This is a genomic window from Marinomonas pollencensis, from assembly GCF_003387375.1.
Classification (GTDB): domain Bacteria; phylum Pseudomonadota; class Gammaproteobacteria; order Pseudomonadales; family Marinomonadaceae; genus Marinomonas; species Marinomonas pollencensis.
Genome location: NZ_QUNG01000008.1, coordinates 1 through 57,671, shown reverse-complemented (window position 1 = coordinate 57,671; position 57,671 = coordinate 1). Strand labels below are relative to the sequence as shown.

The window sequence follows — 57,671 nt, the reverse complement described above, 5'->3', positions numbered from 1 at the left end:
CAGTGCCATCATCCGTGGTGAGATGAGCTTCTCAATGCTAAAAGAAAGTGCCAAAGCCACCATGAGCACTTGTGGCATGATCATTTGGATTGGTATTGGCGCCACAGCCCTAGTCGGCGTGTACAACCTAATGGGTGGTATCGATTTCGTTGAAAGCACCATTTTAGCATTGAGCGGTGGCAGTGTGCTCGGCACAGTGCTGATCATGATGCTCGTACTGTTTGTGCTCGGTATGTTCCTTGACTGGGTTGGTGTTGCGCTTCTTACAATGCCGATTTTTGTCCCTATTATCATGAACTTAGGACTTGATCCTGTGTGGTTTGGTGTGGTTTTCTGTTTGAACATGCAGGTTTCATTTTTATCACCACCGTTTGGCCCAGCGGCGTTTTACCTAAAATCTGTGGCCCCTAAAGACATTAGCCTAGGCGAAATCTTCAGCTCTTTGTTGCCCTTTATCGGCTTACAAATTCTGGTATTAGCACTGGTTGTCTTCTTCCCTCAGCTGGCTTTGTGGTGGCAATAATTACCTCACAGTCATGCCGTTCAACACGGCTTTTTGAACGTGCGGTTTATCTCTGAATCAAGATAAACCGCTAGGAGACATGAAGAAATGATTAAAAAAGTAATTGTATTGGGTGTATCTGGCTCAGGGAAATCCTCTATTGGCCAGCGCCTTGCTGATCAACTAGGTTACCCATTCTTTGATGGTGATGACTACCATAGCGAAGCCAATGTCAAAAAAATGGCCGCTGGTACCCCGTTAAATGATGACGATCGTATGGGCTGGCTAGAAACATTGAACCAGCTGCTGGTTGAACACGATACAGCGGTCATTGCCTGCTCAGGACTAAAGCCTGAATACCGCCAGATCTTACGTAACAATATCGACCAACTCGCTATGGTGTATCTAAAAGGCGACATTGAGACTATATGGCAGCGCCATCAGAAACGTGACGGCCATTATTTTAACGGACGTAGCATGTTAGAAAGTCAATTTGCTACCTTGGTTGAACCCACTTCTGATGAAGCCATCATCGTCGACATTAACCAAGATGTTGATGCGGTTTATCACCAAGCGTTAGCACAATTACAGGCATAATATACAAAAGGCATTCTTACTTGAATGCCTTTTTATACTCGCCATATAAGTAAACACTTACTCCTTCACAATTACCTACAAACAAAGAGACTTAACATAAAATAATGCATTATTTTTATTTCTCGAAAGGGAATTGATATGTTAATGTTACGTGTAACAATAATATGGATTTGATTTGAGAATGAAAAAGAAACGCCCCACACTCCAAGACGTCGCAGACCTTGTCGGTGTCACGAAAATGACCGTCAGTCGTTATTTAAAAAACGCAGATCTTGTTTCTTCTCCATTACAAATTCGCATTCGTGAGGCGTTAGACACTCTAGGCTATATTCCTAATCGCGCACCCGATATTTTATCTAATTCGAAAAGCCATGCGATTGGCGTACTGCTGCCCTCTTTAACCAACCAAGTATTTTCTGAAGTCATCCGTGGTGTTGAGGGTGTGTTTGAGCCTGCTGGCTACCAAACGATGCTCGCGCACTATGGCTATAGCCGAGAATCAGAAGAAGCTCGAATTGCCACTCTGTTGTCCTATAACGTTGATGGGCTGATTATCTCCGAAAGTTTCCACACTGATCGAGTACGAAAAATGCTCGAAGTGGCTGGGGTTCCTGTGATTGAAATCATGGATTCTGTGTCACCACCGATTGAACAAGCCATCGGTATTGATAATGAAGCCGCCGCCTATGCTATGACCCATTTTATGATTGAGAAGGGCCATCGAAAAGTGGTTTATTTTGCCGCTCGCATGGACGAACGAACCCTACTCAAAATAAAAGGTTATGAGCGCGCAATGCAGGATCAAGGGCTGACCCCTTTATGTGTCAAAACCACCAGCGCTTCTTCATTTACGCTTGGTGCGACTTTTTTAGAAGAAGTTCTGAAGCAACAACCGGACACCGATGGAATTTTTTGCACCAATGATGATTTGGCCATCGGGGCGCTTTATGCCTGTCAAAAAGCCGGTATCAAGGTGCCGGAGCAAATAGGCATTGCGGGGTTTCACGGTCACGACATCTCCCGCGCCATGGTGCCATTACTCGCTACCGTGATTACTCCTCGAGAGGAAATCGGCCGCCTAGCTGCCGAACATCTGTTGTCTCGCTTACAAGGTAACCCGATCCAACAAAGGGTCATCGATTTGCCTTTTAAAATAGAAGCAGGCGAAAGCCTCTAGCACAAACTTGTGTGATAAATTTGGCGCCAATCTAGCAGAAAATGTGACTATTGAATTGACAAAAAAGCAGCACATCTATTTAATGAGACTTATTATCATTTGATAATTCTCATTAAATAAGAGGCGACAACATGCCGCACCGTGCGGATCCAAGAGTGCAGCAGGAGCTAATGCACTCTCTTTATTCAGATCACCATAGTTGGCTGTTTACATGGATGCGCAAACGCTTGGAAAATCAATGTGATGCGGCAGATCTCACACAAGACACTTTTGTTCGGATTCATACTCGCCAAGAGTCGCACAAGATAGATTCACCGCGCGCCTATTTGCTCACGGTGGCAAAAGGCATCATTAGCCACTTTTATCGCCGTCGCTCCATCGAACAGGCCTACCTTGAGCAACTTGCCTTATTACCAAAACAGGCAATGCCCTCCCAAGAACACCAACTGATTATTTTGCAAACCCTTGAGCAAATAGATGCCCTGCTTGATAACTTGCCAAAGAAAGTCAAAACCGCCTTTTTGCTGTCTCAAATTGAGGGTAAAAAGTACCAAGAAATCGCCGCTGAGATGGGCATTTCGCTGATCAGCGTAAAACGTTATATGAAGCAAGCCTACCTGCAGTGTCTGATGTTTATGGAGGAGGATTTTTTTGCCGAAATCTAACCAGAAAATCCCCTTACGAGCGTTAGAGGAAGCCGCAGAATGGCTACTCAAACTCCAAGATGCCCCCTTGTCCAAGCTCGAACAGCAAACATTTTTAGACTGGCAACAAGCCAACGCTGACAACCAAGCTGCATGGGAAAAAGCGCAGCGCTTGATGCATGGCATGGCACAAATGCCAAAAGACATCGCAAGGCCAATTCTCAACCGTGCAGACGACGAAGGCCGCCGCCTTGCTATTGGTAAACTTGCCCTACTGCTAGCCGCTGGTCCCACTATTTGGGGCGGCAGCAAATTGGTCGAAAGCCAACAATGGAGTGCCGATTATCGCACAACAAAAGGTGGCTTTAGCTCGGTCACGCTGCCGGATGGCTCTATCGTAAAGCTGAATACAGCCACGGCATTTGATATTCAATTTAATCCAACGCATCGGCTTTTAACCCTACGCGAAGGAGAGATTGAAATTGTCACCGCGCCAGTGAACAGCAAACAATTCGGTCCTTTTCTTGTCACCACTCAAGAAGGGAGATTGATACCGCTAGGGACACGTTTCACGGTTCGACAGCACCAAGAAATGACGCATCTAGCCGTCATAGAAGGCCGCGTCAAAGCCACACCAGAGCACACTAAACAAAGCCAAAATAACATCATAGAGGCAGGACAAGAAGTCAGTTTTTCCCGCTATCAGCTTCATGCTCGCAAAACCTTAACGCCAGAATCGACTGCTTGGCTACAACGCATGCTCGCCGTTCACAAAATGCCATTGAGTACTTTTATTAATGAAGTGTCCCGCTACCGCCTTGGCCTGTTACGAGTGTCACCCAAGCTCGCTGCGCTGCCTATTTCTGGTTCATTTCCCACCACGAATACAGACACAATTCTTACCATGCTTTCGCACACTTACCCGCTGACAGTGTCACGTCATCTTGGAGGCTACTGGGTAACATTAGAAGCCAGTTGAGGCGATGACAGCGCAGCCAAAAGAAACTGATAGTAATAATTTTCATTATCATTGATACCTTTTTTATTTTCGAGTGGCTTAGTTAGTAACAGTAAATAAAACAACTAAACACACTCAATCGAAAAGAAAGGAGGTGGCTGTGGCTACTCGTAAAAACAACATGGTGAAAACGCCATTGCAGCAGGCAATAAAAGTGGCACTTTGCAGTACTGGCTTATTGCTTGGTAGCAGCATCAGCCTGGTTGCCATTGCCGCTGAATCGGCGCAACACAGCGCACGTCAGTTGTTCACTGTGCCGGCTGGCGACTTAGGCAAGAACATCACCGAGGTCGCGGCGCAACACCACATAGCCTTGTCTTTTAATCCAGAGTTAACTCAGGGGCTAAAAAACCCTGCTATTCACGGAGAGTTTACGCCTCTCGAATTGATTGATCGTCTACTCAGTGGTTCGAACTTATTGATGGTCGCCAATAAAGATGGCACCTACAGTTTACTAGACCAACAAGATTACACCTTACCCGGTGTTGCTGTGTCGGCCGACAAGGTGGCGCAGAGCAAGTCAACAGCCTACTCAGGCGGCCAAATCGAAGCCGGTGGACGCTTAGGCACTTTTGGTGAGCAAAACAGCGCCAATGTGCCCTTCAGCGTGATTTCTTATACCGATAAGACCATCGATAATCAACAAGCCGAAAGCATCGCCGAGGTGCTGGATAACGACGCCTCTGTTCAATCTGGCTATGGTTACGGTAACTATTCAGAAACCTTTATGGTGCGGGGGTTTGCGCTCGACAGTGACGCCATCTCTTACAACGGTTTATACGGTATTTTACCGCGCCAAGTGGTGTCGACTAACGCCATCGAAAGCGTACAGTTACTAAAAGGCTCCAGTGCCTTTCTCAATGGCGTCACTCCCGGGGGCTCAGGCATTGGCGGTGCGATTAACCTCCAACCCAAGCGTGCCGACACCGATCTAAACAAGATCTCCCTTGATACCAGCGCAAAAGGCCAAACGGGGATTAACCTAGATGTGGCGCGACGCTTTGGTAGCAAAAAACAATGGGGAGTGCGCAGCAATGTACTGTATCGTGATGGTGACAGCGCCATAGACAATGAATCCCGCGAAGAGACGGCCATTAGTATTGGCGCCGATTACCGCTCAGACACCCTTAGAGTGTCAACGGACATTGGCTATCAGAACCTTAAAATAGACAGCGGTCGTTCCGTGGTTCACAACTCATCTTATTTTGATGTTTCAGCACCAGACGCCACAACAAACTACTCACCATCGTGGGCGAAATCGCGCTTAAAAACCCTTTATGGCATGATCAATGCTGACTACGATTTGAATGATGATTGGACCCTTCATGCTGGCCTAGGTGTGAATAAAAACAAGGAGTATGGCGATTATTCGTCCCCTACTTTGAGTAATGCCGATGGTGATGCCACTTTGACCCGCTTATCTGTACCTTATGAGTCAAACACCTTCGCCTCGACACTGGGTCTAGTCGGTCATGTTAATACTGGCGATGTTACTCATAGGATTAACCTTGCCTATTCGGGCTTTTTGAATAAAGCCTACAACGCGTATACCTATGGTAGCGCCTCAGATAATTCGACGAATATCTATCACCCGAACGATACCGAGTACCCTACAGCCTCTTCCTTAGCGGCTGGCAACATGGACAATCCTCATATCCGCAGCAAAACCAACGCCCAAGGTGTTTCCCTTGCGGATACCCTAGGTTTTCTGGATGACACCTTGCTGATTACCGTAGGTCTACGCCGCCAAAATATAACGGTAAACAATTACGACTATGACGGTATTGAATCCAGCTATTACGACGACGCGGCCACGTCCCCTATTTACGGAATCGTCTATAAACCCATAGAGAATGTTTCCTTGTACGCAAACCATGTGGAAGCGCTGCAACAGGGAGACCAGGTTACCGACACCTCCGCCGCCAACTATGGCAGCGTATTAGCGCCTTACGTTTCTAAGCAAAATGAAATCGGTGTGAAGTACGAAAATGGCACCCTAGGCGCAGAGCTGGCGCTCTTTGAAATCACCAAACCAGAAGCCTATACCTTAAATGGCGACTATGGTCTGCATGGAGAACAGCGTAACCGCGGAGTGGAAGTCAGCCTGTATGGCGAACCTATGGCTGGAGTACGCCTGCATACCTCAGCGACGGTTCTGGACCCAGAGTTGCGCAATGCAGAAGACAGCGGCAATAATGGCAATGATGCCGCTGGCGTCGCCAAGTATCGTCTTGTTGTTGGAGGAGAGTACGACTTACCCTTCTTCGCTGGCGCCACGCTTGGCGGCAAAGTCATTCGCAGTGGTCCGCAGTATTTAGACGCTGCCAATACCAGCGAGCTAGATTCATGGACACGTATCGATTTAAGCGCACGCTACCAGACCCAAATTTCAGAGCATGAAGTAACATGGCGCTTAAACATCACCAACCTAATGAACAAAGGGTATTGGGAAAGCGCCAGTAGCTCAGGTTATTTAACCCAAGGCAGTCCGCGTGGAATCAAATTATCAATGAGTAGTACGTTCTAGGGAAAAGCCTCTAGCCTTTCCTAACGCAACAGCCAGACCACAATGCCAGTAGCCATTTGGCTATTGGCTTTGCCCCACCGCGGCAGAAAGCAAAGCAAACGCTTTCTCTTGGGAAATGACGGTGGCATATTCTCCATCTAGATTGGCCAGCGACATGGCATGAACTTCATCTGCGGTGCGCTCATAGCCATCGAAATCCACTTTAGCAAAAGCAAAACAAGCATTCTGAACCACATAAGTATTGAAGCCTAAATTGCCCGCTGAGCGCACTGTCGACTCCACCGAGTTGTTGGTGCTGACCCCTACCACTACTAGGTCTTGTATTTGTTGATCACGTAACCAAGATGCCAACTCGGAGTAGATAAAGGCATCTGGCACGGGCTTCTCGACCACCATTTCATGGGGCAAGGGCTGAAAAACATCTTGGAATAATGCACCATCTTGCTCAGGCCAAAACAAAGACTCTGGCTCGTCAGACAAATGGCGTACATGAACAATGGGGCCATGGTGAACGCGCCAATGGGCCAATAACTCTATAATATCCTGCTCCGCATTAGGATTATTGCGCTCTCCAGCTTGGGGCCACGACATTCCTTTTTGCATATCAATGACAATCAGACACGGCATACTTTTCATGGTCATTTCTCATCTTGTCTACTATTCGATAAAGCGCTGAGCTGACGTGACTGTCGGCGTAGCTGGAACAAGCACAGCAACAGAGCGACAAACATTAAAAACACCAAGTTGCTGAGGAAATTAATGCGAGCGGTCGCCTGTTGGCTGGTTTTCTGTTGGCTCGACAAGGTCTCTATCTGGCTCTCTAATGCTTGATAGTCATCGCTGGTCGCTGTGGATATCTGTAAAATGGCCAAGCTTCTCTCTAACTCAATCACCTTTTCAGCTAGGCGTTGAGTCTCCTTATCAGGCTGTGATTGCAGCGCCATGGCTGGCAAAGCAAAGCCACTGAGTAAACAAAAGATAAAGATGCGCTGCAACATGAAAAAGACCCATTTCTGCTAGAGTGATAAGCGCATCATAACGGTATCTAAGCAAATCTGGCTAGCCTCTTGCCTCTCTCTTTTGCGTCTTTACATTATTGAATACGAGCAAATGCCTGTTTCATAAAGTCGATCACCAGTCGAAGTTTTTTTGCGTTTGCAGTCCCCGGTGGGAACACTGCAAAGACATCAATATCTGGACACCGATATTCTTCTAAAATACGTTCCAGCGAACCTTGTTTAAGGCGTGGCTTCGCATCATAACTAGGAACACGGCCGATGCCATTACCTCCCTCTAAAAACAGAGTACGAGCGGCTGAGTTATTAGTGCTAACCGCACCAACCACCGAAATACTAAAGGAACGCTCCCCTTGGCTTAAATGCACTGAAGTGGCCGCTGGTCGATATACAACCCAGTTGTGATCATACAAATCCTGCGGTTTAGTAGGCTTCCCATGCAAGCGAAAATACTCAGGAGCGCCACATAAATAGGTTTCAAAAGACGCCAGTTTACTTGCCTGCAAACCAGAATCCGCTAATGGTGCACCACGAATGGCCAAATCGACGCCGTCTTTCATCACATTGACGACCTCATCACTCAATGACACATCCAGCTCAATCAAAGGGTACAAACGACGAAACTCATTCAATGCAGGCACGACAACTTGCAAGCCCAAATTAACTGGGCAATTAATCTTCAACTTACCAATCGGCTCCTGTTTGGCTTTTTCCACTTGTAGGCTGGCTTCATGTGCCTGATGGGCAATCGTTCGACAACGCTGATAGTACGCCTCTCCCGTCTCCGTCAAAGAAATCGACCGCGTGGTTCGATTCAGCAACACCACAGCCAACTGATCTTCTAGCTTTTTCAGGTGATAACTCACCACGCCACGAGAAATGCCCATGGCTTTCGCAGCCGCCGTTAAACTACCTTGCTCCACGACTTGGGCAAACACCACCATACTTTTTAGTTGCTCAAAGGAAATATCCATTCGCTGGCTCTGCTAATAATCAAGAAGAGCATTGTATCAATAATTAAACCAATGATGTCAATTCTGTCCCCGTAGTCAAGATTTGAGAGGACTTCTATACTAATCCCACGCCTATCGACACAGCTTGGCTTCGCCAACGGGCAATAATACACAAGCATAGATTTTCATATTAAGGAGCACTCAATGAGCACTAAAAAAATACTCGTCGTTCTAACTTCTCATTCAGAAATGGGTAACACAGGCCATAAGACCGGTTTTTGGGTAGAAGAATTCGCTGCACCTTATTACGCCTTCATTGATGCCGGTGCCGAAGTCACAATCGCGACCCCAAAAGGTGGTCAAGCACCTATCGACCCAAACAGTGAACTTAGCGATGCCCAAACTGAGGCGACAAAACGTTTCTACGCTGACCCTACAGCACAAGACATGATTGCCAACACTCACTTGTTAAGTGACATGAAGCAAGAAGAGTTTGATGCTATTTTCTACCCAGGTGGCCATGGACCGCTATGGGATTTAACGGAGAACACCACTTCTATTGCGTTGATCGAAAGCTTCCTGCACGCCAAGAAGCCTATAGCCTCTGTTTGTCACGCCCCAAGCGCGTTTCTCAATATCAAAGACAGCGCAGGCGAATACTTCATAAAAGGCAAAACCGTCACCAGCTTCAAAAACACGGAAGAAGACGCAGTACAACTGACAGATGTCGTGCCTTTCTTACTAGAAGATGAGCTTAAAAAACGTGGTGCAGACTATCAAAGCAGCGCGGATTGGAATGCTTTTGCAGTACAAGATGGATTGATGATTACAGGCCAAAACCCAGCAAGCTCTGAGCTTGTTGCAGAGAAATTGTTGGCCGCGGTTAAGCAATAACTGACCACTAACCACTAGATAGTGGCGTCTTCAGTCACTACCAACCTCGTTTTATTTCGCTAATAAAACGAGGTTTTTTTATGCTTTAACAGGTTGAATCAACTTGCCATAAAGAAGCAAAAACCGAAACATCCCATTACCACAGCGCAAGGCGCCTCAATTCTTCAACACTGTTAAAGCGGCCTAAAAAAAAGCACATCTATTTGCGAATTCGACTATAAAATGCATTTATATCTTACATTCCGCATATTTGATTCAAACAATTGGACCAATTATTGATTCAAAGCTCGTTTTATAGATTCGTACCATCAAGGGATTTATACTAAAAACAATTCAAAACCTGACACATTATTGACCCTTTTGGAGTTCTTATTATGACTGTTGTTCTTGTCGCAAGTGCTGCTTATTTTTGGTTGTACTCTGTTTAGTTCTGCTTTTTATAAGCAACAAAAAAGGCCAGCATTCGTAAGAGTCCTGGCCTTTTTTGAAGTAAAAACAGTAAGCTGCTTTAGACTTCGAAATCCAACATCACCACATCTTCTAAGATAGGCATTAACTCGTCGTTTACCAAAGCTTGATGCACAGGGTGAGGAAGGTATGCATCACGAGCCGCTTCGTCGATAAAGGTCATCAACACACAATGTGTGTAATTTTTAAACCCTACAGGGCTGTTATTTTCCCCCCACTCAACACCTTCGATACCATCGATTTTGTCTTTTAGTCCAGCAATGTTTTCAAGACAGCGCGTCACATCAGCGGAATTTGCTTCGTCTTTAAATTGAATAAATAGTATATGGCGAATCATATGGATTACTCCCTCAGAGATAAAATATATTAAAAATTAATAATCCAAATATTATCACGCCTTTATTAACAAAACATTTAGTAATTATGACCAATTAAGGTATTTCCTTGTCATTTTCCCCACCCATCCATGACGGAGCTTCCCCATCTGCCACTAACAATACAAGGAAACATAAGCCGCGATGGCATGCGCCCAGACTCGGTACTGAGAGGCGTTTAGATGCAAGTAATCTGACATTATCTCGGGACGCACTCGACCTTCCTCATCGACAAAGCAGTCACCAATATCAAGATAACGCAAACTGTCCCCATCATCATAGGTGGCTATTAAACGATTCACTTCATTATTCAATAGACGTAATCTCTGGGTAGGTTTAGCGCTTCTAGGAAAGATCCCTAATAACAATATCTTGGTCTGAGGCAGCTTACTGCGTAATAGACTGACAATTTGTTGAATAGCAAACGCCGTTTCTTCAGGGGCGTCTTGTCTGTGCCCTGTGTTATTAGTACCAATCAACAACACCAATAACTTGGGCGCAATATCATCCACCGCACCATGATGTAAGCGCCAAAGCAGATGCTCGGTACGATCACCATTAAAGCCCAAGTTTAAGGCATTTAAAGGCGCATAATACTCCGCCCATACATCGCCCCCCACGTCTTCCCAACCCTGGGTAATGGAATCGCCTAAAAATACGAGATCCACGCTTTCCATGGCGTTTTTCTCAGCCAATTTTTGCTCATGCCTTGGTAGCCACCAATCGACTTCCTGTGGGACTGGCACTATGCTTAAGGGCTTTAAATGACTGGGGTTGTTCATAGCGTTCAATCCTCCCTAAAGGCGCCCTTTTGGTCGACGCCTTAGCATTATATCTCGACACGTAAACAAGGTATTCTGTCGCTTTTATCAAAAGGATCTCGTTGACCATGGACATCAGCCTCTTCACCCTCAAAAAACTCATTGGCATGGCGCTTATGCCTATTCCATTGTCGCTTATTTTTATCTTACTTGGCTTGCTTTTCATGGCATCAAAACCCAAAACGGCCAAAGGCTTATTGGTGGCGGCCATTGCTCTCTTAGGTTTGACCAGCTTTGACCCTGTTGCCAACCGCCTGATTGCGCCCTTGGAAAATAGCTACCCAGTTTTTAACACCCAACAAACGGTGGATGTGGTGGTCGTTTTGGGCAGCGCCCACCAGACTTACCCTAATGACCCTGCCGTGATGCAGCTAGGAAGAAGTGCTATTTACCGCCTTGAAGAAGGGTTGCGGATTTTAAAAGCCAACCCAGACGCTCAGTTGTTTGTTTCAGGCTTTGCAGGCCACGCCAAAATTATGCACGATGCGGCAATAGAGTTAGGAACAAAACCAAGCAGAATAGTCATGTTTCCAAAACCAAAAGACACGGAAGCGGAAGCCAATGCCATGGCATCGAAACTAATCGGGAAACGCGTCGCGCTGGTCAGCGAAGCCTCCCATTTAAAACGCGCTCTTGGTTTTTTCCAACAAACGGGCATCACGGCAATGCCCGCCCCAGCCTTTCGTTTAAGTGACTCCCGAACAGAATGGCGCATAGGTGCTTCTGAAAACTACAAATCCCAGCGGGCATTTTATGAGTATTTAGGGCTCGCGTGGCAATGGCTAAAAGCCAAAATGGCGGGCTAGCATACAGGCTCCAAAACGAGGCTAGGAAACAAAAAAGGCCGAGCAAATGCTCAGCCTTTGATTGGATGTCAGTGCCTCCGACAAGCCCTATTAGGCTTGAAACAGGAAGTTCTTAATCAAATCTTTGCCGCCCTCTGTGGCGAAGGATTCTGGATGAAACTGAATACCTTGAATCGGATATTCTTTATGGCGCACACCCATTAATTCAAAATCACCACCTCGGTGAATCGCCGAGATATTATTGAAATCGGCTGGCTGTAAATCACCCACTGTCGCTGTCACTTCTAATGCTTCAGGAAAGCTCTCTGCTTCTGCGATCAAAGAGTGATAGCGCATCACTTCTAACTGGTCAGGAATATCATGGAAGATACCTTCGCCATTGTGCGCAATAGGGCTGGTTTTACCGTGCATTGGCAAGGGCGCTTTCACTACCTTGCCACCAAACACATGACAAATACCCTGCATGCCAAGACACACTCCCATTAATGGGATGGTTTTGCCAAATTCTAGAATCACATCAGCACAGATACCAAAATAGGCTTTATCATCTGGAGAACCTGGCCCTGGTGAAATGATAATACGGTCTGGCGCCGCGCGACGAATGTCGTCTAACGTAACCTCATCGTTACGCTTAACGATCACCTCAAAATTCGACACAGTGCCTTTGCTTTGCTCCGTTTCTAGCACTTCACCAATAAACTGATACAGGTTGTAGGTAAAGGAGTCGTAGTTATCAATAATGTATACTTTCATCTGTGTTACTCCTGACCTGCATCTTGTCCGGCATTGGCTGCAAAGCTTTCTAACACTCGACGCGTGCCAGCAAACTTACGTTGGATTTCTTCGTATTCATCTTCTGCATTGGAATCATAAACATTGCCACCACAGGTCTGAACGTAGGCTTTTTCACCGTTAGCAAACACCGTACGAATCGGAATCGCAAACATGCAATCGCCATTGAAAGAAAACTGCCCCACTGCACCACCGTAAGGGCCACGACCGTCATTTTCCAAGTCGTCGATGATCTTCATTGCTTCAATCTTGGGTGCACCGGTTAAGGTGCCCGCCGGGAAGTTGCTAGCCAATGCCGAAAACATGTCGTGATCTTCTGCCATAATACCGACAATCTCACTGGAAATGTGCTGAACATGGCTAAAACGTTTAATGTCCATCAGGCTGCGAACTTTTACCGTACCAAAACGCGCCACGCGGCCAATGTCGTTGCGATGCAGATCGACGATCATATTATGCTCGGCAATTTCTTTCGGGTCGTTCAACAAAGCGCGCGCCAAGGCTACGTCTTCTTTCTCGTCAACGCCACGCTTTGCCGTACCCGCCAGCGGGAAGGTTTCCATTTCCCCTTGGCGTACTCGGAACAACAGCTCAGGGCTGGCACCAATAACCTTCTGCTCACCAAACTTGATGTAATACATCTGTGGAGAAGGGTTCACTTCACGCAGTTGCTCATACAAGTTAATGGTGTCGCCTTCCATGTTGAACCACATTTTGAAGCCCACTTCACACTGGAAGATTTTGCCGTCGACTATGTCTTGCTTCACTTTTGCAACGGCATCGGCGTGGTCAGATTTCGACATAGATTCACCCGCTGGCGTCACCACAAATGGGCCGTTTTCTGGTGTTTCTTCTGCCATCATCTGGTTCACTAGAGCTACACGGTTGGCGCCCTCTTGACCATCTTCGTAGTAGAAATAAACCACCTCACCCGTCATCTTGTCGTAGATGAGACCGTCTTTGTACAGGCCAAAACGGAAGGCATCAAACATCTCGCTCGATTGCAGATCCAAGCTTGGCTCAAAGTAGTTCATACTGTCATAACCAAGATAACCGGTCAGACCACCAGCGAAACCGCGCGACAAAATATTCTGCGGCACAATGTCGCGTAACAAATAGTATGGGTTCTCAGATTCGTAGGACTCAGTCGTGCCATCACGCTCTTGAATAAACAGCTGTTTGCCTTCGGCCCAGATCAATTTCTCAGGGTCAAAACCAATGATCGAATGGCGGGAAATAAAGCTCTCTTCGCCAAGGGATTCCAACATAAAGCAGTTATCAAATTGCTTCTCGACCGTTTTAAACAAGGCAAAAAAGTCACAATCTGCGCTGATGGTAATGTACTTCGGCTTGCGCGGCAGCGTAATACGCTCAGGTCTTTTCGAGGTTGTACTCATGATTCTTTTAATTCCTTCAATGCACGGGAGCCACGGGTAACGGTGGCAATGCCCACACCTAACTGTTTCGCGATGTCCCGCTGCGGCACACCTTCGTCTAACAAAGCGATAATTTTCAAGCGACGCGCCATTTCACTGATCTCATTCGGCGTCAGCAACACGGTCAAACGCTTTTCTAACTCAGCGGCATCATCAACTTCGGATAAAAATTGGACCAAGTCCTTCATAGGATGCGTCTCTAATGACTCTTATAAAAAGGGCTACGTATTCATGTACTAGTACAATATAGATTTCAAAGGAGTGACGCAAGAGGTCTGAGTGGTGATTTGCAATAAAGTTGGTGATTGACAGTGCGCCTCATTTGCATATCAGTTTCGAGATATCTAGCTTACTACTGGCAATTTACATCTCAGTACCGATTCTCCCTCAATTCTGTTACCGAAATCACTCTATTTCAGTAATATAAACCTTGTAAGTTAAAGATTTAGAGGATTAATCGCATATGCTCTTTTCAAAAATACATGTATTCTCATCAGAATCACCTTTAGATAAAAGATGTTTACATCGTCTTATATAACATACGCATAAAATGGAAAGACTATAATGGACAATTCAGAGCAGCTAGTAGTTTACAAGGATAGAGCTATAAATGATGAACAAGGGATAGTTAGACCAGTGCTAGGGATCGATAGTCAGGGTAAATTCATTAAGCTTGATTCATCTCGCTTCCCTACAGGAATACTCATATCTAAAGGCTACAGCACATTAGATAATGCTTATGAAGATAATGCTCTTTTCATTCTGAAAGAATACCGGAAGGATGAAGCAAAAACAGAAAACGATGGTATAGATCGCTATTGGGGCTTTGGACGTGATGCAACGTCACTTCCACCAAACACCTTACTTCCTGTCATCGCATGTAAACTCCCACCAATTGAAACTGGACAGCTCCCTGAGACAGTTAAAGCTCCACGGGGAATGTTTTTTCTTTTCGATGAAGAACAAAATAAACTATATGGCCCTGCCCAAGCAGCAACCATACCTGAAGAATCCCATCAAGTCATGGAAGCTGTTGCAACCCCTAAACTCTCGTATGGTGCAGATAACCTTGGTGTTTTTATTGCGAGTGAACTGAACAACATATTATTTCCTCTAGTCATCCATGGACAAAAGTTCCACTTTATCTCATCTGCGAACGATCTCGCCAATCATAATCACTCTGCCATAGACTTCATGTCAGACCGCAAACTAATTAGACATTTCAATGGTTTGAAGGTAGGCCGAAACGTAAAAACATTGTCTCGTAAAGAAGCAGAACGGTTAGCTGGTGCTATCGCGGATTTTGAGAAGATGAGACGGAGTTACAACACAAAAGATGAACGTCTAGAGCGACTGAAATCTATACTAGATAGGTATCTAAACGAAAGCGATATTGGATATCAAGTCGTGCGAGATTACTTCGCTACAGCACAAGGTGAACGCTTTCTTAATGATTACGTAGAGGATAATCAAGGCAACCTACTAAGCAAACAACTCTCTTCCTTTAAAGAAGATATTGAGAGACAAGAAGATGAACTCAAACAAACTCTACATAAGATCGAAGGTCAGATTACTTCCAAAGAGAACGAGTTAATTCAAATTAACAACAAGATTGAAAGAGAGAAGCAAGAAGCGGAGAAGCGGATCCAAGAAATAAACAACGAAGCTGATGAAGAAATTCAGGCTCGTATGCGTAGCAGGGAACAAGAGCTGCAAGACAAAATCAGCATATTGGAAAAGGAAAAGGAGCAGCGTTCGAATGAGTTGGCAAAAATAGGAGAGAAACTAGAAATCGCATGTGAGTCTGATGAATTAAATAGAAAGAAAATTTATCTAGAGGAAAGTAACAAAGTATTAGAGGCTGCGGCTAAAGGTTACCAAGACCAACTTCAAAATACAGCTGAGCTTTCCAAGCGTATTGGCGAATATCACGTAATCGGAAAGGTTCTGAAAGGTGGTGATGTAACACAAGAAGCCCGTTTCGACTATACCAATGTAGAGTTCACGAACTCACCTCCATCCAATGCTATAGATTTGATTGATAGAGTTGGAAGCTATCTAGAGTGGGATAATGGGAAGTCGTTCTCTAGAACAGAACTTAGCAACATAATGATCAGCATCACTCAGTCATTCTTAACCGTCTTGGCTGGTTCTCCTGGTGTAGGAAAAACCTCAACGGTCATTAGACTTGCTCAAGCTCTCAAATTGGGGTCGCCAGACGAAAAGAAAAATTTTCTCTATATGCCGGTTTCACGAGGTTGGGTATCATCTCGAGATATTTTAGGATTCCACAACTCTTTAACTGGCATGTATCAAAGAGCACGTACAGGCCTATACGACTTCTTACGTCGTGAAGATGAAGGTTCAAGAGCGCTACAAATGGTTCTTCTCGACGAAAGCAACTTATCACCGATGGAGCATTATTGGTCTGATTTCTTAGGCATGTGTGATTACGAAGGACGAAGACGCCCTATTGATACAGGTATACCTCACGAAGAAGACCGCTTCCTTCAAGTTCGCGAAAATGTCCGTTTTATCGCTACGATCAACCATGATTCAACTACTGAAAGACTATCACCTCGTTTTATTGATAGGGTCCCAGTGATCTCAATTGATCACGAAGATGATCTAGATTATGGATTTGAGACTGGAAGCATTACATTAGATGGAACATTAAACTACACATTATTCGAGAAATTCTTTGGTAGAAGCGATGATGCAGAGCTTTCCGGCACTCACAAAACTATTCTCGATAATCTAATTTCTATTCTTGGTGCTCGAGACCCTGAACTTGGCCAACCTATCTCTATTTCTCATAGGAAACGCGCAGCAATTGCTAACTATTGTGCCGCAGCTATCAACAACGAGTTAATGGATGCTGACACAGCTCTAGACTTTGCAATTAGCCAGCATGTTCTTCCGCACATTGAAGGATATGGTTCAAAATTCAGGAACAGAATAGTTAAGTTACAAGAGGCATTAGACAAAGCTTTTCCTAGAACAAACAAACACCTAGAGCGAATTCTAGCCAGTGGCAGTGACTTTACAGGCACGTATTCATTTTTCTAAGGAGATGACATGAAGCTTCAATTAGAAATATTGAATGGTCACAGGCGAGGAACAGTTCAATTTCTACCTGATACTTCAGAAAATTTACTGCATGAGTTGCCGGTAGTACTGGAGAATGAAATGATCCAGTTCGAGCTGATTGTACCCGATATGTATCAATCAGCATCTCTGGAACTTTATCAACATAGTATTTCAGTTTCAGAGGTCACATATCCTTCTGAGCATCCTGGAATGATTAAGCTTACTTGGATTCCTACTACTGGTTCCTATTCTACGAATAGTAAGCTTTTCTGGAACTACTTTGGCGTGGCCGAGCTTTCTGTCATTCTAATGAATGACGCCGGAGAAATTATTGAGCTAGTTTCATTCCAACCTTTACAAGTCGCAGCATCTAAAAGCCAAGCCGAAAAAGTTGAACAGATGTTTGAGTATCTTGCTAAGGTCTCACCAGAGACACTACACTCAACTTTCAGCGCAACTCGTCATAGCGTTGGTTTTGAAGAAGGGCTTATTTCTCCAAATCATACATTTGAACGTATTGAACATGCTCTAGCAGCATTCAAAGAGCTCATACAGGGAATACTACAAAAACCATTAACCCGTCTCGTTCCAAAGCACCGTTTAAAGCCAGTAAATGGACAAGAAGATCTTGATGATTCATCTGTTGGTTGGCTACTAGAAAACCTCTCGGTTTTAGAACCGACAGACTGCCCTGATGAAGCCCATATTACTTTTGATGGTGATTATTATAAGGCTAATGTCCTAATGCTACCGGAGTTAGATGAGACTTCCGACATATATGAAAACTGGGTTATACATGGCTTTGTAGAACAATTGATACATACAGCTAAGAACCTTGGAAGCCGAATGGAATCTGAAATGGGGAGATATACCTCAGCCGCCTCTATACCCAGTGGATACGTTTCATTCTTTGAAAAGCTCACACGATTTAAATCGTTACTTATAGGAACTCAAATCAGCAAGATAGAAGAAGCTATCAAGGTACTGAAACAATTCAAGTTGTTATTAGAGCAACAACTACCAGTGAACAGATCGATTCATAGTAGGCCAATAATCACGCCTAAAACAATCAATAGACCAGCATATCAGAACCTTTTTTTAGAGATCATAAAGTGGCATGAAAAAGGTAAAGTTGATTGGACTGCATTTCAAAATCTATTCGCAATAGAAAGCATTCCAATGCTATTCGAAGCCTACACTTACTTTCGTGTTTTGGATCATGTTAATCGCTTCTTCGCACGCCAAACGATTGAGCACCCTAGCTCTGAACATCTGATATTTAAAAATACCTTTATTGATCAATTCAACAATGAAATCAAAATCGAACGTGAGCCCAACTATTGGACTATCGGGCATACTAGGCAGCATCCAGAAGCAATAGTAAACAGCGAAGCTTATACAGTCAGAGATTCATCAATTCGAAGACGAGGTCAAGGGGTAAACAGTAGACGCGCTCCAGATGTAGTGATTCAAATCAAGCGCCCTAACGGAAACATCAAACTGATTGTGATGGATGCTAAGTATAGTAGTCCCGATCGATCATTCCGTGATTACCTTCCTGCACTTACGATGAAATACCTTCATGGTATACATAGATTAGGTCAACGAGAACCATTGATTGACTCCTTAATCATTCTTCATCCAGACGATAGTGGAAAATACAGAAGCTTCCATCAGGGAGATTTCGAAATTTTTGGCTCAACTCCTGCAACGCCTTCGTTACTATGTTGTGGGATTATTCTGGGCGAGAACCGACAGTCAGATATATTAAAGGAGTTAGTTGAAAAAACCTTGGAGTTAGTAGGAGTCAAACCTATAAAACTGAGTAATATTCCATCAAAGGAGTCTGCCTAAATTAGATAGATTAGCCTTACAAATTGAGCTGAAAAGTCTAAGTATCTGAGTACTTAATTAAGACAATTGAGAGGCTTATCATGCACGAAGCATATTTAGGCCTGAGCTTAAGCCTGAGAACAAAGAACAGCATGTCTTTTTAGTAGAGTTTTAGTGTATTACTAATAGGAAACCAAGAGATTGATGAAAGCATTAGATGATATTTGGTCCTCTATTAAAGGGCACACTCAGACCAGAGTGAAGGACCCTATCATTGGAACATTTATTGTTTCATGGTGTTTTTGTAACTGGGACAAGTTAGCTCTTTTGTTTTGGGGAGCTGACAAGGTTGATCAACGTATTAAAGACCTATCAAGCAACATGTCAGTAACTTCCAACCCTAGCCTATTATGGACTGACTTAGACTTGGTAATTACCCCCGGAATAATTGCATTAGCCTACCTTTTCGCCCTGCCTTGGTTATCACTATGGGTAAAGAAGTTACAGGATAGAGCAGTTCTGCTGCAGCACTCTCATGCTATTGATCTCGATACAGAACGAGTAAATAAACAAAAAGAGCTGAACAAAGCAGTTTTTCGAGCAAACCCTGCAAAAGAATTCCTTGCAGAAGAAATCAGACTCGATCTTCAAGGCGAAAAAGAGAGGCTTGAACGTAGAAATAAAATCCAAGAGTACATCGATCAGAAGACAAAGACCACTAGAGCAGATGCTGATATAAAAGCTGCTCAAGCTGAAAAAGAGCGTTTAGACCTTGAGAGTCAGAAAAGGCAAGACGAGAGTGAAAAGCTCCGATTTAACACACAGGCCGCAGTCCAAAACGCGACGATGGCTTCTTCTCGCTTCCCTGCTGCCTACCAGTTGATGGAGATGCTCTCAACAAGCCTACGTGAAGATGACATTTTTCTCAGTCTTGATGGGCTTTCCAGATCAATAGCGTCACTATTTGGATATAGGGATGCTAAAGAAATGATGGATGATGAGAACTTCAACAATGAGAGGTTGAATGAAGTAAAGTATCTTTATCATGAGTCATCATTTCTTGCTAAAGCACTCGATCAGGTCGTCAAAAATGAAGAGTCAGATAACGTAGATCTGTCCGGCGAAATGCTTTTCGATCACCTACAGTGGATTATTGAAAGCTACCCATTTGACCTTCTATCAGAAGGTGCTCTTGCTGAGAAAATTTGTGAAAGCATCAATGAAAATAGCTTCGATATTTTAGGTAGTGACGAACTGTCCGGACCAATGGCTGAAACCGACACGGTATTTGAAGAAATTGAGTTAGGAATAGATAACTTTAATTTTGATGCCTCTTTTGAAGTCACAATGAGTGGTTACGCCAGTGGCCATCATAGAAAGGAAGCTAATATACCTGGAGTCGATTTAGACGTACAAGTTGTTGCGACTTGTTCACCATCAGTGGGCAAATTTGGCTTATTTGATTACCAATTAGAAATTAGTGGCGGACCTGTAAATTATGGGGAAGATTAACAATGAACTACTTGCGAGACCTAGACTCCCAAAGCAACGCTATTCAATCAGTCCCAGAACTTCAATGTCTTATCTGATAAAAAGTGCCGGCTCGTTGCTTTTGCTTCTTCGTAAAACACATCAAATGCCCAAAGCGTATCGTAATTATCCATGCATTCTTGCTCCTAACTTAACCATATTCTGACCAATCTAATCGTAGAAGCCATCTACCTACGAGGCTACGCTGGAACGATGAGATAGCTTCAGGAGATCAATATGAAACAAGGTTCAACACTCAGCCTAACGGCTAAACAACAAGCCTACTCAAATAAAAAAGGCGACAATTTCGTCGATAGCATGCGCTTAGAAGGCTATTCTGTAGATAAATCTTTATTTTCGCTTAGCGCAGCAGAACGCAAAGCTAAAAAAGAACAGATTTTGGCCAAATACCTAGGCTAATATAATGGTCGGCAAATATCGCGTAGGACAAGATCCGTACACCTGCCCTAACTCCAACACCCTGGTTAATAAGTTTCATATCAAAGACGAAAAACAGCTTTGTGAATTAGCAAACCCGCTTTCTACTTTGGCATTAGCGGACATCGATTTTACCCCTGCTCCGTACCGCTTCTCCCATCTATGCTCACTCCATAAAGCGCTTTTTGGAGAGCTATACAATTGGGCAGGAGAGCCTAGTTCGATTCTAATATAAAAACTTGATACAGGTTTTTGTCAGCCCGAATTTATCGAGAGAAGCACTGTGCATCAGAACTTCTCTGTTAAACGCGATCTGAGTCTCTTCTTACCAGCTAGGTTATAAAAACATCCCGCCGGACGCTTCAATACGCTGCCCGGTTATCCAGCCTGCGCCATCACTAAATAGCATAGCCACTGCCTGACCAATATCGTCGGCCTCACCGACACGTCCTAACGCGGTGACAGAAGAGACCATGTTATTCATCTGAGGGTTATCGCGCACATTACCATCACGAAAATCAGTGGCAATCGCTCCTGGAGCAAGCGTATTGACGCGAATTTGTCGCGCGGCAAATTCTTTCGCCATATAACGTGTCATCACTTCTACACCACCTTTTGCGATGGCATAAGCACTCGAGCCAGGCAAGGTAAAGCGCGCTAATCCAGACGAGACATTTAAAATATGACCGCCGTTTTTAATCAGCGGCAGCAACGCCTGCGTCATAAAATAAGGCCCTTTCACATGGACAGCCAACATGTCTTCTAACCCTTCGTAACTGGTTTCTTCTATTTTTGCTTGTATGCCGGTGCCGGCATTATTAAGCAAGTAGTCAAACTCATGACGACCGAATTCCTCTTCCAACACCCGGCTTAAAGTGTTGATAAAACTCGGAAAAGCCGCCACATCTCGCGTATCTAGAGACAAGGCATAAGCCTTTTGGCCTTTGTTTTTGATCTCAGCCACAACCGCTTCTGCGGCGTCACGGTTGTGATGATAAGTCAGCACAATATCCACACCCGCGTCGGCCAACGCCAGCGCGCTGCTTTTTCCTAACCCTCGGCTGCCGCCAGTAATAATGGCTAATTTACTCATGTCTGTTTCCTCTCTACACATTAAGTTGCTTGCGATGGTTGAGCTGAGGCGCCAAACCTTGGTGTAGGGTAAGCGAGGGATTGTGATTAATAAATCACCTAAAAGTGATATCATTGTTCGGATATAACGAACAAAAGTAGGTCGTATGGATAAGTTTGAAGCGATGCAACGTTTTGTTTTAGTCGCACAGTCAGGCAGTTTTACTAAGGCAGCGGACACCTTAGGGTTGCCCAAATCGAGTATTTCCAGCTCAGTTCAAGGCCTAGAAAAAGCACTTGGAACGCGCCTCTTACACCGCAGCACACGCAACGTGACGTTAACCCAAGATGGCGAACGTTATCTGCCACAATGCTTAGACCTGCTGGCAGAACTGGATGCCATAGACAGCCAATTCCGTCATGCGCCAGAGGATATCCGAGGGGTTTTACGGGTCGACATGCCCAGTCGCTTTGCCTCAACCATTGTGCTGCCCAATTTATCTGACTTCCTCGACAAGTACCCTAATATCCAACTCAAAATCAGCAGTGCTGATTATCGGGTTGATCTGGTTCGCGAAAGCATGGATTGTGTGGTTCGTGTTGGAGAATTAGAAGACAGTAGCCTTATCGCTAGACCACTTACCCAATACCGCACCGTGAATTGTGTGTCTCCCAGCTACGTCAAAAAATATGGCACACCAACAGCACTTAGCGACCTTTGCCAACATAAGCTGATTGATTATTCTCACACTCTTGGCCATGCAAAAGCGTATTTTGAATACATGGAAAATGGCCTAGCCAAACAATGCGTCATGCCAAGCAGCATCGCGGTCAATGGCACTGACGCCTATTTGTCCGCCTGCTTGTCAGGATTAGGAATAGCACAAATTCCGGCAATTGGTGTCGCTGATTGGCTGGCCCAAGGAGACTTGCTGCAGGTATTACCCCAATACGAAGCTGAACCTATGCCTGTCTCCCTACTGTATCCCTCTCGCCGTCAGCCAACTAAACGCCTAACGGTTTTTATGGATTGGCTAGAGTCCTTGGTCGCCTCCATGAAGGACGAAAGGCTTAATTAAGCACCCTGATTTCAACATCAATTACCCCGTGTCGAGTATTCCCAATGCGCTGGAACGCGGACTTGCTTAGATCAATAATACGCCCACGAACAAACGGACCACGGTCATTAATGCGAACAATGACGCTTTTCCCATTCGCAATATTCGTTACCTTAACCCTGCTACCAAATGGTAAGCGTTTGTGCGCTGCGGTAAGAGCATTTTGATTAAAACGTTCTCCACTGGCGGTTTGGCGGCCTTGATACTTCGCCGCATAATACGAGGCTTCTCCGGATTCCTCATAGCCAGTTGCTGCCGACTTGGTTAATGGTGCGCTCGAACAGGCGGTGAGTAATAAGGATAATACGAACCAATAGATAGGCGCGATTTTGTTCATATAATGCTCTCTTTATGGTGGGGCTCTATCCATCGCTTTAGAGCCTGTCTGAAGCTTGCGTATCTCTTTGAAAATACTAGCAAATACTATGTTTTATAAAACGAATCCTCGATAACTTTTCAGTTTCCTCGCAATCTTTTACGCTTTTCAAGCAAGCGCGGCACTCTCGCCCGCTATAGAAATGTGAATAGATTAGTGACTCCTTGTGTCCTTATCTTATTATTCTTCTATTTCAGGTATGCTTTTGGCGAGCTCTTCCCATGATTATCTTTTGGATTAGAAACATGTCATCGCCCGAGATTAAAAAAGCCACTTTAGCTAACAGGCCAATGCCTTGGCGGTTTTTCCTGCTTTTTATTCTCTCATCTGTGTTTGCCAGCTTATTGGAATATTTCCACTTGCCTGCCGCTTTACTGCTGGGCCCTATGATCGCCAGTATTTTCGTCACTATAAAGGGCGCCAAACTGGCTTTACCTAAACCACTCTTCTTGATGGCCCAAGGCACACTTGGCTGGATGATTGCCGGACACTTACCAACTAACATTTATTTAGAAATCACCCAAGAGTGGCCTCTCTTTCTGCTTGGTACTTGCTCAACCATTGTCGCCTCCAGTCTTCTAGGCTGGCTTTTAAGCCGTACAGGATTGTTACCTGGAACCACCGCTATTTGGGGGTCATCTCCTGGAGCCGCTTCGGTTATGACCATCATGTCTGAGTCCTATGGCGCCGATATGCGCTTGGTCGCCTTTATGCAATATCTGCGTGTTGCCTGTTGTGCGCTTGCGGCTATGGTGGTCGCTACCTTATTCAATGTGGAGGCCGCCAAACCGATAGATTGGTTTGCAACGAGCTCTCCTTATCATTTCATGATTACCGTTATGATGAGTGTTGTGACTGTATGGCTGGGCACCAAATTGCGCCTTCCGGGTGGCGCTATGTTGCTGTCTATTGCCGTTGGCATGCTAGTGAAGTTTTCAGGCTGGTTTCCTATCGAACTGCCCTATTGGTATCTCGCCATTAGCTTTGGCATTCTAGGCTGGGGAATCGGCTTTCGCTTTTCACCTGCCGTCTTACGCCACGCACTGCATGTTTTTCCTCATGTTTTGGGGGCCATTATTGCACTAATTGTTATTAATGGCGGCTTTGCCATGTTGCTTGTGCTCTTCGCTGATATTGACCCTCTTACTGCCTTTCTCGCAACCAGCCCAGGTGGCGCCGACTCGGTGGCCATTATTGCAGCGTCCACTCATGCCGACGTGGCGTTCGTGATGGCCATGCAAATCATGCGCTTTTTTGTCGTCTTGGTCGCAGGTCCGATGTTGGCACGTTGGCTATCGGTAAACAAACGCCTTCCAGCCGGTCATTAACAGGCATAAAAAACCACGCAAATGCGTGGTTTTTAATATCGAACTTAGTGCCAGGGCTAAGCGCTACCTGTGTTGCTTATTTGGCGAGATTCTCTGGTCCAAATGAGCAAGGCAATAACTCTTCCATAGTAAATGTACGGCGTACTTGTGAGCTGCTGCAGACATGGATGCGGGTCTGCTCTGATGCAAACTCACGGATCCGTTGGCGACAACCACCACAAGGGGTCACCAGCTCAGCGCCATTGCCCATTACATAGATATTTTTAATCTGGCTTTCACCGTCTAATACCATGGCAGCAATCGCCCCTGCTTCAGCACATGTGCCTTCAGGGTAAGAGGCATTTTCAACATTACAACCAGAGTAATAACGCCCACTGCTGGTTTCAATGGCCACACCAACCTTAAACTGAGAGTAAGGCACATAGGCCTTACTCATTGCAGCCTTAGCAAGCTCAAACGCCTGTCCATCAGCAGCCATCACTAAGCTCGCTCTTTCACATAAGGACGGCCCACGGCTTTCGGCGCCACCGCTTTACCGATAAAGCCCGCGAGTAACAAGACGGTTAACACATAAGGCAATACTTCGATCAATTGAACCGGAACTTCGCCCATGCCAGGGATCACAACCCCTTGCAAACGCACCGCTACCGCGTCTAAGAAACCAAACAACAAACAAGCGAACAACACAGGAACCGGACGCCATTTACCGAAGATCAAAGCCGCCAACGCCATGTAGCCTTTACCAGCACTCATGTCTTTTAGGAAGCCTGCGTTATGTGCAGTAGACAAATACGCGCCTGCAATACCACACAAGATGCCACATACAATCAAAGCACGGTAACGAATCCAAGCAACAGAAATACCCGCTGTGTCCACCGCGTGAGGGTTCTCACCCACAGCGCGAAGGCGTAAACCAAAGCGCGTTTTATAAATAATCCAGTAAGTCGCTGGTACCATCAAAAACGCCAAGTAAACGATGATGTTATGACCACTCAACAAATTGGAATAGATCTGTCCAATCACAGGCACATCACGTAATGCATCGGCAAAAGGCAGAGTAATTTCGGTGAAGCGTTGGTCCCCAGACAGGGTCGGCGTTTGTCCGCCCATACCAAACCAATCTAACCCCAAGGTTACGGTTAAGCCCGCCACAATGGTGTTAATAGCCACACCCGATACAATATGATCACCGCGGTGAGTGATACAAGCAAAGCCATGTATCAGTGCTAATACGATGGACGCCAGCACACCACATGCAAGGCCAATCCAAGCAGAACCAAACACCGCCGCCCCTGCTGCTGCGGCAAAAGCACTGCCTAATATTTTACCTTCCAAGCCGATATCCACGATACCAGAACGCTCAGCGTACAAACCGGCTAATGCGGCGAGAATCAAAGGAGTGGAGACACGTAAGGTGGCATCCAACATTATGATTAACGTATCAAACATATTATTTCTCCTGCGCCGCAGCTCTGCGAATAAAGAAGCCTTCGATGCGACCTTTAAACATGTGCTCTAGGGCACCACTGAACAGAATCACCAAACCTTGAATAACCACCACCACTTCAGGTGTGATAGTTGGGATCTCAAAGGCAAGCTCAGCGCCACCTTGATACAAAGCACCAAAGAGAACCGCAGCTAGAACGATACCAATTGGGTGATTACGGCCCATTAAAGACACAGCAATTCCGGCAAAACCATAACCCGCAGTAAAGTTCAGTAGTAGACTATGATTGACCCCCATGATTTCGTTAATACCAACAAAACCAGCCAAACCACCGGAAATAAGCATTACCCAAATAGTGACTTTAGCGGTATCAATCCCCGCGTATTTCGCCGCTGTCGGGTTGGTTCCTAGCGTTCTTAACTGATAGCCCCAACGGGTATGCCAAATTAATGCCCACACCAATACACAGCAAATCAGCGCCAGAATAAAGGCACCATTTAACGGCGAGTCACCGATATCAATACCTAATGGTGACAACATGTTATGCAAATAAGGCATCCAGGCATTTTCTTCGAAAGTACGGCTATTCGGTGCCATTCCTGACTTTTCTTTAAGCCAGTTCACCATCAGGTAAACCATTAAAGAAGAGGCAATAAAGTTAAACATAATGGTGGTAATTACGATGTGACTACCACGTTTTGCTTGTAGGTAAGCAGGCACATAAGCCCACGCCGCACCAAACAGTGCCGCAGCAATGATCGCCAATGGCATAATCACAATAAAGGGCATGGAATGATCAAGAGAAAGACACACCAGGCCAACCCCTAAACCACCAATGTAGGCTTGACCCTCACCACCGATGTTGAACAAACCAGCTTTAAAGGCGATCGATACGGCTAAGCCAGTAAAAATAAAGTTGGTCGCATAATACAGGGTGTAACCAACCCCTTCATCATAGCCAAACGCGCCATATACTAAGTAACCAGCGGCTTCGATTGGGTTCTGACCAATGGCAACAAACACTAAACCAGAAACTAAAAAGGCCAACACAATGTTAATAAATGGAATCAGGCCAACATTGACCCAAACAGGAACCTTAGCTTGACTCATTGCGCTGCTCCTTTTTGGTCTTCGTTGTAGGCGTTCGCCATCATCAAACCAAGAGTACGTTCATCAGCGTCTTTGGCATCAAGCTCACCGACAACCGCACCGTCAAACATCACTAGGATACGATCACTCAGTGCCATAATTTCGTCCAACTCTACCGATACCAGCAAAATTGCTTTGCCAGAATCTCGTAATTTTACAATTTGTTCATGAATGTTTTCGATGGCGCCAATGTCGACACCTCGGGTTGGTTGACCAATCAGCAACACATCAGGGTTTTGCTCTACTTCACGAGCAATAACGATTTTTTGCTGATTACCACCAGAAAAGTTGGCTGTTTTGAGGTGGGGATTCGGTGGTCGCACATCCCACGCTGCCATACGGCTATTACACTCTTCCAACATCGCTTTGCGATTCATCAGAATTTTACCGTTATAAGCATCTGAATTGTGGTAACCCAAAACCGCCGCTTCGTAGGCTTCAAAGCCTGTGACTAAGCCCATTTTATGACGATCTTCTGGCACATGAGCCATCTTCAGATCACGTAGTTCGGCGGCATTTTTCGGTGCGCTGGCAGTGATGGTTTGACCGGCGAATTGAATTTCACCTTCGTCCAGCGGCGTAATACCAGATAACACATTTAATAGCTCGCTCTGACCATTACCCGAAACGCCTGCAATCCCCAATATTTCACCAGCACGCAGCTCTAGGCTGACATCTTTCAGGCGTTTAACCCCTTGGCTATCAAGTTGAGACAGGTGCTTGGCAGACAAGAAGACCTCTGCCGGAGTCGCTTCGTCTTTGTCGACTTTTAAGCGTACTTTCTTACCCACCATCAATTCAGCCAACTCTTCTTTATCTGTGTTGGCGGTCTCGCGATGAGCGACCATTTCCCCTTGGCGCATTACTGAAACATTGGTAGTAGAAGCCAAAATTTCGCGTAACTTATGGGTAATCAATAAAACGGTCACACCTTGCTCCGTTAAAGAGCGCAAAATACGGAACAAATGATCCGCCTCTTGTGGTGTTAGAACCCCAGTAGGCTCATCCAAAATCAAAATACGAGCACCACGATACAAGGCCTTAAGAATCTCGACACGCTGCTGTAGACCGACTGGAAGTTCTTCCACAACGGCATCCACATCGATATCTAGACTGTATTCGTGAGCAAGTCGTTTCAATTCGGCTCGCGCTGCATCCATACCTTGCTGCAATAAGGCACCACCCTCGGCCCCCAACATCACGTTTTCCAATACCGTGAAGTTTTCAACCAACATAAAGTGCTGATGCACCATACCTATGCCGGCTTTAATCGCATCTTGTGAGTTGCGAATATCTACAATTTGTCCATCGACTTCTATATGGCCCGAGTCTGCCTCGTAAAAACCATAAATAATACTCATCAGAGTCGATTTACCTGCACCGTTTTCACCAATGATACCGTGAACCGTGCCGGCTGGGACTTGTAGGCAAATATCTTTGTTTGCCTGAACGGCGCCAAAGCGTTTGCTAATATCACGCAATTCAATTGCGTATGGCGTTTTATTGTTTGTCATATCTCAATAATAATTCGTCTGCTTGATGTTAAGGCGGTGAAAACACATTTTGTTCAAAATACACTCAACCTGCCTATATCGCTACCTTAGTTTGATGGCTATCAATGCCTGCTACGCAGATAAAAACTCAACAATATTAGCCAATGAAAATTAGATTATTCAGGGTCTAACAGCTGCTCATTTTTCTTTAGCAGAAACACTCTCACAGAAGCACTAAGACAAAAAAACAGCCGCCCAACAAGGTGAGCGGCTGTTTCCCGATATTATTTAGTAGTTACAAGTACTGTCTGACATGTAGTCATGTACTTTAATATCACCACTGATGATTTTGGCTTTAATGTCCGCTAATTTCGCTTCCATATCAGCACTTACTAAGCTCTTGTTGTTGTCATCTAGTGCCCAATCTACACCATCTTCAGCAAGGCCTAGCACTTGTAAACCTGGCTTCCACTCTCCTGCTGCGGCCTCTTTGAATGTGTTGTAGGCTGCTTGGTCAACACGTTTTACCATAGAGGAAAGCATGACACCTGGGTGTAAATGGTTTTGGTTAGAGTCTACCCCAATCGCATAATGCCCCGCATCGGCAGCGGCTTGGTAAACACCAATGCCTGTTCCGCCAGCGGCTGCAAAGACAACGTCAGCGCCTTGTGAGAATTGGCTTTTAGCCAGTTCAGAACCTTTAGTAGGGTCATTAAATGCTGCCCCCGTTGATCCTGTCATGTTTTGGATCACTGTGTCGTTTGGCGCGACGTATTTAACGCCTTGCTCAAAACCACAACCGAACTTACGTACCAAAGGAATATCCATACCGCCAATAAAGCCAACCGTACCGGTTTTAGACTTCATTGCCGCTAGCGCGCCCACTAGGAAAGAACCTTCGTGCTCTTTAAAGACAATTGATTCAACGTTTGGTAGATCAACCACACTGTCAATTAGAGTGAAATGAATATTAGGGAAATCTTTCGCTACTTTCTGAACAGAAGACGTCATCGTGAAGCCAACTGCAACGATTGGTGAATAACCACGTTTAGCTAAGCGGCGTAAACCCTGCTCAACCTGCGCTTCATTCTTTGGTTCAAATTCACGTACTTTGACACCACTTTCTTTTGTGTATTTCATAATGCCGTCGTATACGCCTTCGTTAAAAGACTTATCGAATTTACCGGCCTGATCGTAGACAACCGCAGGCTTGTCCGCAGCATGAGCCACACTTACAGATACAGCCAATGCTGTTACGGTCGCAAGAAAGATACCTTTCATTCCAATTCCTCTCATGTTTTTTAATGATGGCGCGCTCAATTTTTATTATGAAGCTGCCTAACTGGTCAAAAATAAACTGATTAATGTCATACCGCAATGACAACAACGTTCAGATACACGGCTTATTTCAAGCGGCACCCAAAAATACAAAAATGCGATACTAGATTAATCAAGATTCGCAAGAACAACAGCAATAAACATGCCTAAAACTTAACCAACAGGTCAAGTTTGGCATTTGCTACAATATACCGTACTTCGTTGACCTTGTCTTATTTCCTTTAATCCCGTGCCACAAACGGTACAGGCTTCATTTGCACGGCCATAAACGGCAAGCTCTTGCTTAAAATAACCAGGCTTACCATCCCCTCCGACAAAGTCTTTTAAGGTGGTGCCGCCCTGTTTTATTGCCGCTGCCAGCACTGCTTTAATGCACTCTAACAACACAGCATAGCGTGCTTTACTAATATTCCCTGCCATGCGCGTTGGGCGGATACCTGCCATAAAAAGCGCTTCATTGGCGTAGATGTTACCGACACCGACAACCACCTTGCTGTCCATAATGAAGCTTTTGATCGCAACTTTCCGACCTTTAGCCTTCTGATAAAGGTAGTCGATATTAAACGCTTCAGACAAAGGCTCTGGGCCAAGGTGCGCTAACAGCTCATGCTCTAGCCAGTCACCTTGAGTCCATAGCACAGCCCCAAAGCGGCGCGGGTCTGTATACCTCAACCAAGGCCCATCACCGGCAAAGCGAAAGTCCACATGATCATGAAACAGAGGTTCCGTTTCAGGCTCAACAAAATACAAACTCCCCGACATCCCAAGATGGATAATCAAGGTACCGGCTGCGGTATGTATACCGATGTATTTGCCCCGTCGTGTCAGGTGCGTGACCACTTGGCCTTGCATCTCAGACACTAACTCTGGCGTAATCGGCCAGCGCAACTTTGGTTGTCGCACATCAATGCGAGCTACCGTTCGCTCAACAAGATGCGGTTCTATTCCACGTAGGGTTGTTTCTACTTCTGGTAATTCAGGCATAGGGACCTCGGCAAAAATGCACGCTGAAAACAATGCTGACCAAATGTTCAATGGGTTCTACTATATAGTAGATACAAAAAAACCGACTCTAAGAGTCGGTTTCTTTTTACAAAGATCGAAAATTATTTAATTTTCGCTTCTTTGTACATAACATGCTTACGTACAACAGGATCAAACTTTTTCATTTCTAGTTTGTCTGGAGTATTACGCTTGTTCTTGTCAGTTGTGTAAAAGTGACCAGTACCAGCGGAAGATACCATGCGAATTAAATCGCGAGCGCCTTTAGAAGCCATGATTCAGATCCTTATACTTTTTCGCCGTTAGCACGAATTTCAGTAAGAACTGTTTCGATGCCTTTTTTATCGATAATACGCATACCTTTAGAAGATACACGTAAACGGATGTAACGGTTTTCACCTTCGACCCAAAAACGGTGCCAGTGAAGGTTAGGAAGAAAACGACGCTTAGTACGGCGTTTTGAGTGAGAAACGTTATTACCTGTAACAGGACGTTTCCCAGTAACTTGACATACGCGAGACATAATTAAATACCTTTTGCTATCCAGAAGATTATTGGAAGTGTGCTTCACTTCCTCAGGCGGAGCATGATTCCTTATGAATCAAAAATATCCCGTACCGAGGAATAGCGGCGCGCATTCTCCCATAAGCAGCTCTGCTGGGCAAATACTTTGTTAAAAAATGATCAACTTTTCAAAGTTAGTCACGAAATAAAGCCGATTCGTGGCGAATATAGTGCAAAAATGGGCAAAACACCTGTCGCTTTCATAACACCCCGCGCTCAGCGAGCGACACAGGTTCACCCTCCCCTATAACAAAGTGATCCAACAGACGCACATCCACAAGATCAAGAGCCTGTTTTATTCTGCCAGTGATGGAAATGTCCGCTTGGCTGGGTTCAGCCACACCACTGGGATGATTATGAGCGACGATCACCGCTGCCGCATTATATTGCAGCGCGGCCTTCACCACTTCCCGAGGATATACTGCTGCGGCATCTATGGTGCCCATAAAAAGCTCTTGATATCGAATCAAACGGTGCTGACTGTCTAAAAACAGCACGGCAAACACTTCTCTTTGGGCGTGCCTTAATTGCGCAGAAAGATACTGACGGACATGTTCTGCGCTGGTGAAAACTGTTTCTCGCTGCAATTGCTCCTGCAAATGGCGTTTAGACATTTCAAGCACCGCTTGCAGCTGGGTGTATTTGGCATCGCCCAGACCAAAGCCTTGGCAAAACTCTTCGCGACTGGCAGACAATAAGGCCCGTAGCCCACCAAATTGCAGCAACACCTGGCGCGCCAACTCCACCGCACTGACACCTTGTGTTCCGGTGCGTAAAAATATGGCCAACAACTCTGAGTCGGTTAAGACGCTGGCCCCATGCTTAATCAACTTTTCTCTAGGTCTCTCTTGTTCAGGCCAATGCTTAATACTCATGATCTACTCCTTGATCCATGTTAATCTTGGCAGCAATAAAACAGAGACATCCTGTCTCTATCATGACTATTTTAGTCGTTATTTATCGATTGGATACTTTACCTTTTCGGCCACCACTCAGATTGAGAAGTTTTCTATGTCAAAGCTCGCGCAAAAACGCATTTTATTAGGCATTACTGGCGGTATTGCGGCGTACAAAAGCATTGAGCTAGTACGCTTATTAAGCAAAGCCGGCGCTGATATACAGGTTGTGATTACAGAAGGCGCTAAAGCGTTCGTTACAGAAATGACGCTTCAAGCTGTCTCTGGGCACCCAGTACGCAGCACGCTTTTAGACCCCAATGCAGAAGCTGGCATGGGGCATATTGAGCTTGCCAAATGGGCCGACTTAATCGTGATTGCACCGGCGTCTGCTGACTTTATGGCACGCTACGCCCAAGGCATGGCCAATGATTTATTAAGCACTTTATGTCTCGCCACTGAATCGCCTGTGTTGCTTGCACCCGCCATGAACCAAGCCATGTGGAAGCACCCAGCTACCCAAACAAATGCTTCCTTACTGTCTGGCCGTGGCGTGTTAACAATTGGCCCAGCCAGTGGCGTTCAAGCTTGTGGCGATGTGGGGGCTGGGCGAATGAGTGAGCCAAGCGATATTTTTGCCGCGATCAATGACCACTTCAAAACAACGGCGAGCCCTCAAGATTTAGCCAAACAACATTGGGTTATTACCGCGGGCCCTACTATGGAAGCGATCGATCCGGTGCGCTTTATTAGCAATCACAGCTCAGGAAAAATGGGCTACGCCTTAGCACAAGCAGCCCTAGAACGTGGTGCGACCGTGACCTTAATAAGTGGCCCAGTACAATTGCCAGCACCAGCTGGAGCACACTTAATCTCGGTCAAAAGCGCCGATGACATGTTGGCCGCGTGCACAGCCGCAATGGCGCATCAAGCGGATGTTTTTATCGGCGCGGCAGCCGTTGCCGACTTTAAAATGAAGCACGCGTCTGAACAAAAAATGAAAAAGCAGGGTGACATCGACGAGCTGCAACTGACCTTGGTCAAAAACCCTGACATCATTGCCCATGTTGCCAAAAACAATCTAGCCAAATGTGTCATCGGCTTTGCGGCAGAAACCCAAAATGTGATCGAATACGCAAAAAGCAAACTAAATAAGAAAGGTCTGGATATGATTATCGCCAACGATGTCTCGCGCACCGACATTGGCTTTAATCAAGACGATAACCAAGTCTCTGTCATTACTAAAGACGCTATTTTGTCACCAGAAAAAGCCACTAAAACGGCGTTAGCCAGTGAACTAGTGAGCCTGATTGCACAACATACCCACGCCACCCATTAATATCTATTAACAAGATAAAGTGAAGATTATGAAACATGCTATTCAATTAAAAATCCTTAACGACAAAATCGGCAAGGAAATCCCATTGCCAACTTATGCAACAGAAGGCTCTGCTGGACTTGACCTACGCGCTTGCCTGGATCAAGCCATTGAACTCGCTCCTGGCGACACTACCCTGCTACCCACTGGATTGTCTATTTATATCCAGGACCCTAGTCTGGCTGCGGTGTTGTTACCGCGCTCAGGCCTAGGCCATAAGCATGGTATCGTACTGGGTAATCTTGTCGGCCTGATTGATTCAGACTACCAAGGTGAGTTGATGGTGTCTTGTTGGAACCGTGGCCATTCAACCTTTACTATCGAGCCAGGTGAGCGTGTCGCTCAACTTGTCTTAGTGCCTGTTGTTCAAGCCGAGTTTGATATCGTTACTGAGTTTGAAAGCACCGAACGTGGCGAAGGTGGCTTTGGCCACACCGGCACGAAATAAGCACGACCTCAAAAGAGAAAAGGTGAATTTTTTTCACCTTTTCTCACACTGCTTTCTAGATTCTCTCACCCTTCTTTCGAAACCGAAATTAAATTTACTTTCATAAGTCAAAAGTTCGTAATTTTCATACATTTTTTTATAGTTTATCCCCTTCGATCACGTTATTATTTCTACCCTAAGTGGTTGCTCACACTTGTCACTTGCCTTGAACCGTCATCGTTCTGACACAGCAACCTATTAACATTATTATAAAAATGGCTCTTTGCTGAGCCAGCCAGACCCTAACCAACAAATTCTGGGTTTTATCGCTTAACAGGAGTAATTTGACCGTGGCCTTTTCAGGTGAATCCGCTTTAGATGTTGCCAATGTACTCAGTGAATCTTTGCCTTATATTCAACGTTATGCAGGCAAAACACTGGTAATCAAATATGGCGGCAACGCCATGACAGATGAAAAACTTCAAGCAGGTTTTGCCCGTGACATAGTCCTTATGAAAGCCATCGGCATTAATCCTATTGTGGTTCACGGCGGCGGCCCACAAATTGGCGACATGCTTAACAAACTTAGCATCGACTCCAAATTCATTAATGGCATGCGAGTCACTGATACTGCCACTATGGATGTGGTTGAAATGGTGCTTGGCGGTCAAGTTAACAAACACATTGTAAACATGATTTCTCAGGCGGGCGGTAAAGCCATTGGTCTTACCGGCAAAGACAGCTATTTCATTCAAGCTAAGAAGCTGTTTGTGAAACACCAAGCGGAAGGCATGAGCGCGCCAGAGCAGGTAGATATTGGCCACGTAGGCGAAGTCGCAAGCATTGATACAAATGTGTTAAAAGTATTAGAGAACAGCGATTTAATCCCTGTAATTGCCCCTATCGGCGTGGACGCGGAAGGCAACTCTTACAACATCAATGCCGATTTGGTCGCAGGTAAAGTCGCAGAAGCCGTGGGCGCAGAGAAATTGATGCTGCTAACGAATATCGCAGGGGTTCAAGACAAACAAGGCAATGTCTTAACGGGCTTATCCACCGCTCAAGTTGATGGCTTAATTGCCGATGGTACTATCTACGGCGGCATGCTACCTAAAATCAGCTGTGCCTTATCGGCGGTCAATGCAGGTGTCGCGAGCGCCATTATTATCGATGGCCGTGTACCGCATGCTATTTTGCTGGAAATCTTAACCGACAAAGGCGTTGGCACCTTAATCTCCAATACAAAAGCGGCAGAATAAGCGGCTTGTAAAACACGTTTTTCAACACAACATATTAACAATAACGAGTTTGGGAACAATAGATAGATGAGCAACAAAAAAAGCGATCGTCGAACACAGATACTACAGGCGCTGGCTCAAATGCTAGAAAGCAGCCCTGGCGCGCGTATCACGACTGCCGCATTGGCGAAACAAGTCGGTGTATCAGAAGCCGCTTTGTACCGTCATTTCCCAAGCAAGGCAAAAATGTTTGAAGGCCTAATCGAGTTTATTGAAGAGTCATTGTTTTCACGTATTCATCGTATCGTACAAGAAGAAAGTGATGTCTTGGCTCGCATTGAAATGATTGTCACCTTGGTATTGGGCTTTTCTAGCCAAAACCCTGGCATGTGTCGCCTGCTTACTGCTGATGCCTTGGCAGGTGAAACAGAAAGATTACGAGCCCGTATTGCACAACTTTTCGATCGCATCGAAACCCAGCTAAAGCAAGTTATGCGTGAAGCTGACTTGAAACAAGGTTTGCGTCCCGTAATGGGAGTGGCGCCTTGTGCCAATTTTTTACTGGCCATAATTGAGGGTAAAATTCGTCATTATGTGCGCAGTGAATTTAAAGTAAAACCAACAGAAGCGTGGTCTGAACAATGGACAGCATTAGCTAAAACACTAATGCTTAACCGCTAGTACTGGGAGCAAACGCTCCCTAGCACTATGTCCCAGTAAGGCTCGATTAGGATTCGATCCCATACTGTTGACGGTACGCTTTAACAGCATCAAGATGCTCAGCAAACTCAGGCGTTGCTTGTTCTGCTAAGTAGGTCATGATGTCATTAAGAGAAACAATACTGACCACTGGCATAGCGAAGTCACGTTCGACTTCTTGGATTGCAGATAGCTCGCCTTGACCACGTTCTTGACGATCTAGGGCAATCAGCACGCCAGCCGGAACGGCTTTTGCTTGTTGAATAATAGCCATGACTTCTCGAATGGCAGTACCCGCGGTAATAACGTCATCAATGATCATGACTTTACCGGCCAAAGGTGCACCCACAAGAGAACCACCTTCACCGTGCGCTTTTGCTTCTTTGCGGTTGAAAACATAAGGTGTGTCCACATCATGGTGATCGAACAACGCCACCGCGGTTGTGGTTGCTAACGGAATGCCCTTATAAGCAGGGCCAAACAGAACATCAAATGGAACATTAGCTTCCATTAATGCGGCCGCATAAAAGCGACCTAACTTTGCTAATGCTTGCCCTGAATTAAATAAGCCTGCATTAAAGAAGTAAGGGCTTACACGGCCAGATTTGAGTGTAAACTCGCCAAAACGCAATACATTTTGCTCAATGGCGAACTCGATAAATTCTCTTTGGTAAGGTTTCATGCCGACTCCAGACAGATTTTTTAAAATAGAACAAAGCGCCGCCAAGAACGAGCGAAGCCATGCCAACATTGGATAGGCGCTAATATAACACACGGCTAGGAATTGTAGGGACCAGAAATGAAGGTCATCAGCCTTAATGTAAACGGTATAAGACAAGCAGCCGATCGCGGCTTTTTCGAGTGGATGGTTCGTCAGGACCCTGATGTTGTCTGCCTGCAAGATATTCAAGCAGACGAACGCAGCCTGAATGACAGCGTCTTCTTTCCACCTGGCTACAACACTTACTTTTTTGACTCATTGGAAGATCCAGAGCAAGCAGGTGTGGCCATTTATTGCAAGACGATGCCTAAAGCAATTATGACAGGCATGGGTTTTCCTGAATGCGACTTTGAAGGGCGCTTTATTCAAGCTGACTTCGATAAGGTCAGTATTGGTGCTTTCTTAACGCCACATGGGTCAAACCATGAAAACGAGCTACAAGAACACAAATACCGCTTTATGGAAGGTTTTAAAAACCACCTAATCAAAACGCGTCGCAAACGTCGTGAGTTTATTTTTTGTGGAACCGCCAATGTCGCGCGTTCGCCAATTGACGTAAGCAGCTGGTTTGTTAATCAGCGTAATTCCGGCTTCTTAGCTGAAGAGCGCAAGTGGATTAACGAAATCTTTAATGAGCTTGAATACGTTGATGCTTTTCGTCAGGTGAACAAACAAGACAAGCAATACACTTGGTGGCCGGATTATGAACGCGCTTGGAAACTGGATGAAGGTGGACGTTTGGATTACCAAATTACCACGCCAGGCATCAAGCACCTAGTACAAGGCGGCAGTGTCTACAAAGGCCAGCGCTTCTCTGACCATGCGCCATTGATCATGGAATACAACATCGACTGATTTGCCTAGCCTTTGGCGCGCACAACGGATCGATAAAAAAGCCCATGCTGCACTTATACTTCACGTGATGAACGCGTTGTTGATAAGCGTGGCATGGGCTTTTTATGTTTGCACCAATCTAGGATTCGGTTGGCACGACACTGACGTTCAATCTTAACTGATGCATATCGCCAGGCTTAATCTCGTAACTATCGTTCAAAGCATTCGCGGTTTCTACACACACAAAGTGACGATAATCTTCGTCTTCCATATCGCTGCGCTGTTTCGCTAGTTCCGGGCCTGGGTTCCACAACACGGTACTTTGGCTACCTTCACTGCTAACAATAAGCTTACGCTTAAATTCGCTGTCATGGATCTCACACACGTCTGGAGACTCTAAATAGACACTGTCTAGGCACTCAAACGGCGTAACCGCACCTTCTTGTTGCTTGCGCGCATTTTTCGCCAATTTATCAACATAAATCCCCCCATCCAGACCATGTACCGAGGTCGCCTTATTGTCACCCACATGAAAATAGGTATGCAAAGCCTCGCTAATAGACATGCTCTTCTCGGAGAGGTTTGCCGCAGAAAAATTGATGCTAAAACCGTCTTTGGTGAAACGGAACACTTGTCTTAATTCAAATGCTTGTGGCCACATTTCTTCAATCAGCGGATGGTCTTCAGATGCTAAGCGCAATACGATCTTCACATCTTCGTTTTTAAAACGACCAACCTCAGCCAATTGCCAGCGGAAGTAGCGAGCTAATCCATGGGCAGGGTAATCACTGTGCTTTTCATGTGCCCCAAACCAAGGCCAGCATATAGGAACGCCAAAATGACGACGCCCAAAACGCGTGTCAGCGCCCTCATTAGCAGATTGAAATAAAAGGTCTGCTTGCCCAGTGGGAACAAAGCTCACCAAATGACCACCCCACAGCGCGATACGCGCGCTAAAGTCCGGCTGGTTAATTACAATTTCATCACAATCTTTTAGGCTAGCAGGAAGAATCTCACCACCTAGTGTTTCCAACTCTCGAATCAGTTGGCCATTCATTCAAGACTCCATAAGCTTAATCTAGTAAGCACATATTAGCCCCAGACAATACGATTACAATAGTTTGTGCTTATGCTGACTATTTAATAAGTTTAATATTCGTTTTACAGCGAATAAAACTTAACCTAATAGGCTTTTTAGGCTATAAAGCCAAGCCATATGATAGCGTCTTCTTCGATAGAAAAGAGCGGCTTGTTGTTTTTGCGATTATCGACATTTCAGTCGGAGCTTAAGTTTTATGAATCCACCAAACGAACCCAAAATGGTCATCGGTAGCGAAGAATGGTGCGCCTTTCCCAGCTTGCATATTCCAGCCGTGAAGGCGCGCATTGACTCAGGCGCTAAAACCTCTTCTTTGCACGCCATTAACATTCGCTATTTTAACCGCGATGATGAGCAATGGGCTCACTTTGAGGTTCATCCTTTGCAGCGCAATAGAAAAATCACCGTGCATTGCGAGGCCAAAATCATTGACCAACGAATCGTCAAGAGCTCAAGCGGAGACAAAGAAAAACGCCCAGTTATTCAGGCGCAATTAACGCTGGGAGGAAAAGACTGGCAAATCGAGCTCACGCTGACAGATCGTGACAGTATGGGCTATCGTATGTTGCTCGGCCGTGAGGCCATGAATGGCCGCATTCTTATTGACCCTGAAGGCTTGTGCTTACAGGGTGAGCGCCTCAAAAGTGAGCTACCTGCTTTGTATCAGAGTGCAGACTAACAGCCTGCCAGACGGCTCATACGCGTGCCGAGTTGTTAAAGCGACGCGTGGCTGATCGCTTTAACACACTGTCTGGTTGCGCCCCGCTGTCTTAGCTTTATACAAAGCCTCATCGGCACGCGTCAACCAGGAGGAAGTATTCACATCTTGCTCGGTCAATTGCGCGACACCTAGGCTGATGGTGATTTTAATATTCCCTTTATCGGTTTTAAAATCGGTGGCCTCGATTTTTTTACGCAGTTTCTCACAAAAACTAACGGCACCTTCACTGGAGGTATTGGGTAACAACACCACAAATTCCTCACCGCCATAGCGCCCAACGAAGTCCCCTCTGCGGGTCGATTCAGACATCAGTTTAGCCACTTCTTTTAACACCAGGTCGCCAATGGGATGCCCATACTGATCATTGATCTTCTTGAAATAGTCCAGATCAACAATCGCCAATGAATGGGCGCTGGTTGGCTTTTCTTGATAGGCAGAAAAAATAATACTCAAGGCTTTTTCTAAGCTGCCACGGTTATGCAACTCAGTTAACGCATCTGTTTTGCTGAGTTGTTCAAGTTGTCGATTCGCGGAGGACAATGCCAGTTTATGGGTCGCGGCATCTGTAACATCATAAACAGCAATACAAACATGATGAATTGTGCCATCGGCATTCGCCAAAGGACGTAATGTAATATTCTGATACATGTTATCAGCAAGGCCAGTAATCGGCCGGTAGCTCTTAAAAGCAAACAAATAAGGCTGTTGCTCCCAAGACACAAAAATTGGTGTTTTCAGGGCAATTACATTATCTAGCTTGCGCTGTAGCCACTCTTTGTCGATTTCGGGGAATAGGTCAAATAGTGACTGATCCTTGGCGATGGAAGAGCTCTTGCCGCTGTGGTTTTCCATAAAACTGTTCCACAGGGTTACCTTGTAGTTTTGATCAAGCACAACCAAGCCAAGGTCAATATGGTTCAACATATCAAACAGCCAATGCAGTTCCATTATATCTTTCAAAGAGTTAGGCATGGCTAATCCTCAACCAAGTATGACAGTAGATTTTCGAGTACTGGAATGGAGTCTTCGGTAAATAACAAAAGTAAATCACAGCTCACGTTATAGTTCTCAATTTCGTAAACGATCTCCACCGTTAAGGTCCGCTTCCAGCTCGCTCTTTTTACATCAATTAAATTCGACATTTTGACGTTCTGACCAAGTAAGGAGGGGTGCCCAAAACTAAAATCAATGTTCATTTGCTTGCCCAATGCTGCCATAAAAGGCCCCACCAACACAGCAGATACTTCCATTAATAACTCTATTTCACGGTCCTGATCAATGCGCCCTGTAGAGCTTAATAATTTAGCAATATCTGGCAGGCTAGTGTCGTTAAAAATCAGTAAGGCTTCAAAGGCAACACCTGAGCCAACAAAGCCCTGAGAAATAGCAGAAAAGCGGCTGTCTTTGCTACCATAACCAAGGGCCATTTGCAGCTCACTGACCTCTAATACATTAACGGTAGGCACCGGCAATTTGACAAAAACATTGAGCATATCGGCCAGCACGCTGGCAGCTTGTCCCATGGCAATATTCGAAACTTCTTGCAGACACTCAGAAAAAGAGAACTCGTCAGCGGCGTTCTCAATTCTAAAATCACGCTTACCTGGCTCTTGTGTGAGCAAACCTAATGACACAAGAGAATCTCGTAACACCTTAGCTTGTATCGGCTTTTTATGAAACTCTAGAGCACCAAGGTCTTTCACTCGCTGCAATGCTTGAGGCTGTACATCACCAGATATAACCAGCACTTGAGGCATTGTTTCGCGGCGTTGCAATGCTTCTAAAGTTTGATAACCGTCCATAACGGGCATGTTTAAATCTAGAAAAAGAATGTCGATGTTCTTTTTCTCTATTATCTCTAGGGCTTCCTGTCCGTCTTGAGCGTAATCTAAATCTATGTCCCAATCAGCAGGCAAAGTCTTTGCCAATTGCTTCCTTGCAATACTGGAGTCGTCGCAAATTAATACACTTTTTTTCATATGTGTTTCCCCCAGAAGCAATCGGTCTTGGTTAGCATCTAACCTCGCCTTTCATGCCATCACATCAAAGACAGCAAAGCCTTAACAACCATTTGCTCATCGTACTTGTCTTCTTTTTCAGTAATCAGTGGAGTTTTGATCACACTAACACCTAGTGAGTTCAGTTTATTCTCATCAATGTCGCCATAATCATAACGATCGTCCAACAGCAGAAAATCCAACCCGCCAAAATGAATCGCTTCAATAGATTGGGTATCCGCTAGAATCGTAGTCACCAAGCGCTCTACCTGTGTCATTAACGACAGACCAAATTGCTCAGGATCCACGCCTAAATTAGGTAAGTAAATTTTAGGGTTAGGGTTTTGGCAAATCGCTCGGCCCACACCAATCGGTAATAAGTTCGCCAGTAGGCTGCTATAGAAACTGCCAGGCGGGTAACAAATCAAATCCGCCTGCTCTATCATGTCTCGCCGATCGTCTGCGATTTCACTGTTGATCGGTGCTACCGCTTTTAAACCTTTATTCAACCACATGCGTTTTATCGGGCTATCTAAGGCCGCCTGTTCTTTACCAGTAATCCGGTGCTGGCCTAAAATCTTCTCGCCATTTTCAAGCTCAACACTTAAATGGTAAGGCTCATCCAAGACTGTTTTTACTTCTCCTAATGCTTTCACCAGACGGGAGAAAAGAAACACTATAGGGTCTAACTGTTGCTGATTATTTAAATACCCCCCAGCAATAATGAGATTGCCTATACTGGCGCCGCGTAAATCAAAACCTTCACTAATCTTAGCTTGTGTTACGCCAAGCTGAGTTTGGATAAGCTCACGCATTGGGTTCAGAATCGGTTGGATCAGTGGGTGGGTTCCCGCCACCAGCTGCTTTAACTCCTCTGTTAACTCAGCCAAGGTCGCTGTCATCTCAAAACGATGGGTAAACAGCGCATAGACCTCAGGCTGCCCCATAACAGTTTCGTCTGCTAGGGCCATCAGGCGGCTACGCAGGTCGCCCACTGCTGGCATATCAAACTCAGCACGCAGGCGCGCTGAGCTGCCACCAGAATCAAAAGGGGTAACGAGGTGAATAGAATGATGAGTGTAGCCTTTGAGCACCCGACTTATTTTATTCAACGCCGACCCGCCACTAAAGAACAACACTTTGGGGCCTTGCTCTGGCAAACTGTGATAACGGTGTATCCGAGCAAGATCGGGCATTTGCATGCGCCGCCAAATGCGACAACTACTAGACATATTGACCTCAAAACCATAGAACTGGCCCTACCTTAAATAACCTAGCCCATGACAACAAGAGGAAAAGTGTTAATACGGCTTACAAAAGCCAACATCAAGCGCAGAAACAGCAGGCAACCGCATTGCGGGGCCATTTTTCCCTATTTTTACTCTCGAAAACTTTATGATGTTATTGTTTAACTTCGCTTTTTTAGCATGATTAACGCACAATAAAACACTTCACAAACCATGCGATGGAATGCCTAAAATGGCCATGACAGGACTGCTTGCACTGCTCGACGACATTACTACTTTGCTTGACGATGTGGCGCTGTTTTCCAAACTCGCGGCAAAGAAAACCGCGGGGGTATTAGGAGATGACCTTGCCCTAAATGCAGAACAAGTGACAGGCGTCAAAGCAGATCGCGAGCTTCCAGTTGTATGGGCCGTTGCCAAAGGCTCGTTTGTTAATAAAATCATTCTTGTGCCCCTGGCTTTGACCATTAGTGCGTTTATTCCTTGGCTTATCCAACCTCTGTTGATGCTGGGCGGCGCTTATTTATGCTACGAAGGCATAGAAAAGATTCTTCACGCCTATCAGCACCGCCATGACGATCAACAACAGAGACACAATGACATAGTCGAACAACAAAGCTTGTCCGACCATGCTCTACTCGCTTTAGAAAAAAATAAGGTGCGTGGCGCGATCCGCACCGATTTTGTTTTGTCTGCGGAAATCATCGTCATTGCACTTGGCTCAGTAAATAGTCAGCCATTATTAACGCAAGCACTTGTGGTGAGTCTTATTGCGCTCGTGGTGACCGTAGGGGTGTACGCTCTGGTAGGTTTGATTGTGCGACTTGATGACATTGGGCTGTATTTAATGCGGGCCAAACATACATGGATCAACCATGTCGGCTCAAGTATTCTAGCCAGTTCACCCTGGGTGATCCGCCTGTTATCTATTATCGGAACCATCGCCATGTTTTTAGTTGGTGGTGGCATTGTCGTCCATGGCTTACCGGCACTGCATCACCTTGCTCAATATGCGGCGTCGGGGCAAATCGCGCAGTTCCCCTTGGTTAACATGGTCATCAACACCAGCATCAGTTTATTGGTTGGTCTTCTGCTCGGCGCTGCGGTCGCACTAGGAATGCATTATTGGCAAAAAATACGCCCCCATCAACAAGGCTAACACACACCTTGCTAACTAAAAGCTGGCCCAACTCCGAATCAGCAGTGCCCCATTGAGTGTTATCGATTTGCCAATAAATGCGCCGCTAATTCGGCAAAGCCAAAACCACCTGGCTGCTGTGTTTGAAAACTGGGGTGATGCTGCATATTCTCTAGGTGCTGAGCAATATTGGCGACCCCAACACTTAACGGAAAACGGGCAAACATACTTTCATCATTGGGCGCATCGCCCACATACAACACTTGCTGGCGACAAGCCTCGTCACTCAACCCGTAACGCTCCCGCAGCACTCTTTCTGCCATGGAAAATTTGTCATACCCACCGCCACTGACATTAATATGAATCGAGCTGGCTTTAGCATTTAAGCCTTGCGCTAACAGCTTGGCCAATAAAGCGTCTTTTTCGGTAATCGCCGCAGGCCTCACGTCTTGGGCATAATCGATGGCGACATCGGTGAGTCGATAAGACTGATCGCGGGCCAAACGCAAAGCAGGAAACGCGCTCAACGACTGCTTAACCTTCTCCATAATTGCGGTTTGGTCGGCTCGCATTTGGGCCTCATCTCGCCAGAAGTGGTAATCTAATACTCCTTCTGTATTCGCAATAAAGCACCCGCCACCTTCTGTGATAACACCTTCTACAGGTAAAGTTCGTGCAATCATGTCTGACCAGCCCGCACAACCGCCCGTTACTGGCACGACTTTAATGCCGGCACGACTTAATCCCGTCAATGCCGCGAGAGTTTGTTCTGGTAAGCGCCCATGCCAGGTTAAAGTATCATCGACATCGGTAAGAATAAATCGCACCCCATGACAGGCCGCTTTGCTTAACTCTTCTAGCGAATTTATTGACATCATATTCCTAATTAACCAGTTCTAATTTAACACCAAAACGCTGCAACAATTGCTGCCTTGGCGCGGTCATTTCATCGCTAAAAAAACAGTCTATTCGGTCAAAAGACTCTACTCGTGCCATCGCTTTGCGATTCCATTTATGCTGGTCTGCCACTAAAAATGTATGACGGCTTTGCTCTATTAAAGTTCGGCCAATTGCCGCTTCTTCTGGGTCAAAATCCAAGATCCCCTGCACATCGTCTAGCCCGCCACAGCCTAAAATACCGTAATCAAAGTAATATTGGCGCAACCCTGCGATGGTTTCTTCACCGACCAAATCATGGTGTTTATGACGCAATTTGCCACTTAAAACACGCACTTGAATATTGGGCCGAACACCAAAAATACTCGCCACCGTCAGATTATTGGTAAACACCTGCAAAGCGTTATGATTCAATAACGCGCGACTCACATATTCCACCGTCGTCCCCACTCCTAAGAATAACGAGGCACCATCAGGAATGGCTTTCGCCACGCGTTCCGCGATGGCTAATTTAGCGGCAATGTTCAGGTTATGTCTGTGCTCAAACGGCAAATTCTCCATACTGGAAACAGGGGCGATACCGCCATGGATACGGCGTACCAAGCTCCGCTCTGCAAGCTGATTAATGTCTTTACGTATGGTTTGTGAAGACACATCAAACCGCGCTACCATTTCTTCTACTTGCAAGTTATCTACTTGCTGAACCCAGTTCAGTATTTGGCTCTGTCGTTCATTAAGGCTTAACATCTAGTTCCTGTTACTAAATTAAAGAAGCAAACAAAGATGGGTCATCGGTTATTACCATATCCATCCCCCAGTGCCAGTGCTCTGCAACTGCGTCGACATCATTGGCGGTATAACACATCAATTTATAACCTTGCGCTTTAATCGCCTGCGCTTGTTGCTGGGTTAACTGTGCATAATCACAGTTCACACTGTAGCCATGAATCTGCTCTAATTGCGCCAGCCAATCCTCTGGAACCACTTCGTAGAGCTGGCCAAGATGGCGCTGTGGATCCAGCTCAAATACCATTTTCAGGGCACTGTGGTTAAAGCTGGAAATCAGCAGTTTATCGTTATCCACCCAATACTCTTTTAAGGTGTCTAATACGGTCGGAACAATGTTTTCCACATCCGCCGCATCGTGTTTAATTTCTAGGTTTAGCCCTAAGCCCAACGCCTGAATACAATCCAGCGCTTCGATCAAAGTCGGTACTAATTCACCCTTAAACTGGTCACCAAACCAAGCGCCTGCATCCAGCATGCTGGCTACCAGCGGGTCGGTTTCTCGGGTCAAACCAGAGCCATTCGTACAGCGCTCTAGGGTGTCGTCATGAAAGATAATCAAGCCACCTTTATCAATCAAATAGACATCAATCTCTACCCATTTCACGCCCGTTGCCGCGGCGGCTTGTAAAGACGCCAGGGTGTTTTCCGGTGCCAACAACGCCGCACCACGGTGCCCCATTACTTTGCTTTTCAAAATGTCTTTCTTTAGCGCCGGATTAGATTGCATATCAGCCTCACAAACGTTGTTGGGTAATGGCATCAAACAAATGCCAGTGCTGCAACGGGGCCGTTAACCACATTCGACTTCCTATATCAGGTAAATGAGGCCCGCTGAGTCGCACTACAATAGGGTTAGGTTGCTCAGCTCCATCCTCAAGCACACCATGTATTAATGTTTCTGCACCTAGGGATTCTACCGCTTGTACCTGTAAAGAAAAGTCCCCATTTACGGCATCGCTCTGCTGTAAATGTTCTGGACGAATTCCCCATTTAATGGCACCACGATAATCGTGCGCCATTGGCAAGGCTAGGCGGTCAGATAATGCTATGCCTCGCTCCGTCAACATACCGTCCAATAGGTTCATCGATGGCGAGCCAATAAATTCCGCCACAAACGTGGTCGCAGGCTTATCATACAATTCCATCGGTGTGCCTATCTGCTCGGCTTTGCCCTTGTTCAGCACCACCAAACGATCCGCTAGGGTCATGGCTTCCACTTGATCGTGGGTCACATATAAGGTCGTTGTGGCCAGCTTACGCTGTAATTGACGAATTTCGACGCGCATCTGCACCCGCAATTTGGCGTCTAAGTTCGACAAAGGTTCATCAAACAAAAACACTTTAGGGTCGCGCACCATAGCACGCCCCATCGCTACTCGCTGACGTTGGCCACCGGATAATTGGCCAGGACGACGCTCCAACAACTCATCTAACCCCAACATCGCCGCCACATCCATAACCTTGTTATGGCGCTCTTGTTTACTGACACCGCGGTTTTTTAGCCCATACTCCATGTTGGCGCGCACCGTCATATGCGGGTACAAAGCATAGTTCTGAAATACCATGGCGATATCACGATCTGCAGGCTCTTTGTCATTGACGCGATTGCCTTTGATCAACAGGTCGCCCTGAGTAATCGTTTCAAGGCCGGCAACCATGCGTAATAAGGTAGACTTGCCGCAACCTGATGGGCCGACCAAAACGATGAACTCACCTTCTTCAATGCTTAAATCAATACTTGGTATCGCTTGGTAACCATTCGGGTAGGTTTTGCCTATGTTTTCTAATACTAAATCGGTCATTGCTTACTTCTCCGCGTCAACCAAGCCTTTCACAAATAATTTCTGCATGCCCACCACAACCGCAACCGGAGGCAGCATGGCTAGCAAGGTAGTCACCATCACATAATTCCACTGAATGTCGCCGTCAGGAACAGACAACATACTCTTAATGCTCATTACCAAGGTGTAATAGGTGTCATCTGTGGTAATGATCAAGGGCCATAAATATTGGTTCCAACCGTAAATAAACATAATCACAAACAATGCCGCGATATTGGTACGCGACATGGGCAACAAGATGTCAAAAAAGAAACGAATCGGCCCTGCGCCATCAATCCGAGCGGCTTCCACCAACTCTCCTGGGATCGACATAAAACACTGACGAAACAAGAAAGTCGCTGTTGCGCTGGCGATCAAAGGCAAAATCAAACCGCTGTATGAATTCAGCATGTCCAAGTTCGCGATCACCTGATAAGTCGGCACAATACGCACTTCAACCGGCAACATTAAGGTGATAAAAATGATCCAAAAGATCACCCCACGAAACGGGAAACGGAAAAACACAATCGCATAGGCTGAAACAATCGAAATGGCGATCTTACCTAGGGTAATACCCAGCGCCATCACCAAAGAATTAAGCAGTAGATGCCAAACTGGAATTTGCAATGTACTGCCCGCCTCAGCAAACAATACATGGGCCCAGTTTTGTACGCCTTGGTCCCCAAACCACATTGGAATACTGCCCGAATTAAACGACCCTTCCGGCTGGGTTGAGCCCACTAAAGCGACCCACACCGGCAACGCCACCAGAAACACACCGACCACTAAAATAAGGTGGCTAAAGAACCTTAGCCAAGGACGATTCTCTATCATTAGTACTGCACCTTACGCTCAATGAAGCGGAATTGGATTACCGTCATGAGCCCGACAATCGCCATCAAGACAATAGATTGGGCAGCAGAACCACCGCTGTCTAAGCCAATGAAACCGTCCTTAAATACTTTATAGACAAGGGTATTGGTGCTGCCGTCTGGGCCACCTTGTGTGGTGGTGTCAATCACCCCGAATGTTTCAAAAAAGGCATACACTAAATTCACCACCAGCAAGAAAAACGTCGTGGGTGATAACAAAGGAAACACAATATCCCAAAAGCGTTTAAAAGAGCTGGCACCGTCGATTGCCGCCGCTTCAATTAACGAACGAGGAATCGCTTGCAGCCCAGCTAAGAAAAACAAGAAGTTATAACTAATCTGTTTCCAGGTCGCCGAAATCACCACCAAGATCATCGCTTGGTCACCGTCTAAAAAGTGGTTCCAGTGCAGACCAATACGATCCAAAAACAACGCCACTGGCCCGATGTTTGGATCGAACAAAATCCACCACAAAACCCCAGCTAACGCCGGTGCCACGGCATAAGGCCAAACCAATAAGGTTTGATAAACCATTTTTCCTCGAATGACGCGGTCTGCCATCACTGCTAACCAGAGCGCCACCGCAATCCCCAAAAAGGCGACCGAGAAACTGAACACCATGGTCACCATCATCGACTTGTAATAAAGCGGGTCTTGAAACAAATCAACAAAGTTCTCAAGGCCGACAAACTGCTGACTTAAGCCAAAGGCGTCTTCTCGGTAGAAGGCTTGAAGGACGGCTTGGCCAGCGGGCCAAAGGAAGAAAATAGCGGTAATCACTAGCTGTGGTAATACCAGCAAGTAAGGCAGCTTTTTTTGTGGGAAATAAACAGACATAACGTCACTCGAACAAAAACAGGAAATCCAATACCCCTACCCAGATGCTGGATAGGGGTAACAAGCAGAGGAATTAGTTGTGCGCTTTTTCGAACTTACGCAACAACACATCACCACGTTTCACCGCGGTATCTAATGCCGCCTGAGGCGATTCTTTACCACTCCACACACTTTCTAGCGCACCATTAATCACATCACGAATTTGCACAAAATTACCCAAGCGCAAACCACGAGAATTGACCGTCGGCTCTGACGCGGTCATTTGTAGAACCGCTGCTTCGGTACCTGGGTGAGATTGGTAGAAACCTTCTTTTTTGGTTAGCTCATAAGCAGCATGGGTAATAGGTAAGTAACCGGTGAACTGGTGCCATTGAGCTTGGATTTCTGGGGTAGATAAGAAATGTAGGAAAGCCGCTGCAGCTTGGTATTCTGCTTTGTCTTTGCCTTGCAGAACCCATAACGAAGCACCACCAATGATGGTGTTGTTAGGTTGTTTTACTTCGCTTGCCCAATACGGCAAAGAAGACACGCCAAAATCAAATTTCGCGTTACGAGTCATACCACCGAACGCAGAAGAAGAACCTGTGTACATAGCACACTGCTGGCTATAGAACTTAGGCGCGGAATCACTACGACGACCACCATAGCTGAAAATACCGTTCTGCTGCCATTCACGCATCTTACTAATATGCTTAACCTGCAGAGGGCTATTAAATAACAAATTTGTATCCAAACCAGCAAAACCATCGTCATTGCTGGCAAACGCGACATCATGACGCGCGCTTAAGTTTTCCAGCTGCACCCATGACTGCCAGCCAGTGGTGAAACCACATTGCGCGCCACTGGCCAATAATTTTTTCGAGTAAGACTCGACTTCTTCCCATGTTTTTGGCGCCGAGGTTAAACCGGCTTTTTTAAACATCTCTTTGTTGTAATACAGCACTGGGGTAGAGCTGTTGAAGGGCATCGACAGCATATTGCCGTCTACATCAGAGTAATAGCTTGTTACAGAGCTAAGATACGCATTGGGATCAAAGTCTGCTTTGGTGTCTTGCATCAACTTATAAACAGGATAGACGGCACCTTTCGCTGCCATCATGGTGGCAGTACCCACTTCGAAAACTTGAACTATGGCTGGTTGTTTATGGGCTCGAAACGCGGCAATCGCCGACGTCATGGTTTCCGTGTAGGTCCCTTTGAAGACTGGATCTACTGTGTATTGCGTTTGCGAGTCGTTAAATTCTTTAACGATCTCATTTAATTTTTCACCGTTAGCGCCACCCATAGCATGCCACCATTCAATTTGGGTAGCGGCAAAGCTGGAACTAGCAATAGACAAACCTAAAACGCTTGTCGCGAGCATTAATTTACGCATTTTCGGAGTTCCTCATGTGATTTTGTTATTGGTTGAGGAAGCACTTTAATCGCTCGATGTTTCATTTTTATTATGTTTAAGTTTCAAATGAAAGTGTAAAGGCAAAATAAAATCGCCATAACCACTCAAACGAGTAGCCCAGACAATCAGGCCATTTCAGACCTTTTACAATGAAAAAACGCTTAGGGTGAGGGGGAATGGGGGATAACAGGTGAAGCGCAAAATAGTTTAGGCTTCTCTAGGACGCTTAAAATGCGCTGTTAGACAGCGCGCTGGCCAGTGCGACATAATCCTTTTGCAGCTGCTCTAAGACTTGCTTCGCGGCGTCTATGTCTTGTTTTTCTAATACCACTTCCAGCTGTTGCGCGGTGGCACTCATGGCCAAGCCAGATACTTCTGCACTGGCTCCTTTAATACGGTGGGCGGTACGTGCAACTGCATTCCAGTCATCTGCTGCGGCTTGCGCCATAATTTGCTCAACCAAGCCTGCGCCTTCTGTTAAGAACTCTTTCGCAACCAAGGTCATTAGCATTTTATTGTTGCCTAGCCGATTTCCATAATCGACTATATCGAAATCTTGCATCCTTTCCTCTTTATTCAGTTTGTTCTAACTCTTCTGGTAACCACTTTTCAAGCTGCAGTTGCAATTGATCTTTGGCAATAGGTTTGGCGAGATGATCATTCATGCCGGCGTCAAGGCACAGATCCTTATCCCCTTTCATGGCGTTGGCACTCAAGGCGACGATGGGCACATCGTGCGAGGTTGCCCCAGCCTTCATACGCCGAATTTCACGGGTTGCTTCATAGCCATCCATAATGGGCATTTGGCAATCCATAAAAATCAGGTCGTATTTTTTTAAGCTCGCTTTTTCAACAGCTTTTTGCCCGTGCTCGGCAACTTCAACCTCTAAGCCAAACATATTGAGCAAGCCCCGCACGACAATTTGATTGGTCAAATTGTCTTCTACTACCAAAACATTAGCGCTAAAGTGCGGATTGGTGTTGGCCGACACATCAGATAACGAGCTTGCTGTCATAGTAGACTCTCCTTTTGCCGACAAGGTCATTGTGGACAATAATGCTTCTAGTTGAGAATAGCTTATGGGCTTTTGGATAGAATCAAAGCCTAGTTTTTCCACTTCTTCTAGGTTCGATTGTAGACGAACTATTTGGATCTTGGAATGGCGACAAGCCGCCAAAACAGCAGACTGTTGTTCTGTTGTCGCGCTTTCCACTGCTTCATTATCCAACAACAAAGCATCTATGCCCTGTAGCTGTGAGTCAAGCAAGGAGCCTAGCGTCTCATGTAATTCATGACGCACCTTAAAATGAGATAATAGCTGACTGACATATTGCCGCCCCGTTTCATTTTTATACACCACGGCCAGCGATAAGTCATATTCTGGCGTGATCGCTCGCTGTGGTTCGTGCCCAAGCGCCACATGAAACCAAAAAGAGGCGCCCTTTCCTTGCTGCGAAGAAAAGCCAATTTCGCCGCCCATCAACTCGATCATTTCTTTGCTGATCGCTAACCCCAAGCCAGTTCCACCATATTGTCGGGTGGTAGAGCTATCGGCTTGTTTGAAACGTTGAAATAAGCGCTCATGCTGCTCTTCTGGAATACCAATCCCAGTATCATCAACACGCACATACAGCTCGCTTGAGCGATCACTTAAGCTGCGCACAGTAAGATATAAATTCACCTCTCCTCGCTTGGTAAACTTAATTGCGTTACCTAATAGATTCATCAACACCTGTTTGATTCTTAAGCGGTCGCCGACTAGCACTGTCGCTGGAATAAAGACCGCAGGCACATTAAAGACAATGCCTTTTTCCTCTGCTTTAACAACCAACAGGTGTGCAATTTCGTCAACCAAGTCTTGAATATTAAATGGCTCACTCTCTAATGAAATGCTGCCAATTTCAATCTTAGACAAATCCAGAATGTCATTAATTATATCCAATAATGACTCGGCACTTTGCTTTGAGAGGTTAGCAAGATTACTCTGCTCAGGCCGTAGTCCGGTATTTTCCAATAGCGACAAACAACCGATTACCCCATTGAGCGGCGTTCTAATCTCATGGCTCATATTGGCCAGAAAAGCACTTTTCGCCCGGTTGGCGTTTTCCGCGGCCAATTGCGCATCACTGTGGGCTTGCTGTGCCCTTTGTAATGATTGATTGGCCAATGACAGATCTCTTGTTCGTAAGCGAACCCGGTTTTCTATTTCTGCGGTATGGCTGCTCACCACTAACAAAAACCAGCCAAGCAAGGCGGCTAAGAAAAAGCCACCCGCTAAGACAAAATGCACGCCCCAAGGTTGGCGATAAAACCCTCCTTCAGTAACTTGAAATAAATACCATTGTTTGGCGCCAACGGTCACCTCATGCCGTGTTGCTCGACCAAAATCATGGCTCGCATAACGATCCAATACTTCCTGCGAAGACAAGTGAGCACCCTGACTGCTCGCCAATATCGATGAAGTCTGCCCATCCTCACTGATGTCGACTAAATAAAGCTGGGTATTTGGTAACACACCTCTGTCTACAATCGCTTGCGCTAAAGCATCCAGCCGTAAAACAATGGTGGCCACGCCCTGTAACCTGTCGGTTTTCTCATCAAAGAGTGGCAAAAAGAGCAACACTGCGACATCGTCTTGTACCAATTCTAGCCGGCTTGTCGGATACGGCTTTCTCATGCTAATGGCTTTATCTAAAGCATAAGAGCGGTTTTCTTGAGAGTAGATGTCATAACCCAATGCCGCCTGATTGCCTTCTAACGGGTTGACAAAAACCACCACAATATACTTTTCTCTAGGGGCAACAGGAACGAAATCGCCATCCTTATTCTTCTCTTTCACATAGAACACAATATCGTCATAGTTCTTTTGAATTTCATTTTCAAACGCTTCTAACCCTCCTGCATACACCGCCATATTTAACGACACAGCAAAAATAGAATTGTCTCTTTGTAAAATAGAATCCGTGTATTTGTTAAATTCTTCTACTGTGATTTCATCACTGCCTTTCACCAGCCCCATGACGCCATACAGAATATCTTCCATATTTTTTATTCGATTATTTAATGAAATATCCAGTAATTCGGCATTGGAATTAAATTCTTCTGTTTGCTTAACGAGCTCAAAATGGCGCACGCCAAAAGCGAGGGCGATGGTGATTACAATCACTATTAGTAGCCCTAGTAGCAGCTGAAAGGGACGCTCTAACTTGCAGTTAACAAGCTTAGGAAAAAGCACCACTAACCATGGCACCACTACCAACACCCCAATAAAATCTCCTGTCCACCAACTTAGCCACTCGCCCCACAGCGATATTGACTGAATTCGCCCTGCTGCATACAGCGCCGGCACAGCCACACTCGCACTGATCAAGGTAGAAACAAGCCCAGCTAAGATAATAAAACGCAGAACTAACGTAAGACGGTAAAAGGCAAATGGAAAAGACACATAGCGGTAAACCAGAAAGCGCCCCACATAAGCTTGTAATGCGGCAGCACCAGACAGAGCAAGAAACAGAGGTAAGTGGAAAGTATGATGATGCAGTTCCGCTGCAATGCTATTAACGGCGAGAGAACCAAGAAACACCCCGAGCAACGCCCAGTAACGAAACAAGATGACGCTCATCAACGCGAAACCTGCAGCAGGAAAGACAATCGTCGCATAACCTGGCGGCACTACTTCTAACATGCCGAGCCACCCTAGAATAATGTAACCAAACATAGTCAGAGCGGTAATCGTCATTCCTTTGCGCATAATTGAGGGCTACTCTTCTCGTTAGATGTTTCAGTGGGGTTATCCATTCGCACTTTGAACTATCTTTAAAGGCCAAGAATAAGATTCCTATTAGTGTAGACAAAAACCCTAGCTGACATCCTCCTTTAAAGCGTTACGATATGTAATAACCCTGATTGATATACTTCTCTCTCGCTAGAGTACTAGATGGGAACCTGATAGCGGCTCGCAGAGCATAAAAAAGGCGCGCTCTAAGAGCGCGCCTTTGCTGAATATAACAAGCTAACTTGCGCCTATAACTGGAATTGATTCACTGCTAAGGTTAACTTTTCTGACAGGTCATCCATTCGTTTTGCCGTGGATACCGTATTTTTAGCCGCTTCCGAGCCTTCTTCTGAAATAGTCGCTATTTCATCTATTTTACGCGCAATGTCATCACTGGCATTACTTTGCTCCAAGAGCGCATTACAGATGTAATTAATGGCTTCTTCTACCTGATCGGTACTGCCGCGTACTTGCGCCATTGAGCCACCGGCTTTTTCAGCTAGCTGCACACCTTTTTCCACCTGCTGTAACTCGGTTTCCATACTGCCAGCAACCGCCACCGTGACTTCTTGGATTTTAGTCACAATAAAAGTGATTTCTTTTGTCGACTCTGCGGTACGCTGAGCCAAGTTACGAATTTCATCTGCAACAACCGAAAAGCCTCGCCCCTGTTCACCAGCACGCGCCGCTTCAATCGCCGCATTCAAAGCCAATAAATTGGTTTGGTCAGCCACATCTCGAATCACCTGCATAATGTTATTAATATCACTGGAGCGCTGCTCTAGGTCACGGATTAACTCCGCAGAATCTTGTGACAACAGAGAAATCTTAGTCATCTCGTCGGTTGCCGATAACACAACACCACCCGCTTCGGCCGATAATTTGCCTGACTGAACAGAATAATCTTGCGCATTCTTCGCCTGCTCAGCAACCTGTCCGATACTGACAGATAACTCTTGCACCGTTGCCGCCACAGACGTTGCCGCCTCACTCTGTCCTATCGAACTATGAGCACTGTGTTCTGACACATCGTATAATTCGCTCGCCGCCACAGACACTTCATTTGAGCCTTCTTTTACATGGCACAAAATAGTATGGGTCTTCTCAACAAATTCATTGATCGATCCTGCAATAGCCGCCAATTCATCACGCCCTTCCACAGGTAGACGCCGAGTTAAATCTCCTTCACCAAGCTGCTTTACCACAGTTTGTATTCGAAACACCCGTTTGCGTAAATCACTCGCCACCAGGCGCTGAATCAATACAACGAAAACACCACCGGCTAACAAGGGTATTAGGATCATCCATAATATGCTGCTCATCAGCTTAGATATCGTGTCATAGGAGATTTGCTCTCTGACTTGATTGTCATTAATCAAGCGATCGATTCGCTCGATCATAGGAATAAGCTGCAGACCATAAATCGCATCTGGAATTTGCAGCGCATCTTGAGGGCTTTCTGGTGCAATCGTTATCGCACTATTAAATTGCTTGTTGTACTCCGACCACAAATTGGTAATGTCGACCAGCAAAGCTCGGCTTTCTTCTACGCTAATCGAGGCAAGAGCGTCGGCTGACTCCGAGTCATCCTGACCCGAACTGGCTTTTTCTGCCGCTTGATCTTGCTCAGTCTCATCTGCTGGTTTTTGTTCAGCGGGTAAGGTTTGTTCTATTTGCGCCAATAGCATCATGATCTTAGTATTTGCTGCATCCAATGCGGTCTTAGTGTTCGGCAAGATAGGGTCATTTTTCGCCACCGACAATGCCGTGGCTTTAATCGCAAAAAAGCTCTGGGAGATCGCAACTTGGCCTTGATAACGACTAAAGCTAGCGCGCAAACCAGAGAGAGTATAAGCGCTGAAAACACCCACCAAAATAATGCTGACTGCAGTAATGGCAGAAAGTAGCCACATTTTTTTATTGATACTCAAATCTATGACTCCGAAGAAGAAAGGAACACCACGCATCAAGCGCAATTTATGAGTCGTCACAATACAGTAACAATATGAAGGAAATGTAACAGCGGCCAACTAGATCAACTTGTATTGCCATCAACTTTTCTCATTATGAGAACGGACAGAAAAGATCCACAAGGACAAGATCCCCAGATCCATATTCATACAACCCACACTTTGAAATTGAAGAAAATGTAACCTTTGCCTCTTCCATTTAATGTCCTTATATAATTTTGAATTCAGATCAATATCACCAATGGCGTCTTGTTTGTCACCATTTGAAAACATTTTATTGACTAGATACTGACAAATCGAGCAACCACCTGTTAATCTGCTAAGCGATCAAAAAAAACATTCAAGGAAAGAAAATGATTGCTATTCGAGACGCAAAAGTTGCATATCCTGAGCTTTTAAAAAATTTCCAAAGCTTCATCGAAAAATTTACAAGCATGGCAGGAGAGACCGGCGGTGTAGAGAAGGTAGATGGTGGTGATGCTAGATTTGAAGTTTTTGGAAAGCTCTTTGAATTCAAATTCTCTATGGTTCGGAACCAACCCGGACGCCCACAAATAAAATTTTTAGGTCAAATCAGGGCATATACTCTAATAGAAGAAGATGGACTACCTAAAAAAGGCATTGATTTAAACCAAGTATGGTTCGATCCTAACGGAAATGCACAAGACACGCCCACCGAAGAAAGTCGTCGATACCCGCTATTAGAGAGTGATTCTATAAAAAATTTTGTAGATATACTCTTACAGAATTTACTAGAATCTGATGAATTTAGCCCATACGAAATACAGCAAAAAGAATAACCATTCTACTAACAAAGCCCTACAACTGACATCGCTCGGTAGCGTTGGCCATCAAGCGATATAAGGAGTGGGGAGATCACTCTGCCAGAGAACAGGATGACTTAGCGAACAGGATGACTTGATTGATATTGTTCGTCGTAAGATCGATGATGAAGAAAAGGTGAGCGTCCGGGCATCCCCACCTAGAGGCGCTGGACATTCCATGGCAGAAGATTATCAAGACTGTCGTTAGCCTGTCTTTTGGGCAGTTCTTCGAAGAGCTTTACTAGATAATCATAAGGGATAAGACCATTCGCTTTAGCCGTTTCGATGATGCT

The 57,671-nt window shown here is 45.5% G+C and carries 57 protein-coding genes (1 of these 57 running past the window's edge); 22 read left to right on the top strand and 35 right to left on the bottom strand.

Annotated features, from left to right (window positions below):
• From DFP81_RS12320 to DFP81_RS12295, 6 genes are all read left to right on the top strand, one after another.
• Nucleotides 1-523, top strand: partial view of a TRAP transporter large permease gene (locus tag DFP81_RS12320; RefSeq protein ID WP_115898139.1) — the end only. The gene continues 794 nt to the left of window position 1, outside the view; the window shows 523 of its 1,317 coding nt (coding positions 795-1,317); its start codon lies off the left edge, out of view; the stop codon is at nucleotides 521-523.
• 87 nt (nucleotides 524-610) lie between these two features.
• On the top strand, nucleotides 611-1,099 hold the full coding sequence (locus tag DFP81_RS12315) for a gluconokinase (RefSeq protein ID WP_115898137.1): 489 nt from the start codon (nucleotides 611-613) through the stop codon (nucleotides 1,097-1,099).
• Nucleotides 1,100-1,280: 181 nt separating this feature from the next.
• On the top strand, nucleotides 1,281-2,276 hold the full coding sequence (gntR, locus tag DFP81_RS12310; RefSeq protein WP_220342958.1) for a gluconate operon transcriptional repressor GntR: 996 nt from the start codon (nucleotides 1,281-1,283) through the stop codon (nucleotides 2,274-2,276).
• Nucleotides 2,277-2,407: 131 nt separating this feature from the next.
• Entirely contained in the window at nucleotides 2,408-2,941 is a 534-nt protein-coding gene (locus DFP81_RS12305; RefSeq protein ID WP_115898133.1) for a sigma-70 family RNA polymerase sigma factor, read from the top strand.
• Nucleotides 2,928-3,899 (top strand): FecR domain-containing protein, encoded by a 972-nt coding sequence (locus DFP81_RS12300; protein WP_115898131.1) that lies wholly within the window; start codon nucleotides 2,928-2,930, stop codon nucleotides 3,897-3,899. The genes DFP81_RS12305 and DFP81_RS12300 overlap by 14 nt, the downstream gene beginning before the upstream one ends.
• Before the next feature lie 139 nt (nucleotides 3,900-4,038).
• Nucleotides 4,039-6,465, top strand: coding sequence for a TonB-dependent receptor (locus DFP81_RS12295; RefSeq protein ID WP_115898129.1), 2,427 nt, complete (start codon nucleotides 4,039-4,041; stop codon nucleotides 6,463-6,465).
• Between the two features lie 60 nt (nucleotides 6,466-6,525).
• On the opposite strand, the gene DFP81_RS12290 is transcribed toward DFP81_RS12295, so the two are convergent.
• From DFP81_RS12290 to DFP81_RS12280, 3 genes are all read right to left on the bottom strand, one after another.
• Nucleotides 6,526-7,101, bottom strand: coding sequence for a cysteine hydrolase family protein (locus DFP81_RS12290; protein WP_115898275.1), 576 nt, complete (start codon nucleotides 7,099-7,101; stop codon nucleotides 6,526-6,528).
• Nucleotides 7,102-7,103: 2 nt separating this feature from the next.
• A complete protein-coding gene (locus tag DFP81_RS12285; RefSeq protein WP_115898127.1) occupies nucleotides 7,104-7,463 on the bottom strand; it encodes a hypothetical protein in 360 nt (119 codons plus the stop codon).
• Nucleotides 7,464-7,558: 95 nt separating this feature from the next.
• Complete coding sequence (locus tag DFP81_RS12280) at nucleotides 7,559-8,455, bottom strand: LysR family transcriptional regulator (RefSeq protein WP_115898125.1); 897 nt, start codon at nucleotides 8,453-8,455, stop codon at nucleotides 7,559-7,561.
• Between the two features lie 183 nt (nucleotides 8,456-8,638).
• Between DFP81_RS12280 and DFP81_RS12275 the strand changes: the two genes are divergently transcribed.
• Nucleotides 8,639-9,328 (top strand): type 1 glutamine amidotransferase domain-containing protein, encoded by a 690-nt coding sequence (locus DFP81_RS12275; protein ID WP_115898123.1) that lies wholly within the window; start codon nucleotides 8,639-8,641, stop codon nucleotides 9,326-9,328.
• 508 nt (nucleotides 9,329-9,836) lie between these two features.
• On the opposite strand, the gene DFP81_RS12270 is transcribed toward DFP81_RS12275, so the two are convergent.
• Entirely contained in the window at nucleotides 9,837-10,133 is a 297-nt protein-coding gene (locus tag DFP81_RS12270) for a Dabb family protein (RefSeq protein ID WP_115898121.1), read from the bottom strand.
• A 153-nt stretch (nucleotides 10,134-10,286) separates the two neighbouring features.
• Entirely contained in the window at nucleotides 10,287-10,952 is a 666-nt protein-coding gene (locus DFP81_RS12265) for a GDSL-type esterase/lipase family protein (RefSeq protein WP_115898119.1), read from the bottom strand.
• Between the two features lie 107 nt (nucleotides 10,953-11,059).
• Here DFP81_RS12265 and DFP81_RS12260 point away from each other — a divergent pair, with 107 nt between their 5' ends.
• Nucleotides 11,060-11,797, top strand: coding sequence for an ElyC/SanA/YdcF family protein (locus DFP81_RS12260; protein ID WP_115898117.1), 738 nt, complete (start codon nucleotides 11,060-11,062; stop codon nucleotides 11,795-11,797).
• Between the two features lie 90 nt (nucleotides 11,798-11,887).
• On the opposite strand, the gene DFP81_RS12255 is transcribed toward DFP81_RS12260, so the two are convergent.
• The 3 genes from DFP81_RS12255 to DFP81_RS12245 are packed head-to-tail and all read right to left on the bottom strand — an operon-like array spanning nucleotide 11,888 to nucleotide 14,213.
• Complete coding sequence (locus DFP81_RS12255) at nucleotides 11,888-12,550, bottom strand: anthranilate synthase component II (protein WP_115898115.1); 663 nt, start codon at nucleotides 12,548-12,550, stop codon at nucleotides 11,888-11,890.
• Nucleotides 12,551-12,555: 5 nt separating this feature from the next.
• The gene (locus tag DFP81_RS12250) at nucleotides 12,556-13,986 is read right to left on the bottom strand and encodes an anthranilate synthase component I family protein (protein WP_115898113.1); all 1,431 of its coding nucleotides are present in this window, start codon (nucleotides 13,984-13,986) and stop codon (nucleotides 12,556-12,558) included.
• The gene (locus tag DFP81_RS12245) at nucleotides 13,983-14,213 is read right to left on the bottom strand and encodes a Trp family transcriptional regulator (protein WP_115898086.1); all 231 of its coding nucleotides are present in this window, start codon (nucleotides 14,211-14,213) and stop codon (nucleotides 13,983-13,985) included. The genes DFP81_RS12250 and DFP81_RS12245 overlap by 4 nt, the downstream gene beginning before the upstream one ends.
• Nucleotides 14,214-14,589: 376 nt before the next feature.
• Here DFP81_RS12245 and DFP81_RS12240 point away from each other — a divergent pair, with 376 nt between their 5' ends.
• The 4 genes from DFP81_RS12240 to DFP81_RS12225 all read left to right on the top strand — a co-directional run bounded on the left by DFP81_RS12240 (nucleotide 14,590) and on the right by DFP81_RS12225 (nucleotide 20,898).
• Nucleotides 14,590-17,094 carry an AAA family ATPase gene (locus DFP81_RS12240; protein ID WP_115898084.1) on the top strand — a complete coding sequence of 835 codons (2,505 nt, stop codon included), beginning with the start codon at nucleotides 14,590-14,592 and terminating at the stop codon, nucleotides 17,092-17,094.
• A 9-nt stretch (nucleotides 17,095-17,103) separates the two neighbouring features.
• Nucleotides 17,104-18,969 carry a DUF2357 domain-containing protein gene (locus DFP81_RS12235; RefSeq protein ID WP_115898082.1) on the top strand — a complete coding sequence of 622 codons (1,866 nt, stop codon included), beginning with the start codon at nucleotides 17,104-17,106 and terminating at the stop codon, nucleotides 18,967-18,969.
• A 183-nt stretch (nucleotides 18,970-19,152) separates the two neighbouring features.
• Nucleotides 19,153-20,460: a cell envelope integrity TolA family protein gene (locus DFP81_RS12230; RefSeq protein WP_115898080.1), complete on the top strand. Its 1,308-nt coding sequence runs from the start codon at nucleotides 19,153-19,155 to the stop codon at nucleotides 20,458-20,460.
• Between the two features lie 255 nt (nucleotides 20,461-20,715).
• Nucleotides 20,716-20,898, top strand: a complete 183-nt coding sequence (locus DFP81_RS12225; RefSeq protein WP_115898078.1) for a YhfG family protein — start codon at nucleotides 20,716-20,718, stop codon at nucleotides 20,896-20,898.
• Between the two features lie 355 nt (nucleotides 20,899-21,253).
• Here DFP81_RS12225 and DFP81_RS12220 read toward each other — a convergent pair whose 3' ends face one another.
• A complete protein-coding gene (locus tag DFP81_RS12220) occupies nucleotides 21,254-22,009 on the bottom strand; it encodes an SDR family NAD(P)-dependent oxidoreductase (protein WP_115898077.1) in 756 nt (251 codons plus the stop codon).
• Between the two features lie 145 nt (nucleotides 22,010-22,154).
• Here DFP81_RS12220 and DFP81_RS12215 point away from each other — a divergent pair, with 145 nt between their 5' ends.
• Complete coding sequence (locus DFP81_RS12215) at nucleotides 22,155-23,066, top strand: LysR family transcriptional regulator (protein WP_115898075.1); 912 nt, start codon at nucleotides 22,155-22,157, stop codon at nucleotides 23,064-23,066.
• On the opposite strand, the gene DFP81_RS12210 is transcribed toward DFP81_RS12215, so the two are convergent.
• Nucleotides 23,059-23,442: a septal ring lytic transglycosylase RlpA family protein gene (locus tag DFP81_RS12210; RefSeq protein WP_115898074.1), complete on the bottom strand. Its 384-nt coding sequence runs from the start codon at nucleotides 23,440-23,442 to the stop codon at nucleotides 23,059-23,061. The two genes, DFP81_RS12215 and DFP81_RS12210, sit on opposite strands and share 8 nt — an antisense overlap.
• Before the next feature lie 284 nt (nucleotides 23,443-23,726).
• Between DFP81_RS12210 and DFP81_RS12205 the strand changes: the two genes are divergently transcribed.
• Nucleotides 23,727-24,809, top strand: a complete 1,083-nt coding sequence (locus DFP81_RS12205; protein ID WP_181903088.1) for an AbrB family transcriptional regulator — start codon at nucleotides 23,727-23,729, stop codon at nucleotides 24,807-24,809.
• A 76-nt stretch (nucleotides 24,810-24,885) separates the two neighbouring features.
• Here DFP81_RS12205 and cdd read toward each other — a convergent pair whose 3' ends face one another.
• The 9 genes from cdd to radC form a co-directional block, all read right to left on the bottom strand.
• A complete protein-coding gene (gene cdd, locus DFP81_RS12200) occupies nucleotides 24,886-25,287 on the bottom strand; it encodes a cytidine deaminase (protein WP_115898072.1) in 402 nt (133 codons plus the stop codon).
• Nucleotides 25,288-25,289: 2 nt separating this feature from the next.
• Nucleotides 25,290-26,258 carry an ABC transporter permease gene (locus DFP81_RS12195; protein ID WP_115898070.1) on the bottom strand — a complete coding sequence of 323 codons (969 nt, stop codon included), beginning with the start codon at nucleotides 26,256-26,258 and terminating at the stop codon, nucleotides 25,290-25,292.
• Between the two features lies 1 nt (nucleotide 26,259).
• Nucleotides 26,260-27,366, bottom strand: a complete 1,107-nt coding sequence (locus DFP81_RS12190) for an ABC transporter permease (protein ID WP_115898068.1) — start codon at nucleotides 27,364-27,366, stop codon at nucleotides 26,260-26,262.
• Nucleotides 27,363-28,919, bottom strand: a complete 1,557-nt coding sequence (locus tag DFP81_RS12185; protein WP_115898066.1) for an ABC transporter ATP-binding protein — start codon at nucleotides 28,917-28,919, stop codon at nucleotides 27,363-27,365. The genes DFP81_RS12190 and DFP81_RS12185 overlap by 4 nt, the downstream gene beginning before the upstream one ends.
• A gap of 267 nt (nucleotides 28,920-29,186) precedes the next feature.
• Entirely contained in the window at nucleotides 29,187-30,179 is a 993-nt protein-coding gene (locus DFP81_RS12180) for a BMP family lipoprotein (protein ID WP_115898065.1), read from the bottom strand.
• Between the two features lie 222 nt (nucleotides 30,180-30,401).
• Nucleotides 30,402-31,220 carry a bifunctional DNA-formamidopyrimidine glycosylase/DNA-(apurinic or apyrimidinic site) lyase gene (gene mutM, locus DFP81_RS12175; protein ID WP_115898273.1) on the bottom strand — a complete coding sequence of 273 codons (819 nt, stop codon included), beginning with the start codon at nucleotides 31,218-31,220 and terminating at the stop codon, nucleotides 30,402-30,404.
• A gap of 122 nt (nucleotides 31,221-31,342) precedes the next feature.
• Nucleotides 31,343-31,513, bottom strand: a complete 171-nt coding sequence (gene rpmG, locus DFP81_RS12170; protein WP_011978459.1) for a 50S ribosomal protein L33 — start codon at nucleotides 31,511-31,513, stop codon at nucleotides 31,343-31,345.
• Between the two features lie 11 nt (nucleotides 31,514-31,524).
• Nucleotides 31,525-31,761 carry a 50S ribosomal protein L28 gene (rpmB, locus tag DFP81_RS12165; protein ID WP_115898063.1) on the bottom strand — a complete coding sequence of 79 codons (237 nt, stop codon included), beginning with the start codon at nucleotides 31,759-31,761 and terminating at the stop codon, nucleotides 31,525-31,527.
• Between the two features lie 241 nt (nucleotides 31,762-32,002).
• A complete protein-coding gene (gene radC, locus DFP81_RS12160) occupies nucleotides 32,003-32,677 on the bottom strand; it encodes a RadC family protein (protein WP_115898062.1) in 675 nt (224 codons plus the stop codon).
• A gap of 136 nt (nucleotides 32,678-32,813) precedes the next feature.
• Here radC and coaBC point away from each other — a divergent pair, with 136 nt between their 5' ends.
• The 4 genes from coaBC to slmA all read left to right on the top strand — a co-directional run bounded on the left by coaBC (nucleotide 32,814) and on the right by slmA (nucleotide 36,422).
• Nucleotides 32,814-34,037 carry a bifunctional phosphopantothenoylcysteine decarboxylase/phosphopantothenate--cysteine ligase CoaBC gene (gene coaBC, locus DFP81_RS12155; RefSeq protein ID WP_115898272.1) on the top strand — a complete coding sequence of 408 codons (1,224 nt, stop codon included), beginning with the start codon at nucleotides 32,814-32,816 and terminating at the stop codon, nucleotides 34,035-34,037.
• 28 nt (nucleotides 34,038-34,065) lie between these two features.
• The gene (gene dut / locus DFP81_RS12150) at nucleotides 34,066-34,524 is read left to right on the top strand and encodes a dUTP diphosphatase (RefSeq protein WP_115898060.1); all 459 of its coding nucleotides are present in this window, start codon (nucleotides 34,066-34,068) and stop codon (nucleotides 34,522-34,524) included.
• 329 nt (nucleotides 34,525-34,853) lie between these two features.
• Complete coding sequence (gene argB, locus DFP81_RS12145; RefSeq protein ID WP_115898058.1) at nucleotides 34,854-35,762, top strand: acetylglutamate kinase; 909 nt, start codon at nucleotides 34,854-34,856, stop codon at nucleotides 35,760-35,762.
• Between the two features lie 66 nt (nucleotides 35,763-35,828).
• On the top strand, nucleotides 35,829-36,422 hold the full coding sequence (gene slmA / locus DFP81_RS12140) for a nucleoid occlusion factor SlmA (RefSeq protein ID WP_115898057.1): 594 nt from the start codon (nucleotides 35,829-35,831) through the stop codon (nucleotides 36,420-36,422).
• A gap of 46 nt (nucleotides 36,423-36,468) precedes the next feature.
• Here the strand turns inward: slmA and pyrE are convergent, their stop codons facing one another.
• Nucleotides 36,469-37,122: an orotate phosphoribosyltransferase gene (gene pyrE / locus DFP81_RS12135; RefSeq protein ID WP_115898271.1), complete on the bottom strand. Its 654-nt coding sequence runs from the start codon at nucleotides 37,120-37,122 to the stop codon at nucleotides 36,469-36,471.
• A gap of 117 nt (nucleotides 37,123-37,239) precedes the next feature.
• On the opposite strand from pyrE, the gene DFP81_RS12130 reads away from it, so the two are divergent.
• Entirely contained in the window at nucleotides 37,240-38,016 is a 777-nt protein-coding gene (locus DFP81_RS12130; protein ID WP_115898056.1) for an exodeoxyribonuclease III, read from the top strand.
• A gap of 118 nt (nucleotides 38,017-38,134) precedes the next feature.
• On the opposite strand, the gene DFP81_RS12125 is transcribed toward DFP81_RS12130, so the two are convergent.
• Nucleotides 38,135-39,052: a D-hexose-6-phosphate mutarotase gene (locus DFP81_RS12125; protein WP_115898055.1), complete on the bottom strand. Its 918-nt coding sequence runs from the start codon at nucleotides 39,050-39,052 to the stop codon at nucleotides 38,135-38,137.
• 238 nt (nucleotides 39,053-39,290) lie between these two features.
• Here DFP81_RS12125 and DFP81_RS12120 point away from each other — a divergent pair, with 238 nt between their 5' ends.
• Nucleotides 39,291-39,773 (top strand): ATP-dependent zinc protease family protein, encoded by a 483-nt coding sequence (locus DFP81_RS12120; protein WP_115898054.1) that lies wholly within the window; start codon nucleotides 39,291-39,293, stop codon nucleotides 39,771-39,773.
• Nucleotides 39,774-39,833: 60 nt separating this feature from the next.
• Here the strand turns inward: DFP81_RS12120 and DFP81_RS12115 are convergent, their stop codons facing one another.
• From DFP81_RS12115 to DFP81_RS12105, 3 genes are read right to left on the bottom strand one after another with little or no spacing between them, the layout of a single operon-like run.
• Nucleotides 39,834-40,787 carry a sensor domain-containing diguanylate cyclase gene (locus DFP81_RS12115; protein WP_115898053.1) on the bottom strand — a complete coding sequence of 318 codons (954 nt, stop codon included), beginning with the start codon at nucleotides 40,785-40,787 and terminating at the stop codon, nucleotides 39,834-39,836.
• Between the two features lie 2 nt (nucleotides 40,788-40,789).
• Nucleotides 40,790-41,794: a response regulator gene (locus DFP81_RS12110; protein ID WP_115898052.1), complete on the bottom strand. Its 1,005-nt coding sequence runs from the start codon at nucleotides 41,792-41,794 to the stop codon at nucleotides 40,790-40,792.
• Between the two features lie 59 nt (nucleotides 41,795-41,853).
• Complete coding sequence (locus tag DFP81_RS12105; protein ID WP_115898051.1) at nucleotides 41,854-43,044, bottom strand: GAK system CofD-like protein; 1,191 nt, start codon at nucleotides 43,042-43,044, stop codon at nucleotides 41,854-41,856.
• 247 nt (nucleotides 43,045-43,291) lie between these two features.
• On the opposite strand from DFP81_RS12105, the gene DFP81_RS12100 reads away from it, so the two are divergent.
• Nucleotides 43,292-44,218, top strand: coding sequence for a DUF808 domain-containing protein (locus tag DFP81_RS12100; RefSeq protein WP_115898050.1), 927 nt, complete (start codon nucleotides 43,292-43,294; stop codon nucleotides 44,216-44,218).
• Between the two features lie 59 nt (nucleotides 44,219-44,277).
• Here DFP81_RS12100 and DFP81_RS12095 read toward each other — a convergent pair whose 3' ends face one another.
• The 10 genes from DFP81_RS12095 to DFP81_RS12050 all read right to left on the bottom strand — a co-directional run bounded on the left by DFP81_RS12095 (nucleotide 44,278) and on the right by DFP81_RS12050 (nucleotide 56,575).
• Nucleotides 44,278-45,072 (bottom strand): HAD-IIB family hydrolase, encoded by a 795-nt coding sequence (locus DFP81_RS12095; protein ID WP_115898049.1) that lies wholly within the window; start codon nucleotides 45,070-45,072, stop codon nucleotides 44,278-44,280.
• Between the two features lie 7 nt (nucleotides 45,073-45,079).
• Nucleotides 45,080-45,841: a DeoR/GlpR family DNA-binding transcription regulator gene (locus DFP81_RS12090; RefSeq protein ID WP_115898048.1), complete on the bottom strand. Its 762-nt coding sequence runs from the start codon at nucleotides 45,839-45,841 to the stop codon at nucleotides 45,080-45,082.
• 13 nt (nucleotides 45,842-45,854) lie between these two features.
• Nucleotides 45,855-46,610, bottom strand: coding sequence for a glycerophosphoryl diester phosphodiesterase (locus DFP81_RS12085; RefSeq protein ID WP_115898270.1), 756 nt, complete (start codon nucleotides 46,608-46,610; stop codon nucleotides 45,855-45,857).
• 7 nt (nucleotides 46,611-46,617) lie between these two features.
• Nucleotides 46,618-47,685, bottom strand: coding sequence for a sn-glycerol-3-phosphate import ATP-binding protein UgpC (locus DFP81_RS12080; protein ID WP_115898047.1), 1,068 nt, complete (start codon nucleotides 47,683-47,685; stop codon nucleotides 46,618-46,620).
• A 3-nt stretch (nucleotides 47,686-47,688) separates the two neighbouring features.
• Entirely contained in the window at nucleotides 47,689-48,537 is an 849-nt protein-coding gene (ugpE, locus tag DFP81_RS12075) for a sn-glycerol-3-phosphate ABC transporter permease UgpE (RefSeq protein WP_115898046.1), read from the bottom strand.
• A complete protein-coding gene (ugpA, locus tag DFP81_RS12070) occupies nucleotides 48,537-49,412 on the bottom strand; it encodes a sn-glycerol-3-phosphate ABC transporter permease UgpA (protein ID WP_115898045.1) in 876 nt (291 codons plus the stop codon). Before ugpA ends, ugpE begins: the two co-directional genes overlap by 1 nt.
• Before the next feature lie 73 nt (nucleotides 49,413-49,485).
• Nucleotides 49,486-50,787: a sn-glycerol-3-phosphate ABC transporter substrate-binding protein UgpB gene (gene ugpB, locus DFP81_RS12065; protein WP_115898044.1), complete on the bottom strand. Its 1,302-nt coding sequence runs from the start codon at nucleotides 50,785-50,787 to the stop codon at nucleotides 49,486-49,488.
• A 247-nt stretch (nucleotides 50,788-51,034) separates the two neighbouring features.
• Nucleotides 51,035-51,370, bottom strand: a complete 336-nt coding sequence (locus DFP81_RS12060) for an Hpt domain-containing protein (RefSeq protein WP_115898043.1) — start codon at nucleotides 51,368-51,370, stop codon at nucleotides 51,035-51,037.
• 10 nt (nucleotides 51,371-51,380) lie between these two features.
• Entirely contained in the window at nucleotides 51,381-54,560 is a 3,180-nt protein-coding gene (locus tag DFP81_RS12055) for an ATP-binding protein (protein ID WP_115898042.1), read from the bottom strand.
• A 272-nt stretch (nucleotides 54,561-54,832) separates the two neighbouring features.
• Complete coding sequence (locus DFP81_RS12050) at nucleotides 54,833-56,575, bottom strand: methyl-accepting chemotaxis protein (protein ID WP_147299452.1); 1,743 nt, start codon at nucleotides 56,573-56,575, stop codon at nucleotides 54,833-54,835.
• A gap of 332 nt (nucleotides 56,576-56,907) precedes the next feature.
• On the opposite strand from DFP81_RS12050, the gene DFP81_RS12040 reads away from it, so the two are divergent.
• On the top strand, nucleotides 56,908-57,354 hold the full coding sequence (locus tag DFP81_RS12040) for a hypothetical protein (RefSeq protein ID WP_115898039.1): 447 nt from the start codon (nucleotides 56,908-56,910) through the stop codon (nucleotides 57,352-57,354).
• Nucleotides 57,355-57,536: 182 nt separating this feature from the next.
• Here the strand turns inward: DFP81_RS12040 and DFP81_RS12035 are convergent.
• Nucleotides 57,537-57,671 (bottom strand): transposase domain-containing protein (locus DFP81_RS12035; protein ID WP_147299451.1); only part of this gene is annotated, 135 nt, incomplete at its 5' end.

Coding starts and splice junctions, on each gene's coding strand:
- DFP81_RS12315 (WP_115898137.1), top strand. CDS start 611: ATGATTAAAAAAGTAATTGTATTGGGTGTATCTGGCTCAGGGAAATCC.
- gntR (WP_220342958.1), top strand. CDS start 1,281: ATGAAAAAGAAACGCCCCACACTCCAAGACGTCGCAGACCTTGTCGGT.
- DFP81_RS12305 (WP_115898133.1), top strand. CDS start 2,408: ATGCCGCACCGTGCGGATCCAAGAGTGCAGCAGGAGCTAATGCACTCT.
- DFP81_RS12290 (WP_115898275.1), bottom strand. CDS start 7,101: ATGAAAAGTATGCCGTGTCTGATTGTCATTGATATGCAAAAAGGAATG.
- DFP81_RS12285 (WP_115898127.1), bottom strand. CDS start 7,463: ATGTTGCAGCGCATCTTTATCTTTTGTTTACTCAGTGGCTTTGCTTTG.
- DFP81_RS12280 (WP_115898125.1), bottom strand. CDS start 8,455: ATGGATATTTCCTTTGAGCAACTAAAAAGTATGGTGGTGTTTGCCCAA.
- DFP81_RS12275 (WP_115898123.1), top strand. CDS start 8,639: ATGAGCACTAAAAAAATACTCGTCGTTCTAACTTCTCATTCAGAAATG.
- DFP81_RS12270 (WP_115898121.1), bottom strand. CDS start 10,133: ATGATTCGCCATATACTATTTATTCAATTTAAAGACGAAGCAAATTCC.
- DFP81_RS12265 (WP_115898119.1), bottom strand. CDS start 10,952: ATGAACAACCCCAGTCATTTAAAGCCCTTAAGCATAGTGCCAGTCCCA.
- DFP81_RS12260 (WP_115898117.1), top strand. CDS start 11,060: ATGGACATCAGCCTCTTCACCCTCAAAAAACTCATTGGCATGGCGCTT.
- DFP81_RS12255 (WP_115898115.1), bottom strand. CDS start 12,550: ATGAAAGTATACATTATTGATAACTACGACTCCTTTACCTACAACCTG.
- DFP81_RS12250 (WP_115898113.1), bottom strand. CDS start 13,986: ATGAGTACAACCTCGAAAAGACCTGAGCGTATTACGCTGCCGCGCAAG.
- DFP81_RS12245 (WP_115898086.1), bottom strand. CDS start 14,213: ATGAAGGACTTGGTCCAATTTTTATCCGAAGTTGATGATGCCGCTGAG.
- DFP81_RS12240 (WP_115898084.1), top strand. CDS start 14,590: ATGGACAATTCAGAGCAGCTAGTAGTTTACAAGGATAGAGCTATAAAT.
- DFP81_RS12235 (WP_115898082.1), top strand. CDS start 17,104: ATGAAGCTTCAATTAGAAATATTGAATGGTCACAGGCGAGGAACAGTT.
- DFP81_RS12230 (WP_115898080.1), top strand. CDS start 19,153: ATGAAAGCATTAGATGATATTTGGTCCTCTATTAAAGGGCACACTCAG.
- DFP81_RS12225 (WP_115898078.1), top strand. CDS start 20,716: ATGAAACAAGGTTCAACACTCAGCCTAACGGCTAAACAACAAGCCTAC.
- DFP81_RS12220 (WP_115898077.1), bottom strand. CDS start 22,009: ATGAGTAAATTAGCCATTATTACTGGCGGCAGCCGAGGGTTAGGAAAA.
- DFP81_RS12215 (WP_115898075.1), top strand. CDS start 22,155: ATGGATAAGTTTGAAGCGATGCAACGTTTTGTTTTAGTCGCACAGTCA.
- DFP81_RS12210 (WP_115898074.1), bottom strand. CDS start 23,442: ATGAACAAAATCGCGCCTATCTATTGGTTCGTATTATCCTTATTACTC.
- DFP81_RS12205 (WP_181903088.1), top strand. CDS start 23,727: ATGTCATCGCCCGAGATTAAAAAAGCCACTTTAGCTAACAGGCCAATG.
- cdd (WP_115898072.1), bottom strand. CDS start 25,287: ATGGCTGCTGATGGACAGGCGTTTGAGCTTGCTAAGGCTGCAATGAGT.
- DFP81_RS12195 (WP_115898070.1), bottom strand. CDS start 26,258: ATGTTTGATACGTTAATCATAATGTTGGATGCCACCTTACGTGTCTCC.
- DFP81_RS12190 (WP_115898068.1), bottom strand. CDS start 27,366: ATGAGTCAAGCTAAGGTTCCTGTTTGGGTCAATGTTGGCCTGATTCCA.
- DFP81_RS12185 (WP_115898066.1), bottom strand. CDS start 28,919: ATGACAAACAATAAAACGCCATACGCAATTGAATTGCGTGATATTAGC.
- DFP81_RS12180 (WP_115898065.1), bottom strand. CDS start 30,179: ATGAAAGGTATCTTTCTTGCGACCGTAACAGCATTGGCTGTATCTGTA.
- mutM (WP_115898273.1), bottom strand. CDS start 31,220: ATGCCTGAATTACCAGAAGTAGAAACAACCCTACGTGGAATAGAACCG.
- rpmG (WP_011978459.1), bottom strand. CDS start 31,513: ATGGCTTCTAAAGGCGCTCGCGATTTAATTCGCATGGTATCTTCCGCT.
- rpmB (WP_115898063.1), bottom strand. CDS start 31,761: ATGTCTCGCGTATGTCAAGTTACTGGGAAACGTCCTGTTACAGGTAAT.
- radC (WP_115898062.1), bottom strand. CDS start 32,677: ATGAGTATTAAGCATTGGCCTGAACAAGAGAGACCTAGAGAAAAGTTG.
- coaBC (WP_115898272.1), top strand. CDS start 32,814: ATGTCAAAGCTCGCGCAAAAACGCATTTTATTAGGCATTACTGGCGGT.
- dut (WP_115898060.1), top strand. CDS start 34,066: ATGAAACATGCTATTCAATTAAAAATCCTTAACGACAAAATCGGCAAG.
- slmA (WP_115898057.1), top strand. CDS start 35,829: ATGAGCAACAAAAAAAGCGATCGTCGAACACAGATACTACAGGCGCTG.
- pyrE (WP_115898271.1), bottom strand. CDS start 37,122: ATGAAACCTTACCAAAGAGAATTTATCGAGTTCGCCATTGAGCAAAAT.
- DFP81_RS12130 (WP_115898056.1), top strand. CDS start 37,240: ATGAAGGTCATCAGCCTTAATGTAAACGGTATAAGACAAGCAGCCGAT.
- DFP81_RS12125 (WP_115898055.1), bottom strand. CDS start 39,052: ATGAATGGCCAACTGATTCGAGAGTTGGAAACACTAGGTGGTGAGATT.
- DFP81_RS12120 (WP_115898054.1), top strand. CDS start 39,291: ATGAATCCACCAAACGAACCCAAAATGGTCATCGGTAGCGAAGAATGG.
- DFP81_RS12115 (WP_115898053.1), bottom strand. CDS start 40,787: ATGCCTAACTCTTTGAAAGATATAATGGAACTGCATTGGCTGTTTGAT.
- DFP81_RS12110 (WP_115898052.1), bottom strand. CDS start 41,794: ATGAAAAAAAGTGTATTAATTTGCGACGACTCCAGTATTGCAAGGAAG.
- DFP81_RS12105 (WP_115898051.1), bottom strand. CDS start 43,044: ATGTCTAGTAGTTGTCGCATTTGGCGGCGCATGCAAATGCCCGATCTT.
- DFP81_RS12100 (WP_115898050.1), top strand. CDS start 43,292: ATGGCCATGACAGGACTGCTTGCACTGCTCGACGACATTACTACTTTG.
- DFP81_RS12095 (WP_115898049.1), bottom strand. CDS start 45,072: ATGTCAATAAATTCGCTAGAAGAGTTAAGCAAAGCGGCCTGTCATGGG.
- DFP81_RS12090 (WP_115898048.1), bottom strand. CDS start 45,841: ATGTTAAGCCTTAATGAACGACAGAGCCAAATACTGAACTGGGTTCAG.
- DFP81_RS12085 (WP_115898270.1), bottom strand. CDS start 46,610: ATGCAATCTAATCCGGCGCTAAAGAAAGACATTTTGAAAAGCAAAGTA.
- DFP81_RS12080 (WP_115898047.1), bottom strand. CDS start 47,685: ATGACCGATTTAGTATTAGAAAACATAGGCAAAACCTACCCGAATGGT.
- ugpE (WP_115898046.1), bottom strand. CDS start 48,537: ATGATAGAGAATCGTCCTTGGCTAAGGTTCTTTAGCCACCTTATTTTA.
- ugpA (WP_115898045.1), bottom strand. CDS start 49,412: ATGTCTGTTTATTTCCCACAAAAAAAGCTGCCTTACTTGCTGGTATTA.
- ugpB (WP_115898044.1), bottom strand. CDS start 50,787: ATGCGTAAATTAATGCTCGCGACAAGCGTTTTAGGTTTGTCTATTGCT.
- DFP81_RS12060 (WP_115898043.1), bottom strand. CDS start 51,370: ATGCAAGATTTCGATATAGTCGATTATGGAAATCGGCTAGGCAACAAT.
- DFP81_RS12055 (WP_115898042.1), bottom strand. CDS start 54,560: ATGCGCAAAGGAATGACGATTACCGCTCTGACTATGTTTGGTTACATT.
- DFP81_RS12040 (WP_115898039.1), top strand. CDS start 56,908: ATGATTGCTATTCGAGACGCAAAAGTTGCATATCCTGAGCTTTTAAAA.